Annotated in this window: 45 protein-coding genes, 1 tRNA gene and 2 pseudogenes (1 of these 48 running past the window's edge); 24 read left to right on the plus strand and 24 right to left on the minus strand. The window is 75.0% G+C overall.

The features are described 5' to 3' along the window. Positions 1–480: 480 nt before the first annotated feature. The 5 genes from ACZ7LB_RS22670 (at position 481) to fabI (ending at position 7,400) form a co-directional block, all read left to right on the plus strand. Positions 481–2,100 (plus strand): IclR family transcriptional regulator domain-containing protein, encoded by a 1,620-nt coding sequence (locus ACZ7LB_RS22670; protein WP_471470654.1) that lies wholly within the window; start codon positions 481–483, stop codon positions 2,098–2,100. 811 nt (positions 2,101–2,911) lie between these two features. Beyond that, entirely contained in the window at positions 2,912–5,146 is a 2,235-nt protein-coding gene (locus ACZ7LB_RS22675) for a molybdopterin dinucleotide binding domain-containing protein (RefSeq protein ID WP_471470655.1), read from the plus strand. 149 nt (positions 5,147–5,295) lie between these two features. After that, positions 5,296–5,823 (plus strand): SgcJ/EcaC family oxidoreductase, encoded by a 528-nt coding sequence (locus ACZ7LB_RS22680; RefSeq protein WP_471470657.1) that lies wholly within the window; start codon positions 5,296–5,298, stop codon positions 5,821–5,823. Positions 5,824–5,869: 46 nt separating this feature from the next. Beyond that, positions 5,870–6,574: a 3-oxoacyl-ACP reductase family protein gene (locus tag ACZ7LB_RS22685; RefSeq protein ID WP_471470658.1), complete on the plus strand. Its 705-nt coding sequence runs from the start codon at positions 5,870–5,872 to the stop codon at positions 6,572–6,574. Between the two features lie 4 nt (positions 6,575–6,578). Then, positions 6,579–7,400, plus strand: a complete 822-nt coding sequence (gene fabI, locus ACZ7LB_RS22690) for an enoyl-ACP reductase FabI (protein ID WP_471470660.1) — start codon at positions 6,579–6,581, stop codon at positions 7,398–7,400. 129 nt (positions 7,401–7,529) lie between these two features. Here the strand turns inward: fabI and ACZ7LB_RS22695 are convergent, their stop codons facing one another. From ACZ7LB_RS22695 to ACZ7LB_RS22755, 13 genes are read right to left on the minus strand one after another with little or no spacing between them, the layout of a single operon-like run. Further along, positions 7,530–8,324, minus strand: coding sequence for an MBL fold metallo-hydrolase (locus ACZ7LB_RS22695; protein WP_471470661.1), 795 nt, complete (start codon positions 8,322–8,324; stop codon positions 7,530–7,532). After that, positions 8,321–9,037: a 4'-phosphopantetheinyl transferase family protein gene (locus ACZ7LB_RS22700; protein WP_471470663.1), complete on the minus strand. Its 717-nt coding sequence runs from the start codon at positions 9,035–9,037 to the stop codon at positions 8,321–8,323. The genes ACZ7LB_RS22695 and ACZ7LB_RS22700 overlap by 4 nt, the downstream gene beginning before the upstream one ends. A gap of 20 nt (positions 9,038–9,057) precedes the next feature. Then, positions 9,058–9,930 carry an aminoacyl--tRNA ligase-related protein gene (locus ACZ7LB_RS22705; RefSeq protein ID WP_471470665.1) on the minus strand — a complete coding sequence of 291 codons (873 nt, stop codon included), beginning with the start codon at positions 9,928–9,930 and terminating at the stop codon, positions 9,058–9,060. Continuing rightward, entirely contained in the window at positions 9,905–10,177 is a 273-nt protein-coding gene (locus ACZ7LB_RS22710) for an acyl carrier protein (protein WP_202551957.1), read from the minus strand. The genes ACZ7LB_RS22705 and ACZ7LB_RS22710 overlap by 26 nt, the downstream gene beginning before the upstream one ends. Beyond that, a complete protein-coding gene (locus tag ACZ7LB_RS22715; RefSeq protein ID WP_161229393.1) occupies positions 10,174–11,058 on the minus strand; it encodes a diiron oxygenase in 885 nt (294 codons plus the stop codon). Before ACZ7LB_RS22715 ends, ACZ7LB_RS22710 begins: the two co-directional genes overlap by 4 nt. An 11-nt stretch (positions 11,059–11,069) precedes the next feature. Continuing rightward, the gene (locus tag ACZ7LB_RS22720) at positions 11,070–12,164 is read right to left on the minus strand and encodes a hypothetical protein (RefSeq protein ID WP_471470667.1); all 1,095 of its coding nucleotides are present in this window, start codon (positions 12,162–12,164) and stop codon (positions 11,070–11,072) included. Next, on the minus strand, positions 12,161–13,786 hold the full coding sequence (locus ACZ7LB_RS22725) for an AMP-binding protein (RefSeq protein ID WP_471470669.1): 1,626 nt from the start codon (positions 13,784–13,786) through the stop codon (positions 12,161–12,163). The genes ACZ7LB_RS22720 and ACZ7LB_RS22725 overlap by 4 nt, the downstream gene beginning before the upstream one ends. Next, positions 13,783–14,505, minus strand: a complete 723-nt coding sequence (locus ACZ7LB_RS22730; RefSeq protein WP_471470670.1) for a hypothetical protein — start codon at positions 14,503–14,505, stop codon at positions 13,783–13,785. Before ACZ7LB_RS22730 ends, ACZ7LB_RS22725 begins: the two co-directional genes overlap by 4 nt. A gap of 43 nt (positions 14,506–14,548) precedes the next feature. Next, complete coding sequence (locus ACZ7LB_RS22735) at positions 14,549–15,799, minus strand: beta-ketoacyl-[acyl-carrier-protein] synthase family protein (RefSeq protein ID WP_471470671.1); 1,251 nt, start codon at positions 15,797–15,799, stop codon at positions 14,549–14,551. Next, the gene (locus tag ACZ7LB_RS22740) at positions 15,796–16,368 is read right to left on the minus strand and encodes a beta-ketoacyl synthase N-terminal-like domain-containing protein (protein ID WP_471470673.1); all 573 of its coding nucleotides are present in this window, start codon (positions 16,366–16,368) and stop codon (positions 15,796–15,798) included. Before ACZ7LB_RS22740 ends, ACZ7LB_RS22735 begins: the two co-directional genes overlap by 4 nt. Beyond that, positions 16,365–17,501, minus strand: coding sequence for a beta-ketoacyl-[acyl-carrier-protein] synthase family protein (locus tag ACZ7LB_RS22745; protein ID WP_471470674.1), 1,137 nt, complete (start codon positions 17,499–17,501; stop codon positions 16,365–16,367). Before ACZ7LB_RS22745 ends, ACZ7LB_RS22740 begins: the two co-directional genes overlap by 4 nt. Further along, positions 17,498–17,758, minus strand: a complete 261-nt coding sequence (locus ACZ7LB_RS22750) for an acyl carrier protein (protein ID WP_161229398.1) — start codon at positions 17,756–17,758, stop codon at positions 17,498–17,500. The genes ACZ7LB_RS22745 and ACZ7LB_RS22750 overlap by 4 nt, the downstream gene beginning before the upstream one ends. Continuing rightward, positions 17,755–18,015: an acyl carrier protein gene (locus ACZ7LB_RS22755; RefSeq protein WP_161229399.1), complete on the minus strand. Its 261-nt coding sequence runs from the start codon at positions 18,013–18,015 to the stop codon at positions 17,755–17,757. Before ACZ7LB_RS22755 ends, ACZ7LB_RS22750 begins: the two co-directional genes overlap by 4 nt. 81 nt (positions 18,016–18,096) lie before the next feature. Between ACZ7LB_RS22755 and ACZ7LB_RS22760 the strand changes: the two genes are divergently transcribed. Continuing rightward, the gene (locus ACZ7LB_RS22760) at positions 18,097–18,732 is read left to right on the plus strand and encodes a 4'-phosphopantetheinyl transferase family protein (protein ID WP_471470676.1); all 636 of its coding nucleotides are present in this window, start codon (positions 18,097–18,099) and stop codon (positions 18,730–18,732) included. Between the two features lie 23 nt (positions 18,733–18,755). Here ACZ7LB_RS22760 and ACZ7LB_RS22765 read toward each other — a convergent pair whose 3' ends face one another. Continuing rightward, positions 18,756–20,204 carry a class I adenylate-forming enzyme family protein gene (locus ACZ7LB_RS22765; protein WP_471470678.1) on the minus strand — a complete coding sequence of 483 codons (1,449 nt, stop codon included), beginning with the start codon at positions 20,202–20,204 and terminating at the stop codon, positions 18,756–18,758. Between the two features lie 597 nt (positions 20,205–20,801). Between ACZ7LB_RS22765 and pabB the strand changes: the two genes are divergently transcribed. From pabB to ACZ7LB_RS22790, 5 genes are all read left to right on the plus strand, one after another. After that, entirely contained in the window at positions 20,802–23,186 is a 2,385-nt protein-coding gene (pabB, locus tag ACZ7LB_RS22770; protein WP_471470679.1) for an aminodeoxychorismate synthase component I, read from the plus strand. A 380-nt stretch (positions 23,187–23,566) separates the two neighbouring features. Beyond that, a complete protein-coding gene (locus ACZ7LB_RS22775; protein ID WP_471470680.1) occupies positions 23,567–24,415 on the plus strand; it encodes an aminotransferase class IV in 849 nt (282 codons plus the stop codon). Between the two features lie 131 nt (positions 24,416–24,546). After that, positions 24,547–24,849, plus strand: coding sequence for a chorismate mutase family protein (locus tag ACZ7LB_RS22780; RefSeq protein WP_471470681.1), 303 nt, complete (start codon positions 24,547–24,549; stop codon positions 24,847–24,849). A gap of 214 nt (positions 24,850–25,063) precedes the next feature. Further along, positions 25,064–25,705, plus strand: a complete 642-nt coding sequence (locus tag ACZ7LB_RS22785) for a maleylpyruvate isomerase family mycothiol-dependent enzyme (protein WP_471470683.1) — start codon at positions 25,064–25,066, stop codon at positions 25,703–25,705. A gap of 439 nt (positions 25,706–26,144) precedes the next feature. After that, positions 26,145–26,217, plus strand: a tRNA-Arg gene (locus tag ACZ7LB_RS22790). 108 nt (positions 26,218–26,325) lie between these two features. Here ACZ7LB_RS22790 and ACZ7LB_RS22795 read toward each other — a convergent pair. Continuing rightward, positions 26,326–27,200: pseudogene (locus ACZ7LB_RS22795) on the minus strand (tyrosine-type recombinase/integrase); the annotation flags it as partial. A 114-nt stretch (positions 27,201–27,314) separates the two neighbouring features. Here ACZ7LB_RS22795 and ACZ7LB_RS22800 point away from each other — a divergent pair. Beyond that, positions 27,315–27,622 (plus strand): annotated as a pseudogene (locus tag ACZ7LB_RS22800) (hypothetical protein); the annotation flags it as partial. Positions 27,623–27,982: 360 nt separating this feature from the next. On the opposite strand, the gene ACZ7LB_RS22805 reads toward ACZ7LB_RS22800, so the two are convergent. Then, positions 27,983–28,669 carry a hypothetical protein gene (locus ACZ7LB_RS22805; protein WP_471470685.1) on the minus strand — a complete coding sequence of 229 codons (687 nt, stop codon included), beginning with the start codon at positions 28,667–28,669 and terminating at the stop codon, positions 27,983–27,985. A gap of 224 nt (positions 28,670–28,893) precedes the next feature. Between ACZ7LB_RS22805 and ACZ7LB_RS22810 the strand changes: the two genes are divergently transcribed. Continuing rightward, entirely contained in the window at positions 28,894–31,053 is a 2,160-nt protein-coding gene (locus tag ACZ7LB_RS22810) for a restriction endonuclease (RefSeq protein WP_471470687.1), read from the plus strand. 240 nt (positions 31,054–31,293) lie between these two features. Here the strand turns inward: ACZ7LB_RS22810 and ACZ7LB_RS22815 are convergent, their stop codons facing one another. Together ACZ7LB_RS22815 and ACZ7LB_RS22820 are read right to left on the minus strand one after the other, a co-directional pair. Then, the gene (locus tag ACZ7LB_RS22815; protein WP_471470689.1) at positions 31,294–33,351 is read right to left on the minus strand and encodes a SpoIIE family protein phosphatase; all 2,058 of its coding nucleotides are present in this window, start codon (positions 33,349–33,351) and stop codon (positions 31,294–31,296) included. Between the two features lie 684 nt (positions 33,352–34,035). Beyond that, positions 34,036–34,446: a hypothetical protein gene (locus ACZ7LB_RS22820; RefSeq protein ID WP_471470691.1), complete on the minus strand. Its 411-nt coding sequence runs from the start codon at positions 34,444–34,446 to the stop codon at positions 34,036–34,038. A gap of 424 nt (positions 34,447–34,870) precedes the next feature. On the opposite strand from ACZ7LB_RS22820, the gene ACZ7LB_RS22825 reads away from it, so the two are divergent. Together ACZ7LB_RS22825 and ACZ7LB_RS22830 are read left to right on the plus strand one after the other, a co-directional pair. Then, positions 34,871–35,404 (plus strand): glutathione peroxidase, encoded by a 534-nt coding sequence (locus ACZ7LB_RS22825; RefSeq protein WP_265296337.1) that lies wholly within the window; start codon positions 34,871–34,873, stop codon positions 35,402–35,404. Positions 35,405–35,520: 116 nt separating this feature from the next. Next, positions 35,521–36,438 carry a MerR family transcriptional regulator gene (locus ACZ7LB_RS22830; RefSeq protein WP_471470692.1) on the plus strand — a complete coding sequence of 306 codons (918 nt, stop codon included), beginning with the start codon at positions 35,521–35,523 and terminating at the stop codon, positions 36,436–36,438. Between the two features lie 541 nt (positions 36,439–36,979). Here the strand turns inward: ACZ7LB_RS22830 and ACZ7LB_RS22835 are convergent. From ACZ7LB_RS22835 to ACZ7LB_RS22845, 3 genes are all read right to left on the minus strand, one after another. Then, complete coding sequence (locus ACZ7LB_RS22835) at positions 36,980–37,171, minus strand: DUF397 domain-containing protein (RefSeq protein WP_161224033.1); 192 nt, start codon at positions 37,169–37,171, stop codon at positions 36,980–36,982. Between the two features lie 342 nt (positions 37,172–37,513). Next, positions 37,514–38,371, minus strand: coding sequence for a helix-turn-helix domain-containing protein (locus tag ACZ7LB_RS22840; protein ID WP_471470693.1), 858 nt, complete (start codon positions 38,369–38,371; stop codon positions 37,514–37,516). Between the two features lie 460 nt (positions 38,372–38,831). After that, complete coding sequence (locus ACZ7LB_RS22845; protein ID WP_471470695.1) at positions 38,832–39,584, minus strand: GOLPH3/VPS74 family protein; 753 nt, start codon at positions 39,582–39,584, stop codon at positions 38,832–38,834. Between the two features lie 372 nt (positions 39,585–39,956). On the opposite strand from ACZ7LB_RS22845, the gene ACZ7LB_RS22850 reads away from it, so the two are divergent. Further along, positions 39,957–42,701, plus strand: a complete 2,745-nt coding sequence (locus tag ACZ7LB_RS22850) for a D-alanyl-D-alanine carboxypeptidase (RefSeq protein ID WP_471470696.1) — start codon at positions 39,957–39,959, stop codon at positions 42,699–42,701. A gap of 573 nt (positions 42,702–43,274) precedes the next feature. Further along, positions 43,275–44,969: an MFS transporter gene (locus ACZ7LB_RS22855; protein ID WP_471470836.1), complete on the plus strand. Its 1,695-nt coding sequence runs from the start codon at positions 43,275–43,277 to the stop codon at positions 44,967–44,969. 51 nt (positions 44,970–45,020) lie between these two features. On the opposite strand, the gene ACZ7LB_RS22860 is transcribed toward ACZ7LB_RS22855, so the two are convergent. Then, the gene (locus tag ACZ7LB_RS22860; protein ID WP_471470697.1) at positions 45,021–46,142 is read right to left on the minus strand and encodes an ADP-ribosylglycohydrolase family protein; all 1,122 of its coding nucleotides are present in this window, start codon (positions 46,140–46,142) and stop codon (positions 45,021–45,023) included. 313 nt (positions 46,143–46,455) lie between these two features. On the opposite strand from ACZ7LB_RS22860, the gene ACZ7LB_RS22865 reads away from it, so the two are divergent. Both ACZ7LB_RS22865 and ACZ7LB_RS22870 read left to right on the plus strand, forming a co-directional pair. Next, complete coding sequence (locus tag ACZ7LB_RS22865) at positions 46,456–47,268, plus strand: helix-turn-helix domain-containing protein (RefSeq protein WP_471470699.1); 813 nt, start codon at positions 46,456–46,458, stop codon at positions 47,266–47,268. After that, entirely contained in the window at positions 47,265–47,453 is a 189-nt protein-coding gene (locus tag ACZ7LB_RS22870; protein ID WP_471470700.1) for a DUF397 domain-containing protein, read from the plus strand. The genes ACZ7LB_RS22865 and ACZ7LB_RS22870 overlap by 4 nt, the downstream gene beginning before the upstream one ends. Before the next feature lie 77 nt (positions 47,454–47,530). On the opposite strand, the gene ACZ7LB_RS22875 is transcribed toward ACZ7LB_RS22870, so the two are convergent. After that, positions 47,531–48,094, minus strand: coding sequence for a hypothetical protein (locus ACZ7LB_RS22875; protein WP_471470702.1), 564 nt, complete (start codon positions 48,092–48,094; stop codon positions 47,531–47,533). Positions 48,095–48,346: 252 nt separating this feature from the next. Further along, positions 48,347–50,950, minus strand: coding sequence for a bifunctional FO biosynthesis protein CofGH (locus tag ACZ7LB_RS22880; protein ID WP_471470704.1), 2,604 nt, complete (start codon positions 50,948–50,950; stop codon positions 48,347–48,349). Between the two features lie 425 nt (positions 50,951–51,375). On the opposite strand from ACZ7LB_RS22880, the gene afsR reads away from it, so the two are divergent. The 5 genes from afsR to ACZ7LB_RS22905 all read left to right on the plus strand — a co-directional run. Beyond that, positions 51,376–54,327, plus strand: a complete 2,952-nt coding sequence (gene afsR / locus ACZ7LB_RS22885; protein WP_471470705.1) for an SARP-family global regulator AfsR — start codon at positions 51,376–51,378, stop codon at positions 54,325–54,327. A gap of 211 nt (positions 54,328–54,538) precedes the next feature. Continuing rightward, a complete protein-coding gene (locus ACZ7LB_RS22890) occupies positions 54,539–54,739 on the plus strand; it encodes a hypothetical protein (protein WP_471470707.1) in 201 nt (66 codons plus the stop codon). Positions 54,740–55,102: 363 nt separating this feature from the next. Then, on the plus strand, positions 55,103–55,726 hold the full coding sequence (locus ACZ7LB_RS22895) for a toxin (RefSeq protein WP_161224023.1): 624 nt from the start codon (positions 55,103–55,105) through the stop codon (positions 55,724–55,726). Beyond that, a complete protein-coding gene (locus tag ACZ7LB_RS22900; RefSeq protein WP_471470709.1) occupies positions 55,726–56,901 on the plus strand; it encodes an MAB_1171c family putative transporter in 1,176 nt (391 codons plus the stop codon). Before ACZ7LB_RS22895 ends, ACZ7LB_RS22900 begins: the two co-directional genes overlap by 1 nt. A 6-nt stretch (positions 56,902–56,907) precedes the next feature. Beyond that, positions 56,908–57,052: the beginning of an NAD(P)/FAD-dependent oxidoreductase gene (locus ACZ7LB_RS22905; protein ID WP_471470710.1), read on the plus strand. Its footprint extends 1,247 nt past the window's final position; the window shows 145 of its 1,392 coding nt (coding positions 1–145); its start codon is at positions 56,908–56,910; the stop codon falls past the right edge of the window.

Here is a 57,052-nt window from a genome sequence, read left to right on the forward strand (position 1 = left end):
ACGTCACCGCCGCGTGCACCGGCCGGGCGGGGCGCACCGAACGCGCCGCCGTGGGACCGGGCGACCGGGCCCCGGCGCCGGCCGCGAACACCGGGAGCACCGGTCACCCACGGCGGCCCGTCCCACCCGTACCGGTCGCACCCGTATAGGAGGGGCCCGGCCACCGGCGCGCCGCCCCGAGCCGCCCGCGCCGGACGCCGGTCCGGGTACGGACACCACGTCACCGCCGCGTGCACCGGCCGGGCGGGGCGCACCGAACGCGCCGCCGTGGGACCGGGCGACCGGGCCCCGGCGCCGGCCGCGAACACCGGGGGCACCGGGAGTACCGGTCACCCACGGCAGGCGGTCCCATCCGTACCGGTCGCACCCGTAAGGGAAGGGCCCGGCACCGGCGCACCGCCCCCGGTCACCGGGCGGGAGCGCCCTCCGGACACCGGCGCATTACGGTAGGGCTGCCGCGCCCGCCGTACCGGAGAACCGATGCCCGCCCTTCCCGCACACCCCACCGACGACGTCGTCCCCGCCGCGGACGGACCGGCGGGGACGCCGCCGGAGGCGGACGCACCGGCCGAGGCCGTGGCCCCCCTGCTGCGCGGTATCGCCGTGCTGCGGCGGCTGACCGACGCCGACGGGGGCACCCTCGGCCTCAGCGCGCTGGAGCGGGCCACCGGGCTGGCCCGCTCCACGGTCGACCGGGTCGCGGCGACGCTGGCGCGCATGGAGTACGTCCGCCTGGACGGCCGGGAGGTCACCCTGGCCCCGAGGCTGATGGAACTGGGCAACGCCTACCTCGCCTCGCTGCGCCTCCCCGCCCTGCTGGGCGCCCGCGCGGACCGGCTGGCGGACACGCTCGACGAGTCGGTCTCGCTGGCGGTCGCGGACCGTGACGGCGTCCGCTTCATCCACCAGGCCACCCGCCGCCGGGCGATGTCCCTGAGCTTCCGCATCGGCGACCTGCTCCCCGCCGAACGCACCGCGCCCGGCCCCCTGTTCGCGGCCGAGTGGGACGGGGACGCCTGGCTCCGCTGGCGCCGGCGGCGCTCCGGGGACCCCCGCGACCTCGGCTTCCCCGCCGTACCGCCGCGCGAACACCCCACCGGGGACGGCGACTTCGAGGAGCGGGCGGCGGCGGCCGCGGCCCGCGGGTACGCGCTCGACGACCAGTTGATCGAACCCGGCCTCGTCGCGGTCTCGGTGCCGGTGCGGGACCCGGGGACCGGCCGGGTGGCCTGTGTGGCCAGCGTGGTGAGCCACACCAGCCGGCACACCGCCGGGGACCTGCGCCGGACCCTCCTCCCCCGGCTGCGCACCGCGGTCGCGGCCATGGAGGACGAGCTGCGCACCGCGCCGCCCGCGGCTCCCCGCCCCGCCCCGGCCGGACTGGCCGCCTGGACGGGGGCGTCCAAGCAGGAACTCGGCCGGGGGTTCGTGGAGTCCCTGGCACGCGGTCTGACCGTGCTCACGGCCTTCGACGAGGCGCGGCCCTCGCTCACCCTCGCCGAGGCGGCGAAGGCGACCGGGCTGCCCCGCGCGACGGTCCGGCGGGCCCTGATCACCCATGTCCACGCGGGCCTGGTGGCCCGGAGCGGCCGGGCCTTCGTCCTCACCCCGCGCGTGCTCTCCCTGGGCTTCCCGCCGCTCTCCCGCGGCTCGCTGCCCGGGATCGCGCACCCGCACCTGGCGGCGCTGGCCGACCGGGTCCGCGAGCCGGTGGCGCTGGCGGTGCTCGCGGACTCCGGCGGGGAGATCCAGTACACGGCACGGGCGGGCACGCCCCGCGTGATGAGCGCCCACGTCACCCTCGGCAGCCGCCTCCCGGCCGGCGCGACCGCCGCCGGACGGGTGCTGCTGCCGGGGCCGGACGCCACCGGGCACGCCCTGGTGGACGACGAGCTGGAGCCCGGCCTGCGCACCCTGGCCGCCCCGGTGCGGGACCGCGCGGGACGGCCCGTGGCCGCGGTGGCCGTGACCGCCCACGCAGCCCGCCGCACGCCGGAGGAGTGCCTGACGGACATCCTCCCGGAGCTGCTGCGCACGGCGGAGCGCGTCGGGGCGGAGCTGCGGGTGGCGGCCCGGTTCACCGAGGTGCCGCTCATCTGACGGGGCGGAAGGCGCCGCGGCGGTCGGCACCCCCCGGCGGTCCGCGCAATCCGCACCGGTCCGCACCGGACCCCGGCCTCGGACCACTCGTCCCCGGAACCCCGGCCCCGTACCCTCCCGTTCCGCCCCGGCGGCCACCGTTCGGTCCGGGGACCGGTGACCCCGCGCGGCCGCCGGGTCCCGCCGTCGGCGCCGATCCCGGCGGTGCCCTCCCCGCCGATCCGCCCCGCGCGCAGCGCCTCCCGGGAGACGTGCCGGGTCCGCCGGGCCCCGGTCGGCCACAGCCCCGTGCGGTCGGCGGTGACCCGCCGGTCGAGCAGGGCGGCCACCGGGCCGGTCCGGAAGGCGAGGGCCGCCGGGACGACCACCTCCGGGAGCGTCCCCTCCTCCACCGCGGCCGTGACCCCGCGCTCCCCCGGAAAGTGGGCGAAGGTCCCGGCGGTGGAGACCACCGGCGCCGCCAGCACCGGGGTGATCGCCCGGGGCAGCCGTTCTGCCCCTCCGGGGCGGCCCGGCGGGGGAGGGTTATCGGACATGCGCGGCCCCTCACGGACCGCCCGGCGGCGACCGGTTCCGGCCGCCGGGACGACTCCGGCCGGGCCCTCGCCCGGGGCCGGACCGTCGCCCCCGCCGGTCGCGGACGGGGCGGAAGCGCCTCTCGCGGCGGCCCCCGCGAGGGACGGCGGACGGGCCGGGCGGTGTGCCCGTCCGCCCGGGGAACCGGGACGGTTCCGTGCCCGAAACCAGGGCGGCACGTTCACTCTTCTGGTTAAACTGCACGCGCAGTCGATCAATGGGTTCGGGGGCTGGGATGGATCGGACGGCACTGCGCGTGTGCCCGTTATGCGAGGCGACGTGCGGCCTCAGCATCACCTTGTCGGGCGAGACCGTGACCCGTGTCCGGGGCAACCCCGACGACGTTTTCAGCCAGGGCTACCTCTGTCCGAAGGGCGCCTCCCTCGGCCGGTTCGACGACGACCCCGACCGGCTCACCGCACCCCTGGTGCGCCGCCCCGACGGAGGCTTCGACGAGGTCGGGTGGGCGGAGGCCTTCGCCGCCGTCGACCGGGGGTTACGCGGGGCGGCTGAGCGGCACGGCAAGGACGCGGTGGCCCTGTACATGGGCAACCCCGTCATCCACACCCTGGCCCTCCCCCTGTACATGCTGGTGCTGCGGGAGCGGCTCGGCACCCGCAACATCTACTCGTCGACGACGCTCGACACCATGCCCAAGAGCACGGCCTGCGGCTGGATGTACGGCGACCCGCTCGCCTTCCCGCTGCCGGACATCGACCGCACCGACCACCTGCTGGTCCTGGGCGCCAACCCGGCCGAGTCCAACGGCAGCCTCTGGACCGTCGCCAACCTCCCGGGGCGGCTGAAGGCCCTCCGGGCCCGGGGCGGACGCCTCGTCGTCGTCGATCCCCGCCGCACCCGCACCGCGGACCTCGCGGACCAGCACATAGCCGTCCGGCCCGGCACCGATCCCCTGCTGCTGCTCGGCATCCTGCACACCCTGCTCGGCGAGGGACTGGCCACCGACCCCGGGGAGGGCTTCGCCGGCTTCGGCGAACTGGCCGCGCACGTCAAGGAGTTCGGGCCGGACGAGATCGCCCCCGCTTGCGGGGTCCCGGCGGACACCGTGCGCACGCTCGCCCGGGACCTGGCCTCGGCGCCGACCGCCGCCGTCTACGGGCGGCTGGGCACCAGCACCACCGAGTTCGGCACCCTCACGAGCTGGCTGGTGGACGTCGTCAACATCGTCACCGGCAACTTCGACCGCCCCGGCGGGGTGCTCTTCGGGGAGGCCCCGCACGCGGCCCGCCGCCCGGCCGAGCCGTTCCGCACCGGGCGCTGGCACAGCAGGGTCCGCGAACTGCCCGAGGTCAACGGCGAGTTGCCGACGGCCACCCTCGCCGACGAGATCGCCACCCCCGGCCCCGGGCAGGTGCGGGCGCTGCTGTGCGTCGCGGGCAACCTGGTGCTCGCCACCCCCCAGGGCGAGCGGCTGGACGAGGTCCTGCCCGGACTCGACTTCATGGTCTGCGTCGACCCCTACCTCAACGAGACCACCCGGCACGCCTCGGTGATCCTGCCGCCCCCGTCGCCGCTCCAATCGCCGCACTACGACGTCGTCCTGGCCGGCCGCTCGGTCCGGCGCAACGCCCGCTTCTCCCCGCCCGCGCGGGCCCTGGAGCCCGGGCGCCCCGGCGAGGCGGAGATCCTCGCCCGGCTGGTGCTCATCGCCTCCGGCAAGGGCCCCGGCGGGGACTGGGAGCGGGTGGACGAGCAGCTCACCGACCTGATGCTGCGGGCCGCCCGGGGCCGCCCCGGCTCCCCGCTCGCCCGCCGCGAGGCCGCCGACCTGAAGGCCGCGCTGACCGGCGAGGACGCGCTGGAGCGGCGGCTCGACCTGATGCTGCGCCTCGGCCCCGTCGGCGACCTGTTCGGGGTGCGCCCCGGCGGGCTGAACCTGGCCCGGCTCAAGGAGGCGCCGAACGGCGTGGACATCGGCCCGCTGCGGCCCCGCCGCCGCGAGGTGGTGATGACCGCCTCGGGGCTGGTCGAGCTGTGCCCGCCCGCCATCACCGCGGACCTGCCGCGGCTCGCCGCCCGGATGCGCAACCTGGACGACGGCCGGCTCGTGCTGATCTCCCGCCGCCAGCTCAAATCCGTCAACAGCTGGTCCCACAACATCGCCTCGCTCTCCGGCGGGTCCAACCGCTGCACCCTGGAGATGAGCGAGGAGGACGCCCGGCGGCTGGGCGTCACCGCCGGCGACCCGGTGCGGGTCCGCTCCCGCACCGGCGAGGTCGTGGTCCCGGCGGAGCCGACCGACCGGCTGCGGCCGGGCGTGGTGAGCATGCCCTACGGCTGGGGCCACGGCCGCGACCGCACCCGGCTCCCCCGGGCGGCGGCCGAACCGGGCGTGAGCATCAACGCGCTCACCGACGGCACCGTCGTCGACCCGTTGTCCGGGACCGCCGTATTCAACGGAGTTCCCGTACATGTCGAACCGGTATCGGAGAAACAAGCGGAAAAGTGAATTCCGAATGCTGAACACAGTTTGTCCCCGACCATCGCGGGCAAACTTTCAGCAAACCCCCACGGGCACTGGCCGGATACTTTTCATTCTTTCCGACTGCCCCTAGACTGCTCGCACAACAACTCGCCTGAACTACGGGGGGATTCCATATGAGACGTACGCGCAGCATCCTGCTCGCCGCCCTTTCCCTGGTGCTTGTCAGCGGCGCCTCGACCGTGGCCAACGCCACCGACGTCGAAACCGACGCCCTCGCCAAGAAGAACACGAAGTGCTCCCCCACCCAGCAGGCCATTCTGGATGTGCCGCACCGCCTCTTCGCGGCCTGGGACGCGGCCGACGCGAACACCTTCGCCGCCCAGTTCACCACCGACGGCCACATGATCCCGAGCAACGGCGCCTACCTCACCAGCCGGAGCCAGATCGCCGCGTACTTCACCGGCGCCTTCGCCGGCCCGTACAACGGCACCCGCATGATCGGCAAGCCGAGCAGCGTGCGCTGCCTGACCGACGACATCGCCGTCATCGACGGCCTCGGCGGCATCCTCAAGCCGGGCGACACCTACACGGACCCCGAGGACGTGCCGATCGGCCAGCGCATCATCGTCTCCTGGACCGCGGTGCGGATCAGCAACGTGTACTACATGAAGGAATTCCAGAGCACGAACGTACAGGGCTGACCCGTCGGCCGGGGGGCCGCCATTCACCAGTAATCGGAGGACCGATTTGCCGCGCACAGTTCTGGTCACCGGAGGAAACAGAGGAATCGGTCTCGCCATTGCCGAGGAATTCCTCGACCGCGGCGACTGGGTCGCCGTGACCTATCGCAGCGCCCCTCCGACGGGAAAGGCACTCGCCGTTCCCTGTGATGTCGCCGACCCGGCGCAGATCGACGCCGCATTCACCACCGTCGAGCAGGAACTCGGCCCCGTGGAGATTCTGGTCTCCAATGCCGGGATCACCGAGGACCGGCCGATGCTGCGCATGCGGGAGGAGCAGTTCTCCCGGGTCCTCGACACCAATCTCACCGGTGGCTGGCGCTGCGCCGGCCGGGCCCTGCCGAAGATGCTCCGGGGACGGTGGGGACGGATCGTCTTCGTCTCCTCCGTCGCCGGGCTGCGCGGCAACCCGGGCCAGGTCAACTACGCGGCCAGCAAGGCCGGCATGGTCGGCATGGCGCGCTCCCTGGCACGGGAGTGCGCCTCCGCCGGGATCACGGTGAACGTGGTGGCCCCCGGCTTCATCGACACCGACATGACCGCGGGGCTCCCCGAGAACCGCAGGTCCGCGCATCTGGCCGAGATACCCTCCGGGCGCCCCGGCGACGGCCGGGACGTGGCCGACGCGGTCGCCTGGCTCGCCGGGGAGCGCGCCGGGTACGTGACCGGCGCGGTCATCCCCGTCGACGGCGGCCTGGGAATGGGGCACTGAACCGATGACCACCACCACACCCGGCACTCCCCCGGCGCCCGCCGCCGGGGAACGGACTCCCGGCGGCGGACTGCTCGCGGGCAAGCGCCTGGTGATCACCGGGGTGATCACCAACCGGTCCATCGCCTTCGCCGCGGCCCGGGTCGCCCAGGAACAGGGCGCGCGGATCGTGCTCACCGGCTACGGCCGGATGTCCCTCGTCGAACTCGTCGCCCGGCGGCTGCCCGAGCCGCCACCGGTCGTGGAGCTGGACGTCACCGACCCGGACGCGCTCGCGGCGCTCCCCGGGGCCGTGGGCGAGCACCTCGACGGCGTCGACGGCGTCCTGCACTCCATCGCCTTCGCCCCGCCGAGCTGCCTCGGCGGGTTCCTCACCGCGCCCTGGGAGGACGTCGCCACCGCGGTCCACACCTCCGCGTACTCCTACTCGGCGCTCGCCACGGCCCTGCTGCCGATGATGAGCCCCGGCGGCTCGGTCGTCGGCCTCACCTTCGACGCCTCGCAGGCCTGGCCGGCCTACGACTGGATGGGCGTGGCCAAGGCCGCGCTGGAGTCGGCCAACCGCTACCTCGCCCGGGAGCTGGGGCCGCACGGCGTCCGGTCCAACCTGGTGGCCGCGGGCCCGCTGCGCACCACCGCCGGCCGGGCCATCCCGGGGCTCGCGCGGACCCAGGACGACTGGGCCGCCCGCGCGCCGCTCGGCTGGAACGTCACCGACACCGAGGCCACCGCGCGCGCCTGCGCGGCCCTGCTCTCCGACTGGTTCCCGTCGACCACCGGCGAGATCGTCCACGTCGACGGCGGCTACCACGCGATGGGGGCCTGAACACCGGGGCCGGTGCCCGCCGCCGCACACCGGCGGTGGCGGGCACCGGCCCCGCGCGCCCGCGCCGGACGGCCGGCGCCCCCGGCCCGGTGCGACGGGTCGGGGGCGCCGGCCGTCCGGCGTCCGGGGTCACACCGCCAGCCGGGCGCCCTCGTCCCCGACCACCAGGCGGCGGATCGAACCGGCCTTGGTGAACGACTCGGCGACCGCGTCCGCGCCCTCCGTGAAGTGGGCCCAACCCTCGGTGTGCACGGCGAGGACCCGGCGCGCGCCCAGCAGCTCGGCGGCCTCGGCGCCCTGCTCGGCGGTCATCGACAGCAGCGTCGGCCCGAAGGGGGCGAGCTGGGCGGCACCGACGTGCAGCACGGCCAGGTCGATGCCGTCGTGGTCGACGCGCTGGGCCAGCTCGCGCACCGGCTCCAGGGAGACGTTGTCGCCGCTGACGTACACGGTCGGCAGGCCCTCGCCGCTGAGGAAGAACCCGGTGACGGCGCCCAGCATCTGCTCGGTGCCCGCCGGGCCGTGCTGCGCGGGGACGGCGGTCACCACGACCTGGCCGCCGCCCGGGCGCTCCAGGACGTGCTCGGCCCAGGGGGCCAGGCCGGTGCCGCCGACGCGCTCCGCGGACTGCTCGGTGGTGAGCACCAGCGGGACCGTCTTCAGGAACGCGCGGCCCGCGCCGTCGAGGTTGTCCGGGTGCTGGTCGTGCGAGAGCAGCACGGCCGCGACCGGGCCCAGCTCGTCCGGGGTCAGCGCCGGTGCCTCCAGCTTGCGCAGCTCCACCGGGCCCATGCTGTAGGACGAGTCGGCGGCGTCGAAGGTGGGGTCGGTGACGAAGCGCAGGCCGCCCAGGTCGATGACGACGGTGGGGCCGCCCACCACGGTGACGGACAGCTGCTGCTCTTCGGCGTTCCCGTTGGTCATGGGAGCTCCTTCGGTGTGAGGGGTTGGGGTGGGGGTGGGAGGGAGGGCCGGGAGGCCCTCCCCGGGATCAGGGCCACCAGGGAGCCGATGAACCCCCGCGGCAGCCGCAGGGGGCACCGGCCGTGGCCGAGATGGGTGTCCGGGACACCGGGGAGACCGCGCAGACCGGTGCCGAGCGCCTTCGCCCAGGCCTCGCGGCGGGTCCAGATGTCCAGCCAGGCCCGCTGCCGGTCCGGGCCGGAGTGCGTGTCCAACCAGGCGCGTTCGGCGGCGGAGAAGTAGCGGCCGGCCAGCGCGCCGTCCCGGGCCACCGGGCGGACGTGCTCGATGTCCACGCCGATCCGGGTGCCCGGCGGCAGGCCGGTGCCGAGGGCGACGGCCACCACGCCGCCGCTGTGCGTGATGCTCACGTCCGTGTCCGGGGCGTCCGGCACCAGGGGCCGTCCGCCGCCGTCGGTGTCCAGGGGTACGTCGGCGGGCGGGCAGCCGCGGGCCCGGCCGAGGGCGCCGCGCAGCACGGAGCGGGCGAGGACGAACTCGGTCCGCGCCAGCGGATCGGTCATCGCCCCGAAACGGCGGCGTTCGGCCGCCGCGAGCGCGGTGGACGCCAGGGCGTCCACCGCCGGGGCGGGCAGGCCGCGTCCGTCGGCCCACCACGCCTCGATGGTCCCGGTCCCGGCGGGGACCCGCTCCGCCAGAGCGGGATGCGCCACCGGGACCGGTACGACCCGGGTCACCGACCGCCGACCGCCTCTACGCGGTCGGCCAGTTCGTCCTCGGAGAGTCCGAACCGGGCGGTGAGGGCGCTGATCCAGCGCTCCAGGCCGAAGGCCACGCAGCCGGTGAAGGCCGGTTCGCCCCCGCCGGTGCTGATGTCGCAGCGCTCCCCGAAGAAGTTGCGGTGGAAGTTGAGCGACCCGATGGCCAGCGACCCGTCGAAGACGAACTCCTCCTTCACCGGGAAGAGCTGGGCCATCAGGGCACGTCCCGCGCTCGCGTCGAAGAACGGGTCGGAGGCCGCCTGGATCTCGACCGGCAGGTCGAGTGCGGCCAGGTGCTCCGAGACCTTCTCGCGGAAGAGCCGGAGGTGCTCCAGGACGTCGTCGCGGGTGCCGACGCAGACGATCTCGCGCATGGTGAAGCCCAGCAGCCGCCGCAGCCCGTCGTAGTGGCTCTCGCGGCGGAAGCAGGTCGCCACCGTGGTCACCTTGTGCGGGCCCTCGGAGAGGTCCCGGCCGGCCGCGTCCAGGTAGACGTTGTAGCAGGCGGCGGACGGCAGCGCGTATCCCGCCTCGGTCAGATGACCGGCCGGGACCGTGTCCGGCCGCGGCTCGCCCGTGGCGTACGCGGGCGCGGCCTCCTCCGTCAGGGCCGCGCCGAGGATCGCCAGGTGCGGGAAGTTCTGGAAGTAGTCCAGCCGGTGCAGGTCCTCGACGCGCATCAGGGGCGGGTACTGGACGGCCGTGGCGCCGACCTCCGCCGCCCAGCCGGTGAACACGCCGTCGAGGGCCGCGCGCAGCCGCAGCGCGCCGGGGCCCAGCGTGGCGAGGCCGCCGCGGGTCGAGGCCGCGCCGCCGGCGTCAGTCGCGGGACTCGTCGGGCTCATGGAAGAACCTCCTTCGGATGGCGTTGATAGTACGGAAGTCGGAGGGCTTGACGTTCTCCATCAGGATTTCCTGTCCCGTCTGTTCCTCCAGCACATAAAGGAAGTTGACGAATCCCAGGGAGTCCAGAATGCGGTTCTCGACGAGGTCGAGGTCCGGGTCGATGGAGGTCAGGTCGGGGCGCTTGGTCAGCAGGTAGCGGACGACGGCGTCGACCCCGTCCGCGGCCCTCTCGTCGGTGGCGCTCATGAGGCGGGCAGGACGTCGTCGGTGAAGATGCCCTCGCTCACCAGGAAGTTCATGGAGCGCTTGAGCATCCTGGTCTCCAGGTCGTGGAAGGCCGGGTCGGCCAGCACCTCGTTGCGCACCTGGTAGGGGTTCTCTATGCCGGCGTCGCGGAAGGCCGCCGGGTTCACCAGGCCGTCCACGGACTTGCGCAGGTACCGCTTGAGGTACAGCTCCAGTCCGGCCAGTTCCTCGGCGCTCAGCTTCTCGCGGAGCTGCTTGTGGAGGTGGGAGACGATCTGCCGGCCGAAGGCGACGTGCCGGGACTCGTCCTGGTGGTGGATGGCGTTGATCTGGCGGATGGTGGGGTGCAGCCGCTCGTCGTCGCCCATCCGCTTGTTGAAGAAGTCGACGATCTCCTCGAAGAGGAGGAGGCGTGCGAAGACGAGGAAGTGCGCCGACTCGCCCTCGGAGCTCATCTCCAGCTGGACGCCCTTGTCCGGGTAGACCTTTCCGCCGTACTTCAGGCAGAAGGTGGCGAAGAACCACATGTGCTCGTTCTCTTCGCCGATCATGTGGTGGAAGTACTCGGAGGAGACGGCGAAGTCCTTGGTGTGGATGCGCGCGATGATCTCGGTGATCAGCTCGCGGATGCCGTCGACGTTCAGGCTGTAGAAGTTGACGCTCTCCCACTTGCTGATCGCCCAGAGCTGCTCCTCCGTGAACGACTCCGCCACCTTGGTGCCGTGCACGGACATCAGCTCGGGGGACATCCAGTACTCGTTCTCGGGCAGCGAGTCGGGCCACTGGAACAGCTTGTAGGGGTCGTAGTAGTCGCGCTCGGACATCGCCACCAGGCGGTCGAGAATGGTCTGCAGCTGCTCGTCAGCCTGCAACACGGCCATGGGTCGTCCTCTCAGTCGTTGTCGGAGCCGCGGACGGCTCCCTCGGTCTCGTGCGGGGCGGGCTGCTCTGCCGAGAGCTGGATGTCCGTCTGGTGGCGCGGGTGGGCGAACCGGCCGTCGCGCCGGTACCCGTTGACCGGCTCGTCGGCGTGGTGCTCCGTGGGCATCAGGCGGTTGAGCAGGGAGCCGGTGAAGGCGTCCGCGGCGGCCGGGTGGGCGGCCTCGGCGTGGTGCGCGGCGAGGATCACGAAGGCGGGGTCGACGGTCTTGACGACGCCGTCCTCGTCCACGACCTCCAGCCACGAGTGGGCCAGGTCGAGCATGCCCATGATCCAGCCGCGCCGGGTGCGGGCCTCGAACCCGGCGGCCCGGCAGCGCTCGGCCAGTTCCAGGCAGACCGCGATGCAGGGGGCGTACCCCTGGGCGAGGACCTCGCCGCCGCGCCACTGGAACTCCTCGGGCATGCGCCCCCAGCGGTACCGGTCGGGGCCGAACGAGGTGACGATCTCGCGCAGCCGGGGCGAGCGGATCCCGCGGTGCTCGCCCGAGGTGACCAGGACGCCCGAGGCGGTCAGCCCGGTGGTGCCGCCGACGGTGATGTCCTTGTCCCCGAGGACGGCCGCCTCGGGGCCGATGGTGAGCGACTCGGTCCAGCCGCCGTGCAGTTCGGGCCGGGGCGTGGCCAGGTTCCACGCCATGCCCGCGGGGTCCGCGCCGTCGTCGGCGGCGGGCGGCGAGAGCACCACGGAGTAGTCCCAGCGGCGGGGCCGGAACAGGGTGGCCGGGTCGGCGTGCATCCAGCGCAGGGCGTAGGCCATGGTCTTCTCGGGGACGGACTCGCCGGAGCCCGAGTAGAGCGCGAGGTTGACCAGGTCGTACCGCTCGAAGCGCTCGTCGCCCTTCTCGCCGCCGTGCGGCAGCCCCTCGGCGAGCAGTTCGTCGAGGATCTCCGGCCCGCACTGCAGCAGTTCCAGGGCGACGGCCCGGGGGACGCTCTCGTCGCGCAGGTCCTCGGGGATCAGCAGCAGGTTGCGCAGGGAGGCCAGCCAGCCCTCCCTGCCCTGGGGCTCCCGGGGACGGATCCAGGGTTCGGCGTGCGTGTTCATCCTTCGCTCCTGTGGGAGGGGCCGCTCTCGGGGGACGCGCCGCCCGCGGGGGCGAACATCCCGCGCAGCGCCGCCTTGTCGGGCTTGCCGTACGAGGCGGTGGGGATGTCCGCCACGAACTCGATCCGGGCCGGCACGTGGCCGGCGCCGAGGCCGTCCCGCACGAGGCCGCGCAGTTCGCCGGCGAGCGCCGCCGGGTCCTCGGGGCCCGCGGCGCAGACCGCGAGGAGGGCCTCTCCGGTGCGCGCGTCGGGCACGCCGACGACGGCGGCCTGGCGGACGGCCGGGTGGGTGCTCAGGACGTCCTCGACGGCCCTGGGGTGGCAGTTGGTGCCGTCCACGATGACGAGGTCGCTCTCGCGGCCGGTGAGGTGGAGGTAGCCCTCCTCGTCGAGGCGGCCCAGGTCGCCGGTGCGCAGCCAGCCGTCGCGCAGGACCCGCGCGGTCTGCTCGGGCCGCTGCCAGTAGCCGGCCATGACGGTGGGGCCGGACACCTCGACGGCGCCCTCCTCGCCGGGTCCGCGCACGGTGCCGTCCGGTCCGGTGATCCGCACCGTGGCGCCGGGCACCGGGCGGCCGACGGAGGTGAACAGCTCCGGGCGGGCGGCGGCGGCCCGCGCGTGGTCCTCGGGGCCCATGCCGGTGATGGCGATGGCCTCGGTCAGCGCGTAACTCTGCCGCAGCCTCGGTCCCAGGACGCGGACGGCCTCGGCGAGCCGGTGCGGTGCCATGGGGGAGCTGCCGTAGCTGACGGCGGCGAGGCCGCGCAGGTCGGTGGCGGACAGCCCGGGGTGGTCGAGGACCCGGTAGAGGTAGGGCGGGTAGAGGTAGGTGGTGACCAGCCGCCCGTCGGCGGCGGCCTCGCCGACGCGGCCCAGCAGGGTGCCGGCGTCGAAGGCGTCGAAGAGCTCGGTGGGGACGCCGTGGCGCAGCAGCCCGAAGGCGAGGGCGCCCGCGGCGTGGGCCATCGGGGTCATGGCGACGAAGCGCAGTCCCGGCGGCGGGGGCGGGCCCGCCCAGGCCCCGGCGGCGGCGGTCAGCGCGTGGAAGGTGTAGGCGACGCCCTTGGGCAGTCCGGTGGTGCCCCCGGTGTACATCACCCGGGCGATGTCGTCCTCCCGGGCGGCGACCGGGACGGGGGTGTCCGGCTGCGCGGCGGCGGCCGCCAGCAGGTCGGTGACGTCCGGGTCCGGTCCGGGGCCGAGGGAGAACAGCCGCTTCACCCCGGCCTCGCGGGCGGCCAGGGCCGTCCGGCGGGCCGGCTGGGCGGGTCCGGCGTCGGCGAGGACGACGGCGGCGGGCGCCGCGTCGGCGAGGACGTGCCGGACGGTCCGGTCGCCGCCGCCCGCGTGGACGGGGGTGTAGCGCAGGCCGAGGATGTGCGCGGCCAGGCCGACGGCGGTCATCTCCAGTGGGTTGGCCGCGAGGAGGACCAGTCCGTCGCCCCGTTCCAGCCCGTCGTCGCACAGGACGCGGGTGATGCGGTGGGCGAGGGAGAGCAGTTCCCGGAAGGTCATGCTCCGCTCGCCGTGGATCAGTGCGGTGCGGTCGCCCCAGTGCCCGAACTGCTCCAGGGCGCTGGTGACATACGCGGCGGGCGCGCCGCTGCCGTGCTCCGTCATGCGCCCTCCTCTTCCGGTGCGGTGGTGACGGGTGCGGTGGTGGCCGTGGCGGCCGGTGTCCCGGGGGCGGCGGGTGCCCCGGGGACGGGTGCGGGGGCGGCGGGGGCCGGGACGGTCCCGGCCGCCGGCGCGGTGGTGGCGGTGGCCGGTGCGGTGGGCACCGGCGTGGCCGAGGGGGTGACGCGGGAGCGGAACCGGCACTCGGACGCGCCGGTGCGCAGGCACGACACCCGGTCCTCGCCGACCCGGGTCCGCAGCCCCTCGAACCAGCCCTGACGCATCTGCGGGCAGGGGCAGTCGTAGCCCTCCAGCGTGCCCGCGCTCGCCAGCATCTCCAGGGCGAAGTTGCGGGTGACCGAGGTCTCCCAGGTGTCCTCGCCGGTGACCTCGGTGGACGCCTCGACGCTGTCGCCGGTCATCAGCCGGGAGATGCCGTGCAGGGCGGTGGCCAGCTCCTCGGCGGACAGGCCGGGCCGCAGCCCCCGTTCCCGGGCGTAGGTGGCGGCGATCCGGCGGGCGACGAACCGGATGGCCTCGGCGTTGACCTCGTTCGCCGCGTCCTGGCCGAAGCGCTTGGCAACGCCCTGGTACCAGCGGGCGTCGTGCAGCCACCAGAACCGGCGGAGCAGGTCGTCGGAGGGGGTGCCGGAGGGGTCGGCGCCGGAGGAGGGGGCGCCGGAGCCTCCCGGTCCGGGGGGCGGGGGTGGGGAGCTGGTCAACGTGTCGTTCCTTCTGCTGCGTGGGCGGGGTCGGGGCGGGTCCTCAGTCCGGCGCCCCCGCCGGTCCGAGGACGAGGCTGACGTTGTGTCCGCCGAAGGCGAAGGAGTTGGAGACGGCGGCCCGGACGTCGGCCTCCCGGGGGGCGCCGCGGACGTGGTCCAGGGCGCACTCCGGGTCCGGGTCGTCGAGGTTCGCGGTCGCCGGGAGCCGTCCGTCGCGCAGGGCGAGCAGGGTCGCGACGGCCTCGACCGCCCCGGCCGCGCCGAGCGGATGGCCGATGTGGCCCTTGATCGAGCTGACCGCGGGCCCGTCGTCGCCGAAGACGGAGCGGACGGCCCGTGCCTCGGCCAGGTCGCCGGTCCTGGTGCCGGTGCCGTGCGCGTTGAGGTAGCCGATGTCACCGGGCGCCAGGCCCGCGTCGGCCAGGGCCAGGCGCATCGCCGCCGCCGCTCCGGCGCCGTCCGGCCGGGGGGCGGTCGGGTGGTGGGCGTCGCTGGTCGCTCCCCAGCCGAGCACCCGGCCGCAGGGGGCGGCGGAGCGGGCCCGGGCGTGGGCGGCGCGTTCCAGGACGAGGACTCCGGCGCCCTCGGCCAGGACGAAGCCGGACCGGTTCCGGTCGAAGGGCCGGCTGGCCGCCCCGGGGTCCCCGGTCCCGGCGCGGGCGAGCGCGCGGGCGTTGCCGAAGGCGGTGACGGCGGAGGGCGCCAGCGACGCCTCGGTACCGCCGCAGACCACCACGTCGGCGGTGCCCTCGCGGATCAGCCGCAGCCCCTCGGCCACCGACATCGCCCCGGCGGCGCAGGCGATGGCGATGGAGCTGCTGAGGCCGCGGATGCCGTGGCGGATGGCGATGCGGGCCGACGGCATGTTGGGCAGCATGCCGGGCAGCAGCGCCGGGCTGACCGCGATCCGGCCCCGGCCGCTCCGGGCGACGGCCTGTTCCTCGTAGGTGCTGAGGCCGCCCGCGCCGGAGGAGACGATCACCGCGACGCGTTCGGCGTCGACATTCTGACCGATCGTCAGTTTGCTTTCTCCCAGGGCCTCTTCGGCGGCCAGGAGGGCCATCAGGATGAAGCGGTCGACGGAGCGGGCCTCGTTGCGCGGCAGGACGTCCAGGGGGTCGATGACCGGGACGACACCGGCGACGTCGGCACCGGTCGCGGCCCACTCCTCGCCCTCCAGCCGGCGCAGCCCGGAGCGCCCGGCGGCCAGTCCGTCGCGGAACGCGGGCACACCGATGCCGAGGGGCGTGACCAGGCCCATGCCGGTGACCCAGACCTCTTCACGGCTCATGACGCGGCCTCCATCGGCTGTGCTGCGGGGCGGACGAGGAGCGCCTCGGCGCCGCCCGGTCCGCCGTCGGCCGCGACCTGCTCCACCAGCAGGACGAGCGCCTCGTCGGCGTCGCCCCCGAAGACCAGGAAGCGGGCGATGTCCAGGGCCTCGCCCAGCGGGTCGCCGGTGGCGTCGTCCGGGCTGAAGCAGATGACGGGGCCCGCCAGTCCCCAGCGCTTGGCGATGTGCCCGACGATCGCGTTGGGCACGGACTGGAAGAACAGCAGGGGCGCGGCGGGGCGGCCCGCGTCCACGGCGGCGGCGGTCGCGGTGTGGGTCTCCAGGTCGCCGCCCCGGCTGCCCAGGACGACGGCGGTGCGCCCGGCGCGCAGCCGCTGGGCCGCGTCCAGCTCCTCGCGGTCCCCGTGGGACGCCCAAAGGCAGCGGTCGGCGGCCTCGGCGGCCATGGGGCCGAAGTCGGAGACGACGAAGCCGGTGAGCGGCGGCGGCGGTCCGGTGTCGTCCGCGCCGGGCCAGGTGGCCCGGGCCAGGATCTCGGCGTCCCGCGGGTGCGGGCGGGGGGTCATGGCGCACTCACCACCCATGCGGTGTTGGCTCCGCCGAAGGCGGCGTTCAGGCTGAGGGCGTGCCGGGGCTCGGCCCGGCGGGGCTCGCCGACGACGAGGTCGAGGCGGCAGTCGTCGTCCGGGCCCCGGTATCCGGCGTTCACCGGGAACGTCCCGTGGCGCAGCGCCAGCAGGGTGACGGCGAGTTCGAGCATCCCGGAGGCCTCCAGCGCGTGTCCGTGGAGGGACTTGGTGGAGCTGACGGGGACGCGGTCGACGTCGTCGCCGAGGGCACGGCGCAGCGCGGCGGTCTCGGCGGCGTCGTTGTGCGGGGTGCCGGTGCCGTGGGCGTTGACGTAGCCGATGTCGGCGGGGGTGAGCCCGGCCTTGTCCAGGGCGGCCGTGATGGCGCGGGCCATGCCGCGGCCGCCGGGGTGGGGCTGGCACACGTGGTGGGCGTCGCCGGCCAGTCCCCAGCCGGCGAGGACGCCGAGCGGGCGGGCGCCGCGCGCGGCGGCGGTGGCCCGGGACTCCAGGACGACGGCTCCCACGCCGTCGCCCAGCAGCAGTCCGCGCCGTCCGGCGCTGAAGGAGCGCAGGGCGCCGTCCGGGGCGAGCGCCCGTCCGGCGGAGAACAGGGCGAAGTTGTCCTCGTCGACGAGGTAGCCGGCGGCCACGACGACCCGTTCCTCCAGGCCGCCGCGGATGCGCGCGGCGCCCTCCGCGAGGGCGGTGGCCGCCGCGACGCAGGCGTTGGTGTAGGTCCGGGCGGGGCCGCGGAGGCCCTGGGAGCGGGCCAGTTCGGCGGCCGTGTCGGAGATCGCCGTCTTGCCCTGCGCGGCCAGTGGGCGGCGGGCGACGGCGGGGTCGGCGTGGCGGCCGAGCAGCAGCGGCGCCTGGGCCCGTTCCGGGGCGCCGAGCCCGGCCTGCGCGCAGGCGTGGTCCACGACACGGGCGAGTTCCGCGTCGAGGTCGGCCGCGTCGGGCAGGGTGGCGGCGGCGTCGGTGCGGTACCGGTCGGCGGCGAAGCGGGTCACCGGGGCGAACGCGGCCCGGCCCGCGGTGAGTCCGGCCCAGAGGGCGTCCTCACCGCGGCCGAAGGCGCTGGTGACGCCGAGGCCGGTGACGACGACCTCCCGGTCCCCGGCGCTCATGACCCGCTCCCGCCCGGGGGGACGGCGGCGAGGGCGCGCTCCAGCACGTCCACGGCGCCGGCCACGCTGTCCATCGCCTCCAGGGCGTCGTCGTCCAGGTCGAGCCGGACCCCGTAGCGCTCCTCCACCGCGTGCACCAGCCAGGCCAGTTGCAGGGAGTCGATGCGCTCGCCCACGTCCTCGGGGGCGCATTCGCCCTGCTGGGCCAGCAGGGCGATCACGTCCTCCCGGCCGGGGGCGACGAGGGGGCCGCTCATGCCGCGCCCGTCGCGGCCATGCGTCCCTCGACATCGGCGACGAAGCCTCCGACGGTCATGTCCTGCATGCCCTCGACGTCGTCGTCGGAGAACTTGACGCCGAACTCCTCCTCGACCTGCATGACCAGTTCGGCCGTGGTGAGCGACTCCAGCTCCATGCCGCCGTCGCCGATCGGGGTGGCGTCCGTCACCCCGGAGACGTCGATGTGCATGGCTTCCAGGGTGTTCACTACGAATTCGCGCACAGGGGCACTCATGACAGAACTCCTTGTTCGATGTTCGTCTATGTGTTCGGCGCACGGCTGTCGCCGGCCACGGAAACGGGAGGGGGAACGACGGTGTCTCGGGTCGAGGTGTGGCTCACGGTCCCGGTCGGGGACCAACGGCCGCACGCCCGCGCCCTGTTGCGGCGCGCCGTCGCGGAGGTGCTCGGGGTCAGCGCCGCCGCGGTGCTGGTCGGACGGGGGCCCGGCGGGCGCCCCTGGGCGGCGGCACCCGGCGGGTCACGAGCCCGCCCCGCGCCGGTGGTCCACGTCAGCGTGAGCCACACCCGCGGGCTCACCGCGGTCGCGGTCAGCACGGGCGGCGAGGTCGGGGTGGACGTGGAGGCGGCGCGCGCGCTGCCCGCGCTGGGGATCGCCCGCCGCTGGTTCGGCGACGGGGAGGTGCGCTGGATCGAGGAGCACGACCCGGCCGCGCGGCCCCGCGCCCTGCTGTGGGTGTGGACGCACAAGGAGGCGCTGGGCAAGGTGACCGGCACCGGGCTGTCCCGCGGCGGGCTGCTGCGGCCGGTGCCGCTGCCCGCCTCCGGCGTGCCGGACCGGGGCGCGGAGCACCCCGTGCTGCGGGAGACCGCCCCGGGCGCCGGACTCACCAGCGCCGCCCCGGCGGCGCCCGCCGGTCATCTGCTCTGCGTCGCCGGAGGTCCGGGGACCGGGGGACTGACCGTGTCGGTGCGCCGCGTGGACGGCTGAGCCGCGGTGCGCCGCCGCCCGGCTCATGCCCGCTCCGGCGCCGCGCGCAGGGCCGCCGGGTCGCGCACCGGCTTGCCCGTGGTGGTCCGGGGCAGGGCGGTGACGGCGTGGATCCGGCGCGGCCGCTTGAAGCCGGCGACCCGCTCGGCCAGCAGCCCCTCCACGGCGGCGGCGGTGACATCGTCGTCCAGCACGGCGTACGCCTCGATGGCGCCGTCGTGCACGACCACGGCCTCGCGGACGCCGGGCAGTCCGGACAGGGCCCACTCGACCTCGGTGAGGTCGACCTTGAGGCCGCCGACGGAGACCTGGGAGTCGAGCCGGCCGAGGATGGTGAGCAGCCCGGTGTCCGGGTCGATGCGGGCCGCGTCGCGGGTGCGGAGCCAGCCGTCGGACCAGCGGTCCGGGTCGCTGAGCCCGAGGTAGGGGTTGGTGGCGCGGCGCACCAGGAGCTGGCCGTCGACGACCTTGACGCCGATGCCGGGGGCCGGCCAGCCGGCGGCCGGGCGGTGCTCGCCGGAGAGGTCGGTGGCGATGACGCCCATCTCCGTCATCCCGTACACCTCGCCCAGCGGCACGCCGTAGCGGGCGGCGAAGGTCTCGGCGACGCCGGGCCGGACCAGTTCGCCCGCCGTGATCGCGCGGACCAGGTGGGGCAGCGGCGGCGGGGCGGAGACCGAGCCGAGGAGCTGGGCGTGGAAGGGCACGCCCATGATGACGGTGGGGGCGGAGCGGGCCGCCACGGCGTCGAGGATGCCGTCGGCGGTCGCCCGCTCCGGCAGCACGATCTCGATGCCCGCGTGCAGGCTGTGCAGCAGGCCGGCCATCAGGCCCATGGCGTGGATCAGGGAGTTGAGGACGACGACGCGGTCGCCGGGACCGGGCATGCCCTCGATGCAGGTGTAGCGGCGGACCTCCTCGGCCAGCTCGGCGGCCGTGCGCCCGATCACCTTGGAGGGGCCGGTCGAGCCGGAGCTGAGCTGGACGAGGGCGTGTCCGGTGGCGGCCGGGCGGCCGTCGGGGTACGGCTCGACGACGGCGTCGACCACGTGGTGGCCGCGCAGGCTGCCCTGTCGCACGGGGCCCGCCGGGCGGACGACGAACTGCGGGGCGACCCGGCCGAGCGCCCTGCCGGTCTCGTGGCCGGTCAGCCGGTGGTCGAGCAGGATCACCTGGGCGCCGACGCGCCAGGCGGCGAGCATCCCGGTGATCAGCGGGAGCGAGGGGGGGAGCTGGAGCGCGACGGAGCCGCCGCGGCCGAGGCCGGCGCCGGTCAGGACCGCCTGGTGGGCGTCGACCTCGCGGCGGAGAGCGGCGCGGTCCAGGCGTTCGCCCAGGTGGACCGCGGGAGCGGAGTCGCCGGTCGCGGCGCCGAGAAGTAACTCGTCGACCCAGTTCCCGCCGTCGGTATCCGGCCTGTCAGGATTCGGCTCATTTGCCTCGACACCGAACTCTGCGAAATCGCTGATCACGAAACGGACATCCCCCCGGCGTACGGCTGATTCACCTCTGTCGGCTCAGCAGCTCCGCATCCTAAAAGCGATCACGCGCACACTGTCAAGACCGGCGGCACGACGTGACGACCATCTCACGGAATGGCCAATTCCCCTCTCCGTCGATTCCGGTGCATCGCGCATATACACCCGTCGCGATCCGGGCAGATGGCATTTGACAGAACGTGTAAGCCCGGTACGGTCTCCCAATGTCGAAAAGGGGACGGGGCCGGCTCCCGTGCTCCCTGGCCGCACAGAATCGGGGGGACATGTCGGATATTTTGCGAAGTAGCAGGTTCTTCGCACGCCCAGGAATGGCCGATTACCTCCGATATGCCCGGGGTTACGGACTGTCGACCTGACGGTCACCCGCCCTCCCGTCCCGCGGACCGCCACCGCCCCGTTCACGCCAAGATCGCGTCGGGGTCCGATGGAGTTCACCCCGTTCGGTCCTCGCGTTCCCTTTTGGCTTGAACCCCGTCTGTTTCCCCGCGCGCCATCGCGCGCCGGCCCGGCATGGCCAGACTTCGACACCATGGCTCGAATTCGTCCCTGCCGCGATCTCGTGAGGTGAGTATGCGCACTCTCCTGGTGGATAACTACGACTCCTTCACCTTCAATCTGTTCCATCTCCTCGCGGAGGCGAACGGGCAGGAGCCAGTCGTGGTCCGCAATGATGAGCCAGGGTGGAGAACCGGCCAACTCAAGGATTTCGACAATGTCGTCCTGTCCCCCGGGCCCGGAACCCCGGGGCGTCCCGGGGACTTCGGGATCTGCACCGACATCGTGCGCGCCGCGGACCGCCCGGTCCTCGGTGTGTGCCTCGGCCACCAGGGGATCGCCCTGCTCAACGGCGCCCCCGTGCTCCTCGCCCCCGAGCCCCGGCACGGCCGCGTCTCCCCGGTGGAGCACCTCGGCACGGACCTCTTCGCCGGGATCCCCTCCCCCTTCGACGTCGTCCGCTACCACTCCCTGACGGTCGGCGACCTGCCGGCGGACACCCTGGAGGCCACCGCCTGGACGCCGGACGGCATCCTGATGGGCCTGCGCCACCGCCGTCTGCCGCTGTGGGGCGTGCAGTTCCACCCCGAGTCGATCTCCAGCGAGCACGGATTACGCCTGGTCCGGAACTTCCGCGACCTCACCGCCCGCTGGCAGCAGGAGCACGGCGGACGCAGGACGGCCGCCCCGGCCCGGCCCGCCCGCGCCACCGCCGAGGAGAGCGCCGCGCCGCCGAGACGGCTGCGGGTGCTCACCGAGGAACTGCCGACCGCGTGGGACCCCGAGGTGGTCTTCGAGGAGCTGCTGCGTGGCGGAAACCATGCGTTCTGGCTTGACAGCAGCCGCGCCGACGGCGGCCTGGGGCGGTTCTCCGTCATGGGCGACGCCTCCGGCGAACTGGCCCGCGTCGCCTCGGCGGACGTCGCCTCGGGCACCGTCACGGTGATGACGGGCAACCGCGCCACCGGGGAGCCGTTCGCGACCCGGCGGGACTTCCTGGACTGGATCGACGAGGACCTGCGCTCCCTCCGGGTCGACATCCCGCCGCTCCCCTGCGACTTCGCCCTCGGCTGGGTCGGGTACCTGGGCTACGAGCTCAAGGCGCAGTGCGGCGCCGGCCCCGTCGTCCACCGCCCGGAGGAGCCCGACGCCACGATGGTGTTCGCCGCGCGGGCCCTGGTCTTCGACCATCTGACCGGCACGACGCATCTGCTCGCGCTGGCGCCGGGGGACGGGGCGGACGGCGCCCCGGACGCCGCCGGTGACCCGGGCGTTGCGGGCGTCCCGGGCGGTACCGGTGCCCCGGGCGGTGACGGTGCCGCCGGCGGTGCGAGCGGCGTGGACGGCGCCGGCGGCGCGGGAGTCCCGGGCGGCTCGGGTGTCCCGGGCGGCTCGGGTGTCCCGGGCGGCTCGGGCCGTGCGGAGGGCGCGGACGGCGCGGACATGGGGTCCGGCGCGGGCGGGGCGGAGGCGGAGGCGCGCGGCTGGCTGCACACCACGGCCGAGCGGCTGCGCGCCCTCGCGGGCCAGGACCCCGCGCCGGTCGTCCCCCCGCAGCCCGTCCACGCGGACGACCTGCGGCTGCGCCACGACCGGGACGCCTATCTGGAGCGCATCCGGCGCAGCCAGGAGGACATCACCGCGGGCGAGACCTACGAGGTCTGCCTCACCAACATGGTGCACAGCGAGACCAAGATCGACCCCTGGGACGGCTACCGCTTCCTCCGCCGCGCCAGCCCCGCCCCCTTCGCCTCGCTCCTCCTCTTCGGGGACCTGTCCGTCCTCAGCACCTCCCCGGAGCGGTTCCTGCGGATCGGCGCCGACGGGCTGGCCGAGTCCAAGCCGATCAAGGGCACACGCCCGCGCGGCGCCACCACCCAGGAGGACGAGGCGCTCCGGGCGGACCTGCGGAGCAACGAGAAGGACCGCTCCGAGAACCTCATGATCGTCGACCTGGTCCGCAACGACCTCGGCCGGTGCGCGGAGGTCGGCTCGGTCCATGTGCACAAGCTGTTCGACGTGGAGACCTACGCCACCGTCCACCAGCTCGTCAGCACCGTGCGCGCCCGGCTGCGGAAGGACACGACGGCCGTGGAGTGCGTCCGCGCGGCCTTCCCCGGCGGCTCGATGACCGGCGCCCCCAAGATCCGCACCATGCAGATCATCGACGCCCTGGAGGAGGGCCCCCGGGGCGTCTACTCCGGCGCGATCGGCTACTTCTCCCTGTCCGGCGCGGCCGACCTGAGCATCGTGATCCGCACCGCCGTCATCACCCCCACGGGCATCCGCTACGGCGTCGGCGGCGCCATCGTCGCCCTCTCCGACCCCGACGCGGAGTACGAGGAGACGATCACCAAGACGGCTCCCCTGCTGCGGCTCCTGGACACCGGCTTCCCCGGCCGGGAACCCCGTGAACTGCCCACCGCCGCCCGCCCGGTCGCGGGCACGGTGTCCCCTTGAGCACGGCACCGGCGCGGGGGGCCGGGGAACGGCTCCACGTGTTCACCCGGGCGGGGGAGCTGCGTGAGGTGGAGGGCGGGGAGGGAGGTCCCTCGGGGCCGCCCGGGTCGGCTGCGTCGCTCGGATCGCCGGGGGTGCCCGGGGCGCTCAGGTCTCCGCGGGCTCCGGGAGGCCCCGGGGTGCCGGGCTCGCCGGCGGTCTCCGGCTCACCAGAAGGCGGTGCGGGGGGCCGGGCCGGGGCCGACGGACCGCCCCGCCCGGACGGTGCGAGGCACGGCAGCGGTACGCGGGACCGGGACGGTGGCGGTACGCGGGACGGGGACGGTGCGCGGCACGCGGGTGGTGCGTGGGACCAGGACGGCGTACGGGACTTCGACCGTGTGCGGGACCGCGACGGCGCGGCGCCCCGTACAGGCCCCGCCGCCCCGGCGCCATCGGGGCTTCCCGGGCCCACCGCGCCCCTCGCCCCCGCCCCGCCCCCGGAGCTGCTCGCGGCGGACTCCTGGCTGGTCGCCGACGGCGCCGTACGCGCCCTGGACCGGCACGAACAGCGCTTCGCCGCCTCCTGCGCCGCACTCGCCGGGCTCCCCGCACCGCTCCTCGGCGCCTTCTGGGCCGCCATGACGGAGCTGCTGCCGCGGGGCCCCGGCACATGGTTCCCCCGCGTCGAACTGGAGCGGGCGGCCGGGGACGCCCACCCCGACACCGTCCATCCCGGCGGCGTCCGCCTGCTGTACCGGCGGCGCCCGGCGCCGCCGCTGCGGGAGACGACCCGGGTCTGGGGGACGACCGTCCCCGACCCCCGCGGGAACCCCCGGCACAAGGGGCCCGACCTGGGAACCCTGGCCGCCGTACGGGGCAGGGCAGCGGCGGCGGGAGCCGACGAGGCGCTCCTGGTCTCCGCCGACGGTGTCGTGCACGAGGCCGTCAACTCCTCCCTGCTGTGGTGGGAGGGCGACGTGCTGTGCCACCCGGCGGCGGAACTGCCCACCCTGCCCGGCGTCACCGCACGGCTGATCACCGAGGAGGCCCGGCGAAGGGGCGTCGAGGTGGCGCACCGCCGGTGCCGGCTGCCCGCCCTGGCGGGCCGCGAGGTCTGGGTGACCAACGCCCTGCACGGGCTGACTCCCGTCACGGCCTGGGCGGAGAGCACCCTCGACACCGGCGAGCCGGCACGGGCGGCCGGGTGGCGGGCCTGGCTGGAGGCCCTCCGGACCCCACTGCCGTAGCACCGCGCCCGCCCCCGCTCACCGCGCCACTCCGCTCCCCCACTCCCCCACTCCCCCACTTACCCCCGTCCACCGTCCCCCGTCCCCCGTCCCCCGTCCCCCGTCCCCACCGTCAGCGAAGGAGCATCCCCTTGTCCCTGCCGCGACAGCAGAGCACCGCGTCCCCGTCCACCGCGCAGCACACGCGCATGGCGGAGATCGACGCCGCCATCATCACTCTCGTACGGCAGCGCCTGACCGCCATGACCGAACTGGAGGACCAGCGCCGGAACGGCAGGGCGCCGCGCACGGAACTCGCCCGCGAGAACGCCGTCTTCCGCCGCTACGAGACGGAACTCGGCCCGCTGGGAACCCGGTTGGCCATGCTCCTGACGAGCACGAAGGCCCCCGGGGCAGCCGCGTCCGGCGCCGCCCACGACACCTCGGCCGGCTGACCCCGGGCAGCGCCCCGGCCCCCGCCCGGCGACCGGACGGGGGCCGCGACCGGACGGCGGCACGGAGGAGGGTCCGCGGACCCGCCGGACGGAACCGCGGCGCGCGGCACGAGGAGCCCGCCGGAACGAATCCCGCACCGAGCGATGAGTTCACCGTCGATCCGGAGTCACCCCTACCGCAAGGGCAGGGAACGACCACCGAGGAGCGACGGCCATGCGGCATCCGGAACGCGTGAGGGAAGTCTGGGAGATCGTCCACACGGAGCGCGCGGCGCTGATCCGGGACCTGGAGGATCTCGACGACGCGTGCTGGGAGCGCCCGTCGCTCTGCGAGGGGTGGACGGTCCACGACGTCGCCGCCCATCTGGTCGACTCGGCGCGCACGACCCGTTCGGGCTTCGTGGCCGGCCTCGTCCGCGCCCGCTTCGACTTCCACCGCCAGAACGCCCGCGGGGTGGCGCGCGAGCGCGGTGCGACGCCACGGGAGACGCTGGCGCGGCTGCGCGCCGTGGCCGCGCGGACGACGGCCCCTCCGGGCCCCCTGGACAGCCGCGTCGTCGAGGAGATCGTCCACGGCGAGGACATCCGCCGCCCGCTGGGCCTCACCCGCGCCTACCCCCGGGAGGCCGTGGTCCGGGCACTCCGCCACCAGGCGGGCACCCCGGCGTCCTTCGGCGGCGCGAAGGAACTGCTGACGACGCTCCGCCTCAGGGCGACGGACACCGACCTCACCATCGGCAAGGGCCCGGAGGCGACCGGCCCGGCCCTCGCCCTGCTCCTCGCACTCACGGGCCGCGAAACGGCCCTGCCCGACGTGCACGGCGAGGGACGCGACAGACTCACCCCCCGAACCTGACCCCCCACACCCCAGGAGCCGGGCCGCCCGGCTCCGGGCCCACGGCCTCGGGCCACGCCACGGCCACGAGGGGCAGCCGTTCCCCAGCCCCGGCCCCGGTCTCTCGTCCCCCGCCCCCGGATCCCACACGCCCCGGACACCCACTGGCCACTCAACTCTTCAGGCCCGGCCGCACCTCGAAACGGGACGCACCACGGCAGCAGAGCACTCGGCCCCCCGAGCCACCCCGACGACACCCGCCGCCCCGGCACCGCACATCTCACACACCGCACGTCCCCGGGGCAGACCCCCGCCCCAACACCATCCGCTACGCTGTCCCTGGTCAGGAACCAACGCCCACAAGCTCCACCGGGCACCCACCGGCTCCTGCCCAGCGGGCTTGTCAGTCCTTGCCGAGGATCCACACACTGGACCCTCGACAAGGCCCCTCCAGGCCCTCGCCTCCGTAGCTCAGGGGATAGAGCACCGCTCTCCTAAAGCGGGTGTCGCAGGTTCGAATCCTGCCGGGGGCACAGCCAGAAGGGCCAGCTCAGGAGGGGTTTCCTCCCCGGCTGGCCCTTCGTCGTTCCCGGGGTCGTGCCACACGCGTGCCCCTAAATGCCACGCGGATGCCACATCCCCTACCCGGAGGCCCCTCCCCCGCCGTCGCGGATCACGGCCCCGAGCCGGTCGGCGATGGCCCGGTCCCGGTCGCTGGTCATGTGCTGGTAGATCAGGGCGGCCCGAGAGCTGCTGTGCCCATCCGCGTCATCAGCTCCCGTGTGCTGGCCCCGGCCGTCGAGGCCAGCGTGTTTCCCGTGTGCCGAAGGTCGTGGAAGTGCAGCTCGGACGTGACAGACGCAGCCTTCCAGGCCTTGATCCAGTCGCCCCGGAAGCTACTCACCGCAGTTGCCCACCCTGCGGCCCGACGAAGACGTACCCGTCACGGTCGGCAGCGGCGAAGTGCTCCAGGTGGTGCGTGACCGCTTCGAGCAGTTCGGCAGGGAAGGAGACGGCGGCATCCCAGCCGCCGACTTCGGCGCCTTGTCGAAGAGCCGGCCGTCCTGTAGCTCGGCGGCACGGCGCACTGTGACGGTCGGCCCCTCCAGGTCGATGTCCCGGCGTCGTAGGGCAGCCAGTTCCCCGAACCGCAGGGTGATGAAGGCCGCCAGAAGCATGAGCAGCCGGTAACGCGGCCCGATCGCGTCGACGATGGCGAAGACCTCCGGCACCGTGAGGACCGGTCGCTCGGCACGTCGTCACGGTCCACTCCCTTGATGCGGCAGGGGTTGCGTCGGATCAGCTCGTCGTCAACGGCATTGTGCGTCAATGCGCGGAGGAGTTGGTACGCCTTGACCACCCTCGGCTCACCGACTCCTTCCGCAGGGACCTTGCCACGCCAACTGCGGACTCCGGCCGTCGTCCCATCGGCTACGCTCCCTGCCCCGAAGACGGGCAAGATGTGCAGCCGGATCACCGACTCATTGCTCTCGCAGGTGCGGTCGGCCAGCTTCCGCACCGGTCACCGCGGAACTCTTCACCGACACCCGGCCGGGAGCCCACCCGTGTTGATGACAAGCCCACCCACGGCTATTGGTGCGAGTGCTGGACGAAAGGGCCCGGAGAGACGGTGGAAGGGCCGATCCTCCGCGACTCCTTCGACGCGTACTCGGTACCTCAAGGAGACAGATGGGTAGCGGTCGCCCTCCGCACGATCTCACCGGCGCTTGACCCTGACGCCTCGGACGAGGCATGGGTACGGCTCCACGACGGGCGCACCGAAACCAGGCGGGCCCTGCTGCGCAGGAGCTCTGCACGGTAACCATCACCCACGTCGGCACCCGCATCACCTGGACCATCCGCCCAGTGTTCTCCCTACCGCTCGTACACCGACAGGACGTCGAACTCCCCGCTTGTGCCGACGACTTCAAGCCTCATAGTCACAGACTGAGTCACAACTCTCTTTACAGGCCCAAGATGGCTCGCTCCGCCCACCGCGCGCGGCCAGGTCCCCGGCCAGGCCTGCGCTCCTGTCTCCGCCCCGCTCCAGCCCGGTCGGTGCCCGTGCCTCGCACTCGTCAAGCCTCATGGCTCGCGCCGCGCGCGAGAAGACAAGCGGGACTGCCGCGGAGCCGGATGACACCCGGCCCGGCTTGCTGAGAGGCCGCACGGAAGGACGGCGCAGCGCCCGAGCCGTATCCCCAGGAAATTCCGCGAGGACATCGTGCGGAACGCTCGCGACCGCTGGCCCGGCGTCACGTATCGCCCGGCACCCCCGAGAGCGTGCGCCGTGAGCCATCAGGTGAGTGTTCCGGAGAGCCATGTGCTCCAGACATGCCGGGTGTTCGGTATCTCCGGACGGTCGAGGAGCCACAGCACGTAGCTCGCGTGGAGCCGTGCCGCTGGATGTTCCGAGCGCTGGGCCCCGTGGAGCCTGTCGCGCAGCTCGTCCCCGTCCACTGCCCGGGCGACGCGCACGTACTCACGGTCCTTGCAACGGTAGGTCCGCCGAACCGCCAGGTCGACCAGGTCGACCAGGTCGACCAGCTTCGCTCGCAGACGCTGATCGTGACCGGTGGCGGCCAGGTCACGGATCAGGGACTGTTTCGCGCCCCAGGCCTTGGCGTGCTCCGTCCACTCCAGTGGGTAGCGTGCCTCCCACTCCAGGAAGAGCAGCGCGAGGGGCAACCGCGGCCACGTGCTGATCTCCCCGTGGGCGTAGTCGCTCCCGCTGTACAGCGCTCCCGGGAAGCACTGGCCGCTGGCACTGCGGTAGGTCCGCATCCTGGCTCCGAACCGCAGCCCGGGGAAACGGCCTTCGTTCAGCCGGCCGAGCGCGGCCCCGGCCGCCCCGCGGGCTCCGGCCTGGCGGGCAAGGGCGGCAGCGCGCTCAGCGGGGTCCGGTGACACCAGGCCGTGGGCCCACGCCAGATCCTCGGCCCACCCGTGGTCGTCGTCGATGCCCAGGCCTGCCGCTTTCGTCATGGGAAGGATCATCTCGTGAGCGTGCACACGACCACTACTCAATATGCCCGGCACCGGTCGGGGGGCTGTCGCTGCGGCCGCAACGCACCGCCGCCGCCCGTCACCCCCCGCACGGGCATGGGCCCGGCCCCCCGTCGCCCACTAAAGTCGGTTCATCACAGTCGGTATGGGGCCAGGGGCTGGCGCGCGCACGCCTTGTCGCTGGTGGGGAGGGCCTGTAGAGCATGAGCCGTCGCTCCAATGGTTTGGTCGGGATCTGGGCCGAGGCACAGCGTCAGCAGCAACGTCAGCGCGAGGCGCAGGCGCGGTTCGAGCGGGAGCGGGAGCGGCGGGAGCGGGCCCGGCAGCGGGAGGCGGCCCGCAGCCAGCGCGAGCAGAAGGCGGCGTACCGGGAGCAGCGCGAGGCCGAGGCGCGGCGGCGCACCGAGGAACTCGACGCCCACGTCGGGGCGTTACAGGGGCTGCTCGCCTCGGGGTGCCGTGCCCCGGCCTTCCGCGCCTCGGCGCTGACGCAGGCGGAGCGCGTCGAGCCGTTCTCCCCGGGGCAGCTCGCGCGGCCCCTGCCCATGCCGGACCCGGACCAGCCGCGGTACCAGCCCCAGGGCGGCGGCTGGACCGCCTCGCGCCGCGCCCAGGCGCAGGCGGAGGCCCGGGCCAGGTTCGAGGCGGACCACCGTGCCGCGCAGGACGCCGAGGCCCGGCGCCGCCACCAACTGGACGCTTACCAGCGGCAGTACCGGCAGTGGGCCGACGCCCGGCTCGGGGAGATCCGCCGGCACAACGCCGGGGTCGCCGAGATGACGGCCGGGCTGCGCGAGGGGGACCCCGGTGCCGTGGTGGAGTACTTCTCCGCCGCCCTGTACGCCTCGACCGGCTGGCCGGACGACCTCCCCCGCCAGGTGTCGGCGGCGTACGACTCCGGCGCGCGCCAGTTGGTGCTGAACTGGGAGCTGCCCCGGTACGACATCGTCCCGGAGGCGAAGTCGGTGCGGTACATGATCAACGCCGACCAGGAGAAGGAGTCGCCCCGGCCGGTCACCCAGCGCCGCGCCCTCTACCGCGACGTACTGGCCCAGTGCCTCCTGCTGGTGCTGCGCGACCTCTACGCGGCCGACGAGTTCGGCGCCCTGGACTCGGTGGCCCTGAACGGGTTCGTGGACGACCACAACCCCACGACCGGCCGGCGCGCCCCCATGTTCCTCGCCACCGTCATGGCCCCCCGCGCCGCCTTCGCCGAACTGCACCTGGAGCAGGTGAACGCCGTCACCTGCCTGGTCGACGGCTTGCGGGGACAGCTCTCGGCGCGGCCCGACCAGTACGCGGCCGTGCGGCCCGGCCGGGTTCCCGAGGACGTCGGCGACGGTGTCGTCACCCACGGCGGCGACGAGGAGCCGGACCTGTACGCCATGGACCCGCTCGCCTTCGAGGCGCTGGTGGCGGAGCTGTTCCGGGCGATGGGGATGCAGGCCGTGACCACCCAGCGGTCCAACGACGGCGGGGTGGACGTCGACGCGCTGGATCCGGCGCCGATCCGCGGCGGCAAGATCGTCGTGCAGGTCAAGCGCTACCGCGCCACGGTGCCGCCGACGGCCGTCCGCGATCTGTACGGCACGGTCCAGGACGCCGGTGCCAACAAGGGCGTGCTGGTCACCACGTCCGGGTTCGGCCCCGGCTCGCACACCTTCGCCAACGGCAAGCCCCTGGAACTCGTGGCGGGCCCGGAGCTGGTCGACCTGCTGCACCGCCACGGGCTGCGCGGGCGGCTGGGCGACGGCGCCTCTCCCGCCCCCGCCTCCCCCGTCCCCGCCCAGCGCACCGCCCCGGACAGCGGCGGCAGCGGCGGCAGCGGCAGCGGGGGCAGCAGCAGCAGCGACAGCCGGGCCGACGGGGCCGGCACCGACGACCACAACGTGCTCGGCATGTTCTGGTCCGGCGGGGTCGCCCTGGACGTGTGCGCGCTCGTCTGCCACGGGGGCCGGGTGCTGGACGACGACCACTTCGTCTTCTTCAACAACCCCCGGACCCCCGACGGCGCCGTCCGCGCCCTCTCCCCCGTCGCCCCCGACAGGGCCGCCCTGCGCGTCGACTTCGACGCCCTGCCGTCGCGCGCCGACCGGCTCGTCGTGATCGCCGCGGTCGACCCCGCCGTGGACCCCTCGGCCGACCTGTCCGGCTTCGCCGACGCCGGTATCCGGCTGCTGGACTCCGGCGGGACCCCGCTGGACCAGTTGGAGGTATCCGACGGCCGGCCGGGCGAGACCGCCCTCGTCCTCGGCTCGTTCCGCCGCCGGGCGAACGGCGACTGGGACTTCGTCCCCGGCGGCAAGGGCTACCGGGGCGGCCTGGAGGAACTGGTCCGGGAGTACGGCATCGACGTGGAGTAGGCATCGCCGTGGAGTGGGGCTTCGGCTCCGGCGGCGGTACGGCGGTCGTCGGGCCGGGGACGCGGGCGCCGACGCGGCCGTCCCTGCGGTTGCCGCCGGCGGGGGACGGCGGGTCCGTCCCCCGCCGGCGGCCCGCACCGCTCAGGACGTCCGGGCACGGTGACGGTCGCGGCATCCGTGACGCCGCCCCGATCGCCCGCCGGCCCGCCTCCTTCGGCGGCCACTTGCGTCCGGGCGGGGTCAGCCGGCGACCCGGCCGTCCGTCACCCGCAGGGCGAGCATCGCCACGTCGTCGGGGCCGCCGGTGGGCAGGAGTGCGGCGAGGAGTTCGTCGCAGAGGACGCCGAGGGGCTGCCCGGCGACCGCGGCGGCGGCGTGGCGCAGGCGTTCCAGCCCCGTCCAGAGGTCCTCCTCGCGGCGTTCCACCAGGCCGTCGGTGTAGAGGAGGACGGTGGAGCCGGGCGGCAGGGGCTCGTGGGCGCTGGTCGGCCTCGGGTCGGGGACGAGGCCGATGAGGGGGTTGTCGGCACCGGTGAGGAAGCGGGCGGTGCCGTCGGGGTCGACGAGCAGGGGCGGCGGGTGGCCGGCGACGGAGTACTGGAGCCGGAGGCCGGAGGCGGGCCGTTCGACGCGGGCCAGGATGCAGGTGGCGATGCCCTCCGGGTAGAGGGTCTGCACGGCCATGTCGAGGCGCCGCAGGATCTCCCCGGTGGGTTCCTCCCGGTCCAGGGCGAAGCCGCGCAGCATGTTGCGCATCTGGCTCATGGTGACGGCGGCGGGCAGGTCGTGGCCCGCGACGTCCCCGATGGTCAGGACGACGGCGCCGTCGCGCAGGACGAAGGAGTCGTACCAGTCGCCGCCGACCTCGGCGCCGAGCACGCTGGGCCGGTAGCGGACCGCGATGTCCAGGCCGGGCACGTCGGGCGGGGCGGTGAGCAGGCTGCGCTGGAGGGCGAGCGCCACCTGCCGGGTGCGCTGGAACTCCAGGGCGTTGCGCAGCGGCACGTGGGCCTGGTCGATCAGGTCGCGCAGCAGGTCGATCTCGGGGCGGCCGAGGGGCTGCCGGTCGCCGGTGGTGGAGGAGACGAGCAGCGCGGCGGTGGTGCCGTCCACGACGACGGGGAGCAGGACGACGCTGTTGGCGCGCTCGGGCAGCCACGGGGTGTCCCCGGGCGCGGCCAGTCCGGGCGGGGGGTTCCCGGGCGGGAAGACGGCGTGCAGGGGGTGGCCCTGCTCGATGGCGCGCACCAGGGGGCTGCCGGGGGCGAGGTGCTCGGTGCGGTGCTCGGGCAGGTCGGGCAGCCCCTGGCGGGTGCGGGTGACGACGCGTTCGGCGGTCAGCGGGCTCCCGGGGGGCCGGTCGAGGCCCTGGGGCAGGAGGTAGACGCGGCAGGCGTCCGCGACGTCGGGGACGATCACATGGCTGAGGGCGTCGAGCATCTCCTCCAGCCTCCGGGTGTCGGCGGTGGCCGCGGCGGCGCGGGCCAGCAGCTCCTCCCGGCGGTCCGCCTGCCACTGCTGCTCGATGTCGGCGCTGGTGCCGACCCACTCGATGACGTTGTCGCCGTCGCGCACGGGGGTGGCGTAGATGGCGAAGTGCCGGTAGCCGCCGCCGGCCAGGCGCAGCCGGTAGACGTGGGTGAAGGTGGCGGGGACCTCGGCCATGGCGCGGCCCCAGGCCGTGATGATCGCGGCGCGGTCGTCGGGGTGGACGGCGTCGATCCAGCCGTCGCCGCGCAGCTGCTCCCAGGTCTGCCCGGTGACCCGCTGCCAGCCGGGGCTGGGCTCGCTCATCCCGCCCATGGGCCCGGTCACCCACACCATCTGCGACCCGGCGTTGACGAGGCTGCCGTAGCGGAGCAGGGCGCGGCGGCGCTGCTCCGCCAGGACGCGGATGTTCTGGGCGGCCTCGACCTGCTCGCTGACCTCGACGAGGACCGCCAGCACCCCGCGTTCGCCCTCGCCCAGGGCGGCCCGGGAGACGCTGAAGTTGAAGTACCGCGTGGTCTTCTCGGTCGAGCCGGGGTAGGAGAGTTCGATGGGGCCGGTGGAGACCTTCTCGGGGCGGCCGGTGGCGAGGACGCGGTCGAAGATGTCCCAGTAGCCGGTCTGCGCCAGATCGGGGAAGGCGTCCCGCAGCGGCCTGCCGAGCGGCCGGTCGCCGAAGGTCTCGCGGTACAGGGCGTTGGTGTAGGCGATGCGGTGCTCGGGGCCGCGGGCGACGACGACCGCCACGGGGGCCGTCTCGAACACCTCCAGCCCGATCGAGCTGGACGGCTGCTCCGTCTCGTCGCTCATCACGTGTCTCCCGCACCGCCGTCCCGCTGCCTGGCCGGCATCCTCGACCGCTTCCGCCCTTGTCAGGGTGAATGGTATGGATTGTCCGCCTGTTTGCCGTTGATCACCGCCCGCGGGCACGCCGGACGGGGGGCAGGGGCGCCCGCCCGGGGTACGGGGCGGGGGCGGGAGGTGGTCCGGGCGGACGGGTGGGCCGGGTGGCGGCCCGGTCGGCCCGGTGGGCGGGGGCGGGCGGGGCGGGCGGGGCGGGCGGGCAGGGGTCCGGTCGGCCGGGGTCGGCATCACCACGTCGCCGACGGGCCCACCGTACGGAGGCGTCGGCGGGCCCACCGTACGGAGGCCGGGCCGCCCCGGGGCGCCGCGCCCGGCGGGCGTGGTCGGCCGGCGGTGGCACGCGGCGGACGGGAGGCGGCGCGGGGCCCGGGACACGGCGGGCGGGAGGCGGCGCGGGGCCCGGACACGGCGGGCGTCCCGGGGTCCGCCGGAGGGCGGGGCCGGTGCGGGCGGCCCGGGTGGAGCGCCGGGTCCCGGCACCCCCAAGGGTCCGGTCGGGCCCCGACCGGCCTGTGCCGACGGCCGCGCCCGGGGTCCGTACCGGTGGCGACGCCCGGCCCGTGCCCGTGGCTCCGCCCGGCCTCGCGCCGGTGGCGACGCCGGCCCCGTACCGGTGGCCCCGCCCTGGCGTCAGTGACCGTGGCCGCAGGCCGTCCGCCTGCTCAGCGCCGCGTGGATCACCGTCGTGGCGAACCCGCAGCCGAGGAGGCTGCCCACGGCGACCATGCCGACGCCGAGGGCGAAGAGGCCGCTGGAGTCGTCCGACCAGTCGTAGGAGGCGGCGAGGGCCAGTCCGGCCGGAGGGCCCAGCACGGCCGCCGGGGCGAGGCGGCGCGCGGCGGCCCAGGCCAGCGGGGGCAGGAGGCTCAGGGCGAGCCCGACGACCTGCCAGGGCTCGTACGGACCGGACACGGTGCCGTCGGGACGGACGTCGTGCCGCTGGTCCCAGCCCAGCCAGGCGGCCCACATCGAGGCCGCGAACCCGGCCAGCACGAGGGCGGACAGGAGCTGGGAGGCGGGATTCCGCAGGGTTTCACGCATGGGTCCAGGGTCGCCGCGCGGCGGGGCGGCGGCCTGAGTCCGGGTACTCAGGTCCACCCCGAGTACCCGGCCGCCTCCGGGGCCCGGCGCACGGCACGGGCCAGCCGCCCCGGCCCCTCCCACCGCACCGCGCCGGACCGCGCCGGACCGCCCGCGGAGCGTGGCCGCGGAGCCCGTCGCCCGCACCTCCGGGGCACTCCCCGCCCCGGCGCCCGCACCCCGGGGTGCTCACGTGCCCGGCGCACCCCCGGCCCGGCGCCCGCACCCCCTGAGCACTCCCCGTCCCCGTCGACGCCCCGCGCCGCCGCCTCCTCAGCCCCTCCCCCGCGCACCCGGCCCCGCGCTGGGACGGCCCCGCCCGGACCGGCCGGAACGCACCACCCCGATCGCGGCGGGGACCCGGGGGAGGCCCTAGCATCCGACCATGACGACCTCAGAGAACGAGCGGAACGCGGTACCCGGCGACGCGCACTCCCCCCTCGGCGTCCCGATCGACGCCCTCCAGGGAGGCGGCGCGGACCTCCCGCAGTACGCGGGGCGGGTCGTGCTGGTGGTCAACGTGGCCTCCAAGTGCGGCCTCACCCCGCAGTACGCGGGACTGGAGCGGCTGCACGAGCGGTACGCGGCGCGGGGGTTCACGGTGCTGGGCGTGCCGTGCAACCAGTTCATGGGCCAGGAGCCGGGCAGCGCCGGGGAGATCGCGGACTTCTGCTCGGCGACGTACGGGGTGACGTTCCCGATGACGGAGAAGGTGGACGTCAACGGCGAGGAGCGGCACCCGCTGTACGACCGCCTCGTCGGCCACGCCGACGCCGAGGGGCACACCGGGGACGTCCGCTGGAACTTCGAGAAGTTCCTGATCGGGCGGGACGGCCGGGTCGCCGGGCGGTTCTCGCCGCGCACCGAGCCGGAGGCGGCCGAGCTGGTGGCCGCCGTGGAGGGGCTGCTGGGGGCCTGACGGTCCCGGGAGGTTGACCTTGCCCCTGGGGCAGGCCCGAGCCTCGTCGTCGCCGGGCGGAACAGGCCGCCCGGCGGCGGAGGCCGGCACGGCGGGAAGGGCGGGCGGAGCACGGCATGGGTGACGGCGCGCACGGCGGCACGGACGGCGGCGGGGGGACCCCGCCCGCCGAGGAGACCCTGACCATCGGGGCGTTCGCCGCGCGGGCCCGGCTGTCGCCCAAGGCGCTGCGGCTGTACGACCGGCTGGGGCTGCTGGTGCCGGACCGGGTCGACGAGACCACCGGCTACCGCTACTACCGCGCGGGCCAGGTCGAACGGGCCCGGCTGGTGGCGCTGTTGCGGCAGCTCGACATGCCGCTGGCCCGGATCGGCGAGCTGCTGCGGGCCGGGGGCCCGGCGGCGGTGGCGCTGCTGGACGCCCACTGGGCGGCGGCGGAGGCCAGGTTCGCCGGCCGGCGCACGCTCGCCGCGCACCTCCGCGGACGGCTGTCGGGAAGGGAGCCCGGGATGAACGGGTTTGGAACGGAAGCGGAGTTCGCGGTCGCGACGGTGGAGGTCCCCGAGCGGGTGGTGCTCACCGAGACGCGGCACACGCTGGTGGACGGACTGCCCGCGTGGATCGGCGCCTCGCTGGGCCGGCTGGAGGAGGCGGCCCGCGACTGCGGCGGGGTGGCGGGGGCGCCGTTCGTCGTCTACCACTCCGAGGTGTCGGCGGAGAGCGACGGCCCGGCGGAGTGCTGCGTGCCCGTGGCGGACGCGGCGGCGGCGCGGGCGTGGGCGGCGGAACGGGGCCGGGACCGGGGCACGGCCGTCCGGGTCCGGGTGGAACCGGCGCGGCGGCTGGCGTACACCAGGATCACCCGGGCCGAGGTGGCGCACCCCCGGCTGGCGGCCGCCTTCGAGGCCGTGGAGCAGTGGGTCGCCGTACGGGGCCTGTCGGTGGACGGGCCGTGCCGCGAGGTGTACTTCGCGGACTGGGACGCGGCGGGCCCCGACGACCCGGTGTGCGACGTGGCGTTCCCCGTGCGCTGAGGGCCGCCCCGCGATCCCGGCGGGCGCCCGGGTTTCCCGGGACGCGGGGCGTTCCGGGAAACCCGGACGGGGCGGTACCGGCACGGGCCCGGCCGGGTGCCCGCACGAGCGGGCGGCCGGGGACGGGGTCGACGCGAGGCGCCGACGCGTCACGGCACCACCGCCGACGCGCGCACGGGCCGGGTCCCAGGGCCTGTCCGACCATTGCCGTCGTCGCCCGTAGGGCGGTCGTGCGGCGTCAGGTGCGTGCTCTCGGCGCGCAGACCCCGGGCCTTCGTGCCGGACGTACTCGGGGCTGGGGCCGGTGCGTCGAGAGTGCGTGCATGGCGCCGTGAGGCAGAAGGGAATTGCCGGACGGGCCCTGGCGGCAGACCCCCGAAGAGTCCGGGAACGGCGGCCCGGCGGAGCCCTCCCGGCAAGGTCGGCGCACCGGCCGGGAGGGCACCGCCCGACGGCGCCGGAGGTACGGGTACCGGTGGTGCCGCACCGGGTGGCGCGGACACCGGCGGGTCGGGCGCACCGGCGTCACGTGGGACCGGGGTTACGCCTTGACCGAGGCCACGAAGGTGTTCCACGCCCCGGCGGGGAAGGCCAGCACGGGGCCGTCGGTGACCTTGGAGTCACGGACGGAGAGTGCCGCCACGACCGGGGACCTGACCTCGACGCACGCGCCGTTGCCCCCGGAGTGGGAGGACTTGATCCACGATTCCTGGGCGCCCTGAAGAATTGCCATGTCTGCTCCTCTGGCGAGTCTCTGAAGTGGGTCGCCGCGCCGCGGTCCGCCGGGCGGCGACGGCACGGTTCACGCCAACGTCGTGTGATCGCTGGTGTGAGGGACGCTACTCGCAGACCCCGCCAACCGGAGGAGTCATTCACCCGACCGGATGGCATATACCAAGCCGGCCTTCCAGTACGACCGGCCCGGGGTGTACCATCCCGCCGCCGTCACCCCGGCCCCACCGGACCCGGGAGCCGCTCCCGGCACGCGGAACGGGCCCCGGCCCCCTCCCGTACGGAGGGTGGCGCCGAGGCCCCGGTGCGGTGCGGACGGCGGGCGCGGGCCCGCCGGGGAGGGTCAGCGCGCGTACTCCTTCGCCATCTGCTCGACGAGCCGGCGCGACTGCTCGACGTTCAGCGCCTGCGCCCTCAGGTGCTCGTACATCACCGTGTACTTCTGCACGTCCTGCGCCTTCTCCAGGTACAGGTCGCTGGTGACGCCCTCGATGTAGACCACGCTGGAGTCGGCGGTGTCCGCGAACTCCAGGATGGAGTACTGGCCGTTGACCCCGGGATGCGCCCCGACGTCGAACGGGAGCACCTGCACCGTGATGTGCGGGAGCTGCGACATCTCCGCGACGTACTCCAGCTGTTCGCGCATGACCTGGCGGCTGCCGACCACGCGGCGCAGCGCCGACTCGTCGAGGACCACCCACAGCCGGAGCGGGTTGCTGTCGGCGGAGACGCGCTCCTGGCGCCGTATGCGCACCTGGATGCGCTTCTCGATGTCCGCGACCACGGTCTCCGGCAACGCGCCCTGGATCAGCGCCTCGGCGTACGAGCGGGTCTGCAGCAGGCCGGTGATGATCTGGGGCTCGTAGGTGCGCAGCGACTCGGCGTCGGTCTCCAGGCCGATGTAGACGCTGTACGGGATGTCGCCGAAGGCGTGCCACCAGCCCTGCTGGCGGGAGTCCTTGGCCATCTGCATCAGCGAGTCGACGACGCGCTGGTCCTCGACCTCGTAGACGTTGCACAGGTCGCGCACGTCGCGCTGGCTGATGCTGCGCCGCCCGTTCTCCAGGCGGCTGATCTTGGACTGCGAGACCAGCAGCCGGTCCGCCACCTCCTCCGCCGTCATGCCCTTGAGCTCGCGGAGCCTGCGCAGCTCCTGGCCCAGCCGGCGCCTTCTGACGGTGGGATTGACATGGGACGCCACGGAACGTGCACCTCCGGCTGCGTGACTCATCTTTGCCACTTTGCGTATCTGCTGCTGAGCAGACTGCCACCAAGGTGCGGCCCACCGCTGCCGAACGGCCGATGTGCCCCGCGTACACGCCAGTTCGGTCGGCCACTCCTCTCCGTGGGTTCCGCCGCCGTTGCGGCGGGCCGCGCCGCCCCGGGAGCGCCGCCCCCGCGCGGCGGACACGCCGCCGGGCGGGTACGGCCGCGCGGGACGGCGGAACCGTTTCACCGGGTCCGGGGGTCCGGAGGCCGGTCGGTTCCGCCGCCCCGCGCGGTTCTGCGGCTCCCGTCACCGGGTGCCGGGGGACTGGTGGTGCGGCGGTTCGGTACTGCGGTGGTACGCCGACGGGCGGGGCGCCCGCGGGCGGTTCGGGTGCGGTGCGGTCACCGCGGCCGTGGTGCGGCGCGGTGGGCCGCCGTGGTGGTCCGGGGGTTCAGTGGGCCACGGCACGCGCCATGGACCCGTGGCGCGGCTGCGCCGGAACCCCTCGGGCCGGCTCCGCGACGGGCCTGCCCGCCGCGGCCTGCCGGCCGGTGGCCGCCGGGCCCCGGCGCGGCTGGACCGCCGCGCCGTTCTGGACGTCCATCACCGCGTGCGCCACCAGGCCGCCCATGGGGTCGTGCCGGATGAGGTCCCGCAAGCGGGAGCGCGACGAACGTCCCTCGTTGCCCGGGTAGAGGTGCTTGCCGAGGCCGACCGCGTGGGCCAGCGCGGCGAGCGCCGCGGTCCGCGGGTCCGGTGGTACACCGGTGCGGATCGCCGAGTCCAGCCGGGACCTGATCTCCCGGCTGATCGCCGTGTCCGTCGCCTGGTAGCGAGTCGTCGGCAGCACCCCGCACATCTGGCCCTCGACGGCATGCACCATGCCGCACCGTTCCAGATGCGAGAGGTAGGTCTGGCGCAACCCCAGCCGGGGCCCGCCTATCCAGTTGACCGCCCGTACGGGAGCGCCGCGCCTTCGCAGCAGTTCCAACGCGCAGTCGAGTGTCGGATCTCCAGTCGGCCGTGGCACGACCACGGCGATACGATCCCCGTCTGGGGCTATCCGTCCGGCCAGCGCCAGCTCCACCAGCTGTGCTCCGGCCAGACCCAGATCGAGCGACTGCGGCTGCGCGGTGGTACCCGTGGCCGGGTCCAACGCCAGCAGCAGAAGCTCCTCCGGAAGTGTTCTGCGGCTCCTGCCCATCCATGCCTCCCCGCGTGGATGAATGACAGGGTGACCCCTCTCACATTGGTCTGTCGAGGGTGCGTGACCGGTTCGTAGTGGAACCAGTAGGTATGTCGTTCTCGTCTTCGGCGTGGGTTCCCCCCTTACACATGACACTGGTACATGGTTCGTTACCGCACGCGGGTCGTGCGGCGCATGGAGGAGGCATCGGTGGCGGGCGAGTCCCCCGAGAGGTCGAAGCAGCGCGGTACGCCTGAGGAGACGGCGTCGGAGAGCGCGGGTCCGGTTCCCGGGGCGAGGAACGGAGCGGGCGGGGCGGGCGACCCCCGTTCCGCCGTGGCGCGCGGGACCGACGGGGAGTCGTCGGCGTCCGCCGGGACGCACGGCGGCGTGGACACCGGCACGCGGGTGCTGTCCGTGCGCGAGGCGGAGGACCGCGAGGCGGAGGACCGCGAGGCGGAGGACGGGGACGGGGCGGACGTCCCGGCGGCCGAGGACGGGTCCGGGACCGGTTCCGGGGCCGGGACCGCCGGCAAGCCGGAGGCCGCGGCGGAGCCGGAGGCTGCGGCGAAGCCGGAGGCCGGGGCGGCGTCCGCGCCGGACCCGGCGGAGGCGACCGTGCCGGACCCGGAGCCGGGTGCCGCCCGTGGCGGCTCGGACGGTTCCGGTGGTCCGGCCCGGGAGCCGCGGAGCGAGGGCTCCCTCCGCGACGCCGTGGCCGCGTGGGTGTCCACGGCGGACAGGCGGACGGGCGGGAACGCGGGCCGCGACGACGCGGCCAGCGCCAACGGCACCGACGGCACCGACGGCGACGCGCGCGGTGCCGGGGACCGGGCCGACGGGCCCGGCGCGAAGCCGGAGGCGGAGGCCGACGCGGAGACGGAGGCCGGTACGAAGGCCCGCGCGGAGGCACCGCCGGCCTCCGACGGCGCCGGGACCGCCCGGGACACGCGGGGCGGCTCCGCCGTGGCGCCCGCCACCGGGAACGCCCCCGCCGACGACACGCCCGCCGGGAGCGCGCCCGCGAAGGACACGGCCGCCGACGACCGGGACGACACCGACGGCACGCCCCCGGCCGCCGACGGCCCCGCCGACGGGCGGAACGCCGACCGCGCCGACGGGGGCGACGAGGGTGGCGCCCAGGACGGACCCCCCGCGACGCCGGGGAACGCCTCCGGCGGCACCGGTGACGTGCGGCTGCGCGAGGCCGTCGCGGCATGGGTGTCCACGGCCGACAAGAGGCCGGCCCCCTCCGACGGGGCCACGGCCGGCACCGGCGAGGACGCCGACGCAGACACCGGCACCGACGGCGAGGGCGGGAGCGCCGGGACCACCGGGAGCGCGCGGACCCCCGGAGCCCCCGGCCCCGCCGAGGGCACCGGCCCCCGGACCGCCGACGACGCCGACGACACCGACGCCGACGCCGACGGTGGGGACGAGGCCGACGACGCCACCGCCGACGCCCCGGGCACCGGCGACCGCCACGTCGACCGGCCCACCGCCGTCTTCAAGACCCTGCGGCCCTCCCGGCCCTCCGTCGACCAGCCGACGACCACGCTGAAGATCGGCGACCTCGGCAGGACGGCCGGGGAGCCGGGGACCGACGGCACCGGACCGGACGAGCCCGGGGCCGGGCGGAGGCCCGCGCCGGGCGGCGACCGCGGCAGCCGGTTCGTCGCGCTCAAGGACGACCCGGCCACCCAGCGCCCCTCCACGCCCCCGTTCGGCCCCGGACACCCCGTCGGTCCGTTCGGCGCGCCCCAGGCGCCCCAGCGGCCGCAGGGGCCCCATGGCGGCCCCACCACGGCCCTGCCGGGGCCCGGCGCGGAGCACACCCGGCAGCAGCCGATGCCGCCGAAGCCGCCGCTGGACCTGCTGGCGGAGCTGACGAACACGCCACCGCCCCCGGAGACCCCGCTGCGCACGACCGTGCGCCGGGTCAAGATCTGGACGCCGGTGGTTCTGCTGCTGGTGATCGTCCTCGGGGTGGTGCAGTCCATGCGACCGCTGCCCGCCCCCGCGCTCGACCTCACCGCACAGGACAGCTTCACCTTCGAGGGCGGCAAGCCGGAGATCCCGTGGCCCTCCAGCGGACAGGCCGCGCTGGATGTGGAGGGCATCGGGACGTTCGGCTCGTCCGGCGAGCAGAAGGCCGTGCCGATCGCCAGTGTCGCCAAGGTCATGACCGCGTACGTCGTGCTGCGCGACCATCCGCTCAAGAGCGGCGCCGCCGGCCCGATGATCGGGATCGACCAGGCGGCCCAGGACCAGGCGGGGGTCAAGGACGAGTCCACGGTCCACGTCTACCGGGGCGACGAGATCTCCCAGCGCGAGGCCCTGGAGGCCATCCTGATCGCGTCGGCGAACAACGTGGCCAGGCTGCTGGCCCGCTGGGACGCCGGATCGGAGGAGGCGTTCGTGGAGAAGATGAACGCCGCCGCGAAGGACCTCGGCATGACCGACACCACGTACACCGACCCGTCGGGCCTGAACGACACGACGGTGAGCACGGCTGTGGACCAGGTCAAGCTGGGCAAGGCCGCGATGAAGTCGCCCGCCTTCCGCGAGGTCGCCACGATGATGTCGTACGACGACTACAAGGGCGTCAACCACCCCAACTGGAACCAGCTGGCCGGCCACGACGGCGTCGTCGGGATCAAGACCGGCACCACCACCTCCGCGCTCGGCAACCTCCTCTTCGCCGCGAAGCAGGAGGTCGGCGGTGAGACGCGGACCATCGTGGGCGCCGTGGTGCGCCAGCCCCGCGGCGGGAAGGACAACACCATCCTGAGCGCCGCGCTCACCTCCAGCGACGTGCTGATCCGGGCCGCGCAGGACGCGCTGCGGTCGTCGACGATCCTGAGGAAGGGCGCGGTCGTCGGATACGTCGACGACGGCCTCGGCGGCCGTACTCCCGTCATCGCCACCAAGGACGTCAAGGCCGTCGGCTGGGCCGGGCTGACGGTGGAGCTGACGTTCACGGCGGACGAGGTGCCGCACAGCGCGCCCGCCGGGACCAAGGTCGGCACGCTCACTGTCGGCGACGGCACCAAGGGCGCGGTCAAGGTGCCGGTGGCGCTGGAGCGGGATCTCGTCGAACCGTCCTTCACGGACAAGCTGACCCGGGTCGGCTGACCGGGTACGCGCGCCCGGGGGCCGCCCGTGAACGGGAAGGCGGCGCCCCGGGGGTGCGTGCTAGCGTCACGAGACGGTGCGGGCCGCCCTCCCGGGGAACGGGGACATGAGCACCACGGGACGGGACGCGGCCGGACAGCGGAGACAGGATCACGGGAGTGCCTTCAGGTGGCCACTGCGGAGCCGACACATGCCGACGACGCCGAACCGGGCCAGCGGGGCGGCCCGCGTCCCCGCGTGCCAGGACCCCGCGGGAGCGCCCGTGCCGCTGACGACGACGGCGCCGCTCACGTGAGCCCCGGCGAGGCGGGCGCGGACCCGGCGGACCCGGTGACGGGGGCGTCCCCCGTGCCCTCCGCGACACCCGCCGCCGCGGGTTCCGGAACCACCGCGACCGGACCGGGCGCCACCGGCCCCGGCACCGCCCCTGCCGGCACCGCCACCGACACCACCGCCGGCATCGGCACCGCGGCCGCCGGAGCCCCCGGGACTTCCGGGACCCCCGGCGACCCCGGCTCCCGCCCCGTCGCCCCCCGGCGGGCGACCGCGGCCGTCCTGGCCGTGCGCGCGCGCATGCTGCGCCACCCCGTGCTGTCCGTCACCGCCCTGGCCGGGATCCTCCACATCGTCTGGTTCTTCACCTTCGCGAACAGCGGCGGCGACCTCGCCGCGCAGGACGCGTGGGCGGAGTTCGTCGGCCGCCACCCGGACTCGGCGTACAACCTGGCCTGGTACGGCGGCATGCACCCGGTCTCGTACAGCGTGGTGTCGCCGTATCTGATGTCGCTGCTCGGCGTCCGCACCACGATGATGATCGCGGGGACCCTGTCGGCCGGGCTGCTGACGATGATCCTGATCCGCGGCCGGGTGGTGCGCAATCCGCTGTGGGCGACGCTGGCCGGCCTGTTCGGGCTGATGGGCAACGCGGTCTCGGGCCGGGTCACCTTCGGCCTGGGCATGATGTTCGCGCTGGCCGCGGTCGCGGCGGTGTTCTGCTGGCCGTACCGCTGGCGCCACAAGCGCTGGGCGAAGGCGCTGTGCGCGGCGCCGCTGGCCGCGCTGTCCACGATGGCCTCGCCGGTGTCCGGCCTCTTCGTGGGCCTGGTCGCGGTGGCCCTGTTCCTGCAGAAGCGCCGCCCCGGCGCCTGGGCCCTGGGACTGGCGCCCGCCGCGGTGGTCGCCCTGTCGTCGTGGCTGTTCCCCTTCTCCGGCACCCAGCCCATGTCCTTCGCCTCGGCGGCCCTGCCGCTGCTCTACGCGGGGCTGGTCCTCGCGCTGGTGCCGTCCTCCTGGTGGACGGTGCGCATCACCTCGGCGGTGTACGGGCTGGGCGTGCTGCTGGTCTGGCTGATCAGCTCCCAGATCGGCTCCAACATCACCCGGCTGGCGATGCTGTTCGCCGGGGTGGCGCTGGCGGCGGCGCTGCCGTTCACGGTGCCCCGCTCGCGCAAGTGGTACGCGACGGTGCTGGCGCTGGTCGGCTTCGGCGTCTGGATCGGCTACAAGTCCGTCGACGACGTGGTGCACACCACCCCGGCCGCCTCCTGGGCGCGCGAGCTGGCACCGCTGGTCAACGAGTTGCAGGGGGTCGGCGCCGCCCAGGGCCGGGTGGAGGTCGTCCCGGCCCGCTCGCACCGCGAGGCCTCCGCGCTGGCGCCGTACGTGAACCTGGCCCGGGGCTGGAACCGCCAGGCCGACATGGAGCGCAACCCCCTCTTCTACGACGACACCCTCAACTCGGCGAACTACCACGACTGGCTGCGCCGCTGGGCGGTGCGCTTCGTGGTGCTGCCCAAGGGCGAGCCGGACGGGGACGGCGGCCAGCGCGAGCGGGAGCTGGTGCAGCGCGGGCTGCCGTACCTCCAGCAGATCTGGGGCGACGCCAACTGGCAGCTCTTCCGGGTGACCGACCCGACCCCGCTGGCCGAGCCGGACGCCGAGGTGCGCCGCGCGGAGCAGGGCGAGTGGACCATCGACGTGCGGGAGCCGGGCCGCATCCTGGTCCGGCTGCCGTACTCGCCGTGGCTGAGCCTCGTCGGGCCGGACGGCAAGAAGCTCCAGCCGCCGCAGGAGACGGAGGAGTCCCGGAACGCGCCCGAGGGCACCCCGAAGACCTTCGACAACGTCGACGGCTGCCTCATGGAGACGGAGGAGACCGCCGAGGGCGACAAGTGGACGACGCTGCTCGCGCCGGAGGCGGGCACCTACCGCCTGGCCGCGCCGTACACCGTGCCGCGCGGCACGCCCTGCCCGGACGAGCTGAAGTAGGCGGGAGGCCCGCGGGCGGGCCCGGGCCCTCGGGACACCCGGGCGGCGGTTTCAGGCCCTCGGGTAGCGGGTGAGCCAGCCCGGGGAGGAGCCGGCCGGGCCGTGCAGGGCCGGGCCCTGGGTCATCTCCATGGCGAAGTCGTCGGCCAGTTCCAGGATCGTCGGGCGGCCCTCCAGCTCGGCCAGCCAGGCCGGGGGCAGGGCCGTCTCGCCGTGCAGGGCGCCGAGCAGGCCGCCGGTCAGGGCGCCGGTGGCGGCGGAGGGCCCGTCGTGGTTGACGGCGAGCCGCAGCCCGTGGCGGACGTCCTCGCCGACGAGGGCGCAGTACACGGCGGCGGCGACCAGCCCGTGCGCGGTGCCCTCACCGGCCAGCTCCGCCACCCGCCCGGGGGTCGGCAGCCCCTGGCGCACCGCCCCCAGGGCCCGCTGGAGGGCGTCCGACACGGGTTCGTGGCCGGTGCGGGCGGCCAGCAGGGCGAGGGCCCGCCGCACGGCCCCGTCCGGGCTGTCGCCGCGCGCCAGCCCGTGCACCACCACCGCGTACGCGCCCGCCGCGAGGTATCCGGCGGGATGGCCGTGGGTCTGCACCGCGCACTCCACGGCGAGCTGCACCACCAGATGGGGCTCCCAGCCGACCAGCAGTCCGAACGGCGCGGAGCGGGCCGCGGCCTCCGGTCCCCGCTCCCCCGGGTTCCGGGGGGCGTCCGGGGTGCCCATCGTCCGGTCGCCGAAGCCCAGCAGCAGGCAGCGCGGCGCGTCCCGGCGGGCGTAGAGCCACTCCTCGCGGGCCAGCCAGCCGTCGTCCTCGCGCCGCTCGTCGGGGCCCCAGTCGTGCTGGGTGGCGATCCAGCGCCGGTACGCCCGGTGCAGGTCGGTCGGGGGGTGCCAGGCGCCGGTGTCGCGCCGCACCTGGGCGCGGATCAGGCCGTCTACGGAGAACAGGGTGAGCTGGGTGAGGTGGGTGACCGCGCCGCGCCTCCCGTGGGCGGGGGCGACCGGGCCCGCCGGTCCCTCGGGGCCGTGCGCCTCCCGGATGCCGTCGAGGTCCATGCGGTCGACGGGCGCCCCGAGCGCGTCCCCGAGGGCCGCCCCGAGCAGCGTCCCGCGCACCCGGCTGCGGAAGTCCTGCTGCTCGGCACGCCCCCATACGGCGGCCCCGGCTGTCGTGCCCACCTGACCTCCCCGAGGCACCGCGCGTACGTGCGACGCGAGCACTGTAATCGACCGGGGACGGCGGATTCAGGGGGGAGAATGTGGCGAATCCGTGGCGCCCGCGCACCGTCCCGCCGCACGACAGGTGACGGCGCCCGGCCGGGGGCCCGCGGCGCGCTCCGTTCCCGGGGTTCACCCCGAGGGGGCCGGATTTCCGGCTCCCGCCCCCGGCGCCGCCCGCCGGTCCTACGCTGAGCGGCCAGGACCCCGGTACCAGGCGTCACCGCACGGGTGCCCACCGTGGTCGCGGGGCGGGCGCCCCGGGGAGGCAGGCATGGAGGACGAGGAGGCCGCGGCCGTACTGCGGACGGTCGGCCGGCAGATCAAGCTGTGGCGCGAGGCGGCGGGCATGAACCAGCCGGCCCTGGGCGCCCGGATCGGCTACGGCGGCGACATGGTCTCGGCCGTCGAGCGCGGCCGGCGCATCCCGAAGCCGGACTTCCTGGACGCGGCGGACGAGGTGCTGCGCGCGGGCGGGATGCTCTCGGCGATGAAGAAGGACGTGGAGGAGGCCCACTACCCGAAGAAGGTCCGAGACCAGGCCAAGCTGGAGGCCGAGGCGGTCGAACTCGGCGCCTATGCGGGGCACCACATCCATGGTCTCTTGCAGACACCGGACTACGCACGCGCGTTGTACGCGATGCGGCGGCCGGCGTTCACGGAGGAGGAGGTCGACAACCACGTCGCCGCGCGGATGGCCCGCAAGGCCGTCTTCGACCGCACCCCCCGTCCGATGCTCACCTTTGTCCAGGAAGAGGTGACGCTGCGCAGGCCGCTCGGGGGAAGAATGGTGCTACGGCAGCAGCTCGAACACCTGCTGGAGATCGGGGGGTTGAGGCACGTGGAGATCCAGGTGATGCCGACGGATCGCGAGGACCACGCGGGGATGGCAGGCCCTTTCCAGCTTCTCAAGCTCCGAGCCGGCAAGACGCTCGGGCACGTGGAGGCCCAGTTGCACAGTCGGCACGTGAGCGATCCCCGGAACGTGCAGATCCTCGAAATGCGCTATGGAATGATCCGGGCGCAGGCCCTCACCCCCCGCGAGTCACTGACCTTCATCGAGAAAGTCCTGGGAGAAGAGACATGACCCCCGCCCTGGAGTGGTTCAAGAGCAGCTACAGCAGCAACGACGGCCCGGAGTGCGTCGAGGTCGCCATGGCCGACACGGCGGTCCACGTCCGCGACTCCAAGATCCCCGACACGGCGCGCCTCTCCTTCACAGACGCGTCCTGGACCGGGTTCCTCGGGTTCGCCGGCGGCCACGCGGACTGACGGACCCGTCGGCCGGGTCGCGGCCGGAGCGGGTCCGGGCGTACGCGGGCCGGGGCGGCTGGTGTCCGCCGGGCCCGCTACGCGACGACCGTGACCGTCGTGCCCTGGGTGCCGAAGGCCCAGAGGGCGTCGCCCGCCTTCTTCGGGAGGCGGATGCCGCCGGTCGTGCGGCCCTCGGCGGAGGGCGGGGGCGAGGAGCCGTCGACGGCGTTGGAGAAGGCCACCCAGACGCCGTTCCGCTGGGCGAAGTAGAGGATCTGCTCTATTCGGACGCCGTCGGAGCCCGTCGTGGGCTCCTCGCGACGGGTGCTGATCCGGTACGTGCCGGGGCCGGGGTCGACGGTGCCCGGCCAGACGGCGAAGGAGTGGCGCGGGGTGTCGCTGGCGTCGATCAGCCAGACCCGGTCCTGCGCCAGCGAGTAGACGATGCGCCGTCCGCTTCCGGAACCGTCCGGGGCGGGGGGCGGGGCCGTCTCCTTGGGGGCGGGGTGCGCGCCCGCCGAGGCCGCCGGGCGGGGCTTGGCGACCGGGGCGGTGGGGTGCGGGCCCTGGTCCGCCTTGACGGCCAGGAAGCCCACCGCCGCCACCGCCCCCACGGTCAGTCCGGAGACCCAGGCCCACGAGGGAAGTCGGGCAGGCACGGGCACGCATCTCCTCAGCTACGACATCCCCGAAGGACTCGGGGTCGGATCATCCTACTGGGACGGGACCCCCGCTCCCCGTGCCCGCCGGGACACCGCCCCCGGCCCCGGCTTCCCGGTTCCGGCCGCGCGGCCCGCGGCCGGGCACCCCGGCCGGGCGGCGGGTCCGGGGCGGCGTCCCCGCTGCCCCGGACCCGCCCCGGGCCCGGCGCTCCCGGCCCGGCGGCGTGCCCGGCGCTCCCGGCCGTGCCCTCAGTCCAGCACCGGCAGCAGCCTCGGCAGATGCCCGTCCGAGGCGGCGGCGACGCGGCGGCGCTCCTCGGGGACCTCGCCGTAGAGGGTGGTGCGCGGCCTCGCCGGGCGGCCCGCCGATTCCGCGATGCCGATCAGGTCCCGGACCGACTTGTAGGAGCCGTAGGACGAGCCCGCCATGCGCGAGATCGTCTCCTCCATCAGCGTCCCACCGAGGTCGTTCGCGCCCGAGCGGAGCATCTCCGCGGCCCCCTCGGCGCCCAGTTTGACCCAGCTCGTCTGGATGTTGGGCACCCAGGGGTGCAGCAGCAGCCGGGCCATGGCCGTGACCGCGCGGTTGTCCCGGGCGGTGGGGCCGGGGCGCGCGATGCCCGCCAGGTAGACCGGGGCGTTGGTGTGGATGAAGGGCAGGGTGACGAACTCGGTGAAGCCGCCGGTGCGCCGCTGGATGCCCGCGAGGGTGCGCAGATGGCCGAGCCAGTGCCGGGGCTGGTCGACATGGCCGTACATCATCGTGGACGAGGAGCGGATGCCCAGCTCGTGGGCGGTCTCCACGACCTCCGTCCAGGTGGCGGCGGGCAGCTTGCCCTTGGTCAGGACCCAGCGGACCTCGTCGTCCAGGATCTCGGCCGCCGTCCCGGGGATGGAGTCCAGTCCGGCCTCCTTCGCCGCGGTCAGCCACTCGCGGACGGAGAGCCCGGTGCGGGTCGCGCCGTTGACGACCTCCATGGGGGAGAAGGCGTGCACATGGATGCCGGGGACGCGGGCCTTCACCGCGCGCACGATGTCGAAGTACGCCGTGCCGGGCAGGTCCGGGTGGATGCCGCCCTGCATGCAGACCTCCACGGCGCCCACCTCCCACGCCTGCTGGGCGCGGTCCGCGATCTGGTCGAGGGAGAGGGTGAAGGCGTCGGCGTCGGTGCGGCGCTGGGCGAAGGCGCAGAAGCGGCAGCCGGTGTAGCAGACGTTGGTGAAGTTGATGTTCCGCGTCACGATGTAGGTGACGTCGTCCCCGGCCGCCGCGGCGCGCACGTCGTCGGCGATCCGGCACAGGGCGTCCAGGGCGGGGCCGTCGGCGTGCAGCAGCGCCAGCGCCTCGTCGTCGGTGAGCCGCCGCGGGTCGTCGGCGGCCGTGGCCAGGGCGCCGCGCACATCGGTGCCGAGGCGTTCGGGGACCATGCCGGGGGCGGCGGCCTCGCGCAGGGCCGCCCAGTCGCCGTAGACCTCGTCGAAGTCCTCGCGGCGGTCCCCGGTGCGGCCCTCGGTGTCGATGGCGGTGTGCAGGTCGGTGCGGCCGGTGGCGGTGAAGACCTCGTCGGGCTCCTGCCAGGGGCGCCCGACGACCACGGCGTCCGGGCGGGCCAGGCCCGTCTCCGGGTCGGCCAGCGCGGCCACGTGGGGGCGCAGCCTCGGGTCGAGCCACGGCTCGCCGCGCCGCACGAACTCCGGGTAGACGCAGAGCCGTTCGCGCAGCGCGAAGCCGGCCGCGCGGGACCTGGCGGCGAGTTCCTCGATCCGGGGCCAGGGGCGCTCGGGGTTGACGTGGTCGATGGTGAGGGGGGAGACGCCGCCCCAGTCGTCGATGCCGGCGCCGATCAGCCGCTCGTACTCGGAGTCGACGAGGTTGGGCGGGGCCTGGAGGCAGGCGGAGGGGCCCATGATGAGCCGGGCGACGGCCACCGCGGCGACCAGTTCGTCCAGTTGCGCGTCCGGCATGCCCCGCATCGCGGTGTCCGGCTTGGCGCGGAAGTTCTGGATGATGAGTTCCTGGACGCCGTGGTGGGCGCGGGCGATCCGGCGCAGCGCGAACAGGGACTCGGCGCGCTCCTCGGGGGTCTCGCCGATGCCGATGAGGATGCCGGAGGTGAAGGGGACGGAGGAGCGCCCGGCGTCCTCCAGCACCCGCAGCCGCACGGCGGGTTCCTTGTCGGGGGAGCCGTGGTGGGGACCGCCGGGCTCGGACCAGAGGCGGGTGGCGGTGGTCTCCAGCATCATGCCCATGGAGGGGGCGACCGGCTTGAGGCGCTGGAAGTCGGTCCAGGTCAGGACGCCCGGGTTGAGGTGCGGCAGCAGGCCGGTCTCCTCCAGGACGCGGATGGAGACGGCCCGCACATAGGCGATGGTGTCGTCGTAGCCGTGGGCGTCGAGCCATTCGCGGGCCTCGGGCCAGCGGTCCTCGGGCTTGTCGCCGAGGGTGATCAGGGCTTCCTTGCAGCCGAGCGCGGCGCCCTTGCGGGCGATGCCGAGGACCTCGTCCGGGGAGAGGAACATCCCGTGTCCCGCGCGGCGCAGCTTGCCGGGGACGGTGACGAAGGTGCAGTAGTGGCAGGTGTCCCGGCAGAGCCGGGTGAGGGGGATGAAGACGCTCTTCGAGTAGGTGATGACGCCCGGCCGTCCCGCCGCCTCCAGGCCGGCGTCCCGGACCCGGGCGGCGGAGGCGGTCAGATCGGCCAGGTGCTCGCCGCGCGCCCGGAGCAGCACCGCGGCCTCGGCCGTGTCGAGGGCGACACCGTCCCGGGCGCGCCTGAGGGCGCGACGCATGGAGTTCTCGGTGGGGCCGGAGGAATCTGCGGGCCCGTTCCCGGAATTCACGGAAGTCGTCATTCGTCGAGCATACGAGCGGGGCACCCGGCCGGGTCGCGGGCCGGGAGGCGGGACGCGGAGTCCCCGCGGCACGGCGGGAGCGACCGCCGGGGGACGGGGCCCGCGACCCCGCGTCCATGGATGTCGCACCGTCAGTCCTCTGCCTACGTAGTCGAGTTGACGCCCCCGGTCCCCAATGACCCGTCTCCGCGCAGGCGATGACAGCCGTCCCGTCGGTGCGCGGACGGGAGCGCTCCCCCGTGGCCGCCACCCGCCCGCGCCGTTCCGCCGGGAGGGCCCCGGCGGGCGGGCGCGCGGCCCGGCGCGGAGGTCCGCGACGGCGGGAGAGCCCGTGAGGGACCTGTGATCGGCGTCTCCCACGGCTGACGAGGTCGGCATGAACAAGGCAAACTGACCTCGTTGCTCAGGAAGCCTAGGGGGACTGCATGGACGGTGTACCGCGCGTACCGGAGCAGCGGAGCCCCGGTACGGCCGCGCTGCGCTTCGCTGTCCTCGGGCCCGTGCGCGCCTGGCGCGGGGAGGAGACGCTGCCCACCGGCTCTCCCCAGCAGCGCGCCCTGCTCGCCGCGCTGCTGCTGCGCGAGGGCCGCACGGCGACCGCGCCCGAGCTGATCGACGCCCTCTGGGGCGGGGAGCCGCCGTCGCAGGCGCTCGCGGCGGTGCGCACCTACGCGTCCCGGCTGCGCAAGGTGCTCACCCCCGGTGTGCTGGTCAGCGAGTCGGGCGGCTACGCCGTGCGCGGCCTGGCGGACGGCACGCTGGACCTCGCGGTGGCGCAGGAGCGGGCCGCCGAGGCGGAGAAGGCCCGGGCCGCCGGGGACCTGGCCGGGGCCCGCGAGGAGCTGTGCCGGGCGCTGGCGCTGTGGGACGGCGAGGTGCTGGCGGGGGTGCCGGGACCGTACGCGCGGGCGCAGCGGGTGCGGCTGGAGGAGTGGCGGCTCCAGCTCCTGGAGCTGCGGCTCGAACTGGACCTGGAGCAGGGCCGGCACTCGTCCGCCGTCTCGGAGCTGACCGCGCTGACGGCGGAGCACCCGCTGCGGGAGCGGCTGCGCGAGCTGCTGATGCTGGCCCTGTACCGCGCCGGGCGGCAGGCCGAGGCGCTGGCGGTGTACGCGGACACGCGGCGGCTGCTCGCGGAGGAGCTGGGCGTGGACCCGCGCCCGGAGCTGCGGGAGCTGCAGAACCGGGTGCTGCGGGCCGATCCGGCGCTGGCCGAGCCCGCGGAGCCGTCCGGGGAGCCCGCGGCGGTCCTGGTCCGCCCGGCGCAACTGCCCGCGACGGTACCGGACTTCACCGGGCGGGCCGCCTTCGTGCGGGAGCTGGGCGAGGTGCTGGCGTCGGCATCCGGCAGCGCCGCCGAGGGCCGGGTGATGGCGGTGTCCGCCCTCGCGGGCATCGGCGGCGTCGGCAAGACGACCCTCGCGGTGCACGTCGCCCACCAGGCGCGGGCGGCCTTCCCCGACGGGCAGTTGTACGTCGACCTGATGGGCGCCGGGACCGGCTGGGCCGAGCCGGAGACGGTGCTGGGCTCCTTCCTGCGGGCCCTCGGCACGGCCGACTCGGCGATCCCCGACTCCCTCCAGGAGCGGGCGGCCCTGTACCGCTCGGTGCTGGACGGCCGCCGGGTGCTGGTGCTGCTGGACAACGCCCGGGACGCCGCCCAGGTGCGCCCGCTGCTGCCGGGCACCGACGGCTGCGCGGCGCTGGTGACCTCCCGGGTGCGGATGGTGGACCTGGCCGGGGCCCATCTGGTGGACCTGGACGTGATGGCGCCGGACGAGGCGCTGGCCCTGTTCACCCGGATCGTCGGCGAGGAGCGGGTCGGCTCCGAGCGCAAGGCCGCCCTCGACGTGGTCGCGGCCTGCGGCTTCCTGCCGCTGGCCATCCGCATCGCCGCCTCGCGGCTCGCCTCCCGGCGCACCTGGACGGTGTCGGTGCTGGCGGCGAAGCTGGCGGACGAGCGGCGCCGGCTGGACGAACTGCAGGCCGGGGACCTGGCGGTCAAGGCCACCTTCGAGCTGGGCTACGGCCAGCTCGAACCGGCGCAGGCCCGCGCCTTCCGGCTGCTGGGCCTCGCCGACGGCCCGGACATCTCCCTGCGGGCCGCGGCCGCCGTGCTGGACCTGCCGGTGGAGGACACGGAGGACGTGCTGGAGTCCCTCGTGGACACCTCGCTGCTGGAGTCGGCGGCGCCGGGCCGCTACCGGCTGCACGACCTCGTCCGCCTCTACGCCCGCTCCTGCGCGGAGCGGGACGAGCACCCGCCGAGCGAGCGGGCGGCGGCGCTGTCCCGGCTGCTGGACTTCTACCTGGCCACGGCCGCCGCGGTGTACGCCATCGAGCGGCCAGGGGACCGGCTGGTGGACGGGCTGGCGGCGACCGAGTACCCGGGGCTGGCCTTCGCCGGGGCCCCGGCGGCGCTGGACTGGCTGTACACCGAGGCGTCGGCGCTGCTGGCCTGTGTGCGCCAGGCGGCCGGGACGGACCGGCTGCGCCGCGCCGTGGACCTGCTGTGGGCGGCGAAGGACCTCACGGAGTCCGGGGCCAACTCGCACCAGTACGAGACCACGGCGAGGGCGATGTGCGAGGCCACCCGCGCGGCGGAGGACGGCCGCGCCGAGGGACGGGCGCGGACGGTGCTCAGCGATGTGCTGCTGGTCTCCGGCCGCATCCGGCAGGCGGAGGAGCAGGCCCGCCGCGCCATGGAACTGGCGCGCTCCGCGCGGGACTCGACGGCCGCGAGCTGGGTCGCCAACAACCGCGGCCTGGTCTGCCTGCACCAGCGCCGCTACGCCGAGGGCAAGACCCTGTTCGGACAGGCGATAGCGGGCTTCCGGTCGACCGACAACCGGGCCGGGGAGGCCTCCGCCCTGTCCAACCTCTCCCGTGCCGAACTCTTCATGGGCAACGTCGAGGCGGCCGTGGACATCGCCCGCCAGGGGCTCGCCGTCTACGCCGAGCTGGGCCGGACCATGCGGCTGGCCAACGGCCACTTCGCGGTGGGCGTGGCGCTGAGCCAGGGGGGACGCCACGACGAGGCGCTGGCCCAGTTCACGGAGGCGCTGGACCTCTTCGGCGTCCACCGGCAGCGGCTGTGGGAGGGGGCCACCAACTACCGTCTGGCGGAGGTGCACCTGAGCGCCGGGCGGCCCTCGCCGGCCGCCCAGCACGCCGAACAGGCCCTGGCCCTGGGGTGCATCGGCGGCGACCGGATGCGCGGCAACGTGCTGGTGCTGCTGGGGCGTGCGCTGTCGTCGCTCGGGCAGGCGGACCGGGCGCGGGCCTGCTGGCGGGACGCGCTCGGCCTCTACGAGCAGAACGACGCGGAAGAGGCCGCCGCCGTACGGGCGTTGCTGGCGCGCACCGCCACGGGGTGACCGCGGGGCCCGCGGGCGTGCCGCGGGCGTTCAGCGTTCGTTTATCTCCGTCCGGCACGCTGGTCCCTGTCACGCCGTCGCGTCGGGGGGCAGGCGGAATGACCAACGGGCCGGCCGGTTAGGGTGCGGCTCCCACGCCCGTCCGGTGGCCCATCGGGGGAGCTTCCGGGCGGGCGTTGTCAGCCCCATCGCAGATTCAGGAGCGAAGCCCATGAGCGACACGCCGAAGGACGAGACGATCCGGAGCCTGGACAACCACATGCCGGCCCCACCGCCCGGCAAGGAGCCGGTGATCGTGCCGCCCGTCCCGGAGACCCCGGCCGATCCGGCCGAGCAGCCGCCGGTCCAGGCCATCCGGACGATGGACAACCACATGCCCGCCCCGCCCGCCCTGGGCCGGGACGGCAAGTAGACCTTCTCCGCACGGGGGAACGGGGGGATCACGGGGGAGACGGTCGCGGCGGCGCCAAGGGGGAGCCGCCGCGGCCGTCGGGGGACCGCCGTGGGCGCGCCGGCCGGCCGCCCCGGGAGCACCCGGTCGGGGGACCGGGCCCGGGGCGGCCGGCCGGAGGGGGGAACCGCCGGGAGGGCCGCCGGGGGCCGCTCGGGGGAGCGGCCGAGGGGGGCCGCCCGGGGGGCCGCCCGGGGGGTGCGTTTCCGGCCAACCTTTGGCGTCAAGAGTTCGAAGCACTCGAACTGGCACCCCCGGCGGCTCTACCGTCGTGTCCTGTCAAGGACGCCACGTCGGTGACGCCCGGGAGGGAGAATCCGGCCGATGAGCCCGCGCGCGATGAAGTCGCTGCTCTCCGCCCTCGCCGAGGAGGCCGCCGCGTCGGTCCCCCGGCCCGCGGAGGCCAAGGCGGTCATGCGGGCGTTCTGCCGTGCCATGAGCACCCGCGCGGGACGCCCCGTGGAACTGGTCTTCCGGGCCTTCCCGCCCGACATCCCGGTCTCCGGGATGCTGCTGGACCTCGGGGACCGCTCCGTCATCGTCGTCGAGGAACGCACCGTGCCCGAGGCCCAGCTCGTGATCCTCGGCCATGAGCTCTGGCACGAGGAGCAGGGCGGCTGCGGCCACCACGTCGCCGGACTGCCCGCCGCCGCGCGGGCCATGACGCCCACCGGGCAGGCCCTCACGCCCGAGGCGCTGCGCCGCGCCGCCGAGCACATCCTGGCGGAGGAGGCGGTCGAGGTGCCCCGCGAGGCCCTGGTCGCCGTCGCCGCCCGCGCCGACTCCGCGGACGAGCACGAGGTCGATGCGGAAACGTTCGGCCTGCTGTTCGGACGCGAGGTCCGCACCTGGGTGCACGGCCGCTACGCCGAGGGACCCGTCTCCCCGGCGACCGTGGAGGGCCGGATGAACCTGTCGCTGACCAACCGGGGCGGACGCCTGCTCTGATGGGCTTCCCCCACATCCCCTACGCGCTGCCCACCACCCTGCTGGCCCTGGCCGTCCTGCTGAAGCTGCCGACCTTCGTCCGGGCCTGGCGCAACCCCGAGGTGCGGGCCACCACCGTGCTGCTGGCCTGCGCCACCCTGGTGCTGGTCGTCATCACCCCCGTCAACATCGAGCGGCTCAACCACTGGACGGGCGTCCCCAACTTCGCCTCGCCCTGGGCCTACTCCTTCCTCACCGCCTCCGGCGCCACCGGCCTCACCATGATCATGCGCTGGCGGGAGCCGCCCTCGGAGCGCCGCCGCCGCGCCACCCTCCGGGTCTACTGGGTCTACGCGGGCATCGTCGTCGGCCTCTGGGTCACCTTCCTGCTGGCCGACGTGCCCGAACCGCGCATCTACGACCTGGACACCTACTACGCGGGCACCCCCTGGATGCGCGAGCACATCCTGCTCTACATCAGCGCCCACGCGGTGACCGGCGTCGTCGCCACCCGGATGCTCCGGCAGTGGTACCCCGCCGTCGGCGACCGCTGGGTCAAGTCCGGCGTCGTCCTGCTGCTCAGCGGCTTCGCCTCCGGGCTGGGCTTCGACGTGGCCAAGCTGCTCGCCGTCGGCGCCCGCTGGACCGGCACCGACTGGGACGTCCTGAGCACCCGGGTCGCGCCGCCGTTCGCGCTGCTCCAGGCGTCCCTGATGGCCGCCGGGTTCATCGTCCCGCAGGCCGGGCCCGCCCTGCGCAACACCCTGCGCGACCAGCGGGAGTACCGGCGGCTGCGCCCCCTCTGGCGGGAGTTGCGGGTCCTCGCCCCGGCGGCGGCGCAGGCCCGGTTCGGCTTCTGGGTGCCGCTGGACCTGCGGGTCCTCCAGCGCCAGCAGCGCATCCACGACGCCCTGCGGCTGCTCGCGCCCTACTTCCCCCACGACGTCCACGCGCGGGCCCTGGCCGAGGCGCGGGCCCGGCACGACGACGGCCGGGCCCGCGACCTGGCCGGCGCCGTCGCCCTGCGCGACGCCATCGACGCCTACACGGCCGGGATCCCCGCGAGCGGCCGTGGACAGCCTGTGGGCATCGGGCCGGACGTCAGCGATCATGTCGGCACCATCTCGCTCGCCCTCCGCCGACGGCGCGCCATCGCCACCATCCGCCAGCGGGTGGCCGTAAAGAAAGCGGCGTGAACGCCCATGCCTGACACCCCAGTCGTCCACCGGCCGCGCGCCGTCGTCATCGGCGCCAGCGCGGCCGGGCTCTTCGCCGCCGCCGTGCTCACCGAGTTCGCCGAGGTCACCGTCGTCGAGCGGGACGCGCTGCCCGAGGGGCCCGACCCGC

The sequence above is a fragment of the Streptomyces sp. NPDC107521 genome, assembly GCF_055598485.1.

What these genes read in the sequence shown, in the direction of transcription:
- ACZ7LB_RS22670 (WP_471470654.1), top strand. Translation starts at nt 481, where the DNA reads ATGCCCGCCCTTCCCGCACACCCCACCGACGACGTCGTCCCCGCCGCG.
- ACZ7LB_RS22675 (WP_471470655.1), top strand. Translation starts at nt 2,912, where the DNA reads ATGGATCGGACGGCACTGCGCGTGTGCCCGTTATGCGAGGCGACGTGC.
- ACZ7LB_RS22680 (WP_471470657.1), top strand. Translation starts at nt 5,296, where the DNA reads ATGAGACGTACGCGCAGCATCCTGCTCGCCGCCCTTTCCCTGGTGCTT.
- fabI (WP_471470660.1), top strand. Translation starts at nt 6,579, where the DNA reads ATGACCACCACCACACCCGGCACTCCCCCGGCGCCCGCCGCCGGGGAA.
- ACZ7LB_RS22695 (WP_471470661.1), bottom strand. Translation starts at nt 8,324, where the DNA reads ATGACCAACGGGAACGCCGAAGAGCAGCAGCTGTCCGTCACCGTGGTG.
- ACZ7LB_RS22705 (WP_471470665.1), bottom strand. Translation starts at nt 9,930, where the DNA reads ATGAGCCCGACGAGTCCCGCGACTGACGCCGGCGGCGCGGCCTCGACC.
- ACZ7LB_RS22710 (WP_202551957.1), bottom strand. Translation starts at nt 10,177, where the DNA reads ATGAGCGCCACCGACGAGAGGGCCGCGGACGGGGTCGACGCCGTCGTC.
- ACZ7LB_RS22715 (WP_161229393.1), bottom strand. Translation starts at nt 11,058, where the DNA reads ATGGCCGTGTTGCAGGCTGACGAGCAGCTGCAGACCATTCTCGACCGC.
- ACZ7LB_RS22720 (WP_471470667.1), bottom strand. Translation starts at nt 12,164, where the DNA reads ATGAACACGCACGCCGAACCCTGGATCCGTCCCCGGGAGCCCCAGGGC.
- ACZ7LB_RS22725 (WP_471470669.1), bottom strand. Translation starts at nt 13,786, where the DNA reads ATGACGGAGCACGGCAGCGGCGCGCCCGCCGCGTATGTCACCAGCGCC.
- ACZ7LB_RS22735 (WP_471470671.1), bottom strand. Translation starts at nt 15,799, where the DNA reads ATGAGCCGTGAAGAGGTCTGGGTCACCGGCATGGGCCTGGTCACGCCC.
- ACZ7LB_RS22740 (WP_471470673.1), bottom strand. Translation starts at nt 16,368, where the DNA reads ATGACCCCCCGCCCGCACCCGCGGGACGCCGAGATCCTGGCCCGGGCC.
- ACZ7LB_RS22745 (WP_471470674.1), bottom strand. Translation starts at nt 17,501, where the DNA reads ATGAGCGCCGGGGACCGGGAGGTCGTCGTCACCGGCCTCGGCGTCACC.
- ACZ7LB_RS22750 (WP_161229398.1), bottom strand. Translation starts at nt 17,758, where the DNA reads ATGAGCGGCCCCCTCGTCGCCCCCGGCCGGGAGGACGTGATCGCCCTG.
- ACZ7LB_RS22755 (WP_161229399.1), bottom strand. Translation starts at nt 18,015, where the DNA reads ATGAGTGCCCCTGTGCGCGAATTCGTAGTGAACACCCTGGAAGCCATG.
- pabB (WP_471470679.1), top strand. Translation starts at nt 20,802, where the DNA reads ATGCGCACTCTCCTGGTGGATAACTACGACTCCTTCACCTTCAATCTG.
- ACZ7LB_RS22785 (WP_471470683.1), top strand. Translation starts at nt 25,064, where the DNA reads ATGCGGCATCCGGAACGCGTGAGGGAAGTCTGGGAGATCGTCCACACG.
- ACZ7LB_RS22805 (WP_471470685.1), bottom strand. Translation starts at nt 28,669, where the DNA reads ATGACGAAAGCGGCAGGCCTGGGCATCGACGACGACCACGGGTGGGCC.
- ACZ7LB_RS22810 (WP_471470687.1), top strand. Translation starts at nt 28,894, where the DNA reads ATGAGCCGTCGCTCCAATGGTTTGGTCGGGATCTGGGCCGAGGCACAG.
- ACZ7LB_RS22815 (WP_471470689.1), bottom strand. Translation starts at nt 33,351, where the DNA reads ATGAGCGACGAGACGGAGCAGCCGTCCAGCTCGATCGGGCTGGAGGTG.
- ACZ7LB_RS22820 (WP_471470691.1), bottom strand. Translation starts at nt 34,446, where the DNA reads ATGCGTGAAACCCTGCGGAATCCCGCCTCCCAGCTCCTGTCCGCCCTC.
- ACZ7LB_RS22825 (WP_265296337.1), top strand. Translation starts at nt 34,871, where the DNA reads ATGACGACCTCAGAGAACGAGCGGAACGCGGTACCCGGCGACGCGCAC.
- ACZ7LB_RS22830 (WP_471470692.1), top strand. Translation starts at nt 35,521, where the DNA reads ATGGGTGACGGCGCGCACGGCGGCACGGACGGCGGCGGGGGGACCCCG.
- ACZ7LB_RS22835 (WP_161224033.1), bottom strand. Translation starts at nt 37,171, where the DNA reads ATGGCAATTCTTCAGGGCGCCCAGGAATCGTGGATCAAGTCCTCCCAC.
- ACZ7LB_RS22845 (WP_471470695.1), bottom strand. Translation starts at nt 39,584, where the DNA reads ATGGGCAGGAGCCGCAGAACACTTCCGGAGGAGCTTCTGCTGCTGGCG.
- ACZ7LB_RS22855 (WP_471470836.1), top strand. Translation starts at nt 43,275, where the DNA reads ATGCTGCGCCACCCCGTGCTGTCCGTCACCGCCCTGGCCGGGATCCTC.
- ACZ7LB_RS22865 (WP_471470699.1), top strand. Translation starts at nt 46,456, where the DNA reads ATGGAGGACGAGGAGGCCGCGGCCGTACTGCGGACGGTCGGCCGGCAG.
- ACZ7LB_RS22870 (WP_471470700.1), top strand. Translation starts at nt 47,265, where the DNA reads ATGACCCCCGCCCTGGAGTGGTTCAAGAGCAGCTACAGCAGCAACGAC.
- ACZ7LB_RS22880 (WP_471470704.1), bottom strand. Translation starts at nt 50,950, where the DNA reads ATGACGACTTCCGTGAATTCCGGGAACGGGCCCGCAGATTCCTCCGGC.
- afsR (WP_471470705.1), top strand. Translation starts at nt 51,376, where the DNA reads ATGGACGGTGTACCGCGCGTACCGGAGCAGCGGAGCCCCGGTACGGCC.
- ACZ7LB_RS22890 (WP_471470707.1), top strand. Translation starts at nt 54,539, where the DNA reads ATGAGCGACACGCCGAAGGACGAGACGATCCGGAGCCTGGACAACCAC.
- ACZ7LB_RS22895 (WP_161224023.1), top strand. Translation starts at nt 55,103, where the DNA reads ATGAGCCCGCGCGCGATGAAGTCGCTGCTCTCCGCCCTCGCCGAGGAG.
- ACZ7LB_RS22900 (WP_471470709.1), top strand. Translation starts at nt 55,726, where the DNA reads ATGGGCTTCCCCCACATCCCCTACGCGCTGCCCACCACCCTGCTGGCC.